We start from the raw sequence: 55,705 nt of genomic DNA, 5'->3' as shown, positions 1-55,705 counted from the left end.
AGCCCGAAACTTTGAAGCAGCCGGGCGCGGTAGGTGTCGCTGCCGAAGAGGCCGTGCAGATAGGTGCCCATGATGTGGCCGTCGGCCGACAGCGCCCCGTCGGGCGCGCCATCGATGATCGCCGAAGGCCGGTTGCAAGCCGGGCCGCGGGTGATGCCGAGATGGATCTGGTAGCCGGCAAGCGGCGCATCATATTCGGTCGAGCGAGCCTGGCTGTTGCGCACGGTCTTTTCCGGCGCCATCTCGGTCTCGATGTCGAGCAGCCCAAGCCCCGGCGTCTCGAGCGTCCCGCCCTCGATGCCGAGCGGATCATGCACCATGCGGCCGAGCATCTGATAGCCGCCGCAGATGCCGATCACCCGGCCGCCGCGCCTGACATGCGCCTGGAGATCGCGGTCCCAGCCCTCAGCCCTGAGGTCGGCGAGATCCGATATCGTCGATTTCGAACCGGGAAGCACAACGAGGCCCGCATCGGCAGGTATCCGCTCGCCTGATCGTACGAAGACCAGCTCGACATCCGGCTCAGTCCTCAGCGGATCGAGATCGTCGAAATTGGCGATGCGCGGCAGGACCGGCACGGCGATCTTCAGCGCGCGCGCGCCGCCCCTTGCCAACCGTTCAAGCACGACCGAATCCTCGGCCGGCAGGCGCGCAGCACCCGGCAGCCACGGCACGACGCCGAAACACGGCCAGCCGGTAAAACCTTCGATGGCGCGGATGCCGTCGTCAAACAGCGAGACGTCGCCGCGGAATTTATTGATGATATAGCCCGCAATCATCGCCCGGTCGTCATCCTCGAGGATCGCATGCGTGCCGACCAGCGAGGCGATGACACCGCCGCGGTCGATATCGCCGACGAGCACGACAGGCACGCCGGCCCGCGTCGCAAAGCCCATATTGGCGATATCGCCGGCCCTGAGATTGATCTCGGCCGGCGATCCGGCGCCCTCGACGATAACGAGGTCGGCGCCCGCAGCCACTTTTTCGAAACTTTCGAGCACGGCGCCGAGCAGCTGTGGCTTCAGCCGCTGGTAGTCCCGCCCCTTCGCCTGTCCGAACACCCTGCCCTGGACGATGATCTGGCTGCCGTTTTCCGATTGCGGCTTGAGCAGCACCGGGTTCATGTGCACCGAGGACGGCGTGCGCGCGGCCAGCGACTGCAGCCATTGCGCCCGGCCGATCTCGCCGCCGTCATCGGCGACCGCCGCATTGTTCGACATATTCTGTGGCTTGAACGGCCGGACCGTCAGCCCGCGATTGGCCGCCAGCCGGCAGAGGCCCGCAACCAGCACCGTCTTGCCGACATCGGAGCCGGTTCCCTGCAGCATGATCGCTCTTGCCATGATGGCCCGCATTCGCCTCTCGTTCAGGCGAGGCCTACAATGGGCGGCAACCTCGGGTCAAGCTTGGCTCGGGTCAAGACTTGGCTTGGGGCAAGTTCTCACGCAAACGCGAAAACCGCGCATGGCCTTTGGCTCTGCGCGGTTTGCCGAAAACTCAGGCGTCTTCGCCCTTACACGGCGAAGCTCGCTTTCTCCGGTACGCACTACCTGAACCGGAGAAGCGGCGGTCATTGCTGCCACGCCCCAACTGATAACGGCACATTCTTACCGGAGAGTTATTGAAGGCTTACGCAAATGTTAATTTTGATCTTTTTTGACATTCTCGCCGAAATTTCTGCCGAAGATCCGCTGCCGATCGCCAAGAGCGTGCTTTTCGCCCGAGGGCGCCAATTTCGGAATGCTGACATAAATTCTTCGAATTCAATAATTTAGTCACGCAACCATGAGCAGAAGATGGTTGATTTCTGCGAGCGAACGCGTAGGCTCCGTCATAATACGCCATTGTTGAACATGGCCTGCCCGTGAACCGGAAAGCCTGTTGCGGTATCGCCCCGGCAGGCATTTTCCATTCGGGTGCCGGAGAGATTTGTCGGTGAATTTCAGAGCCTGCTGCACGTCCGCCTAAGAAGAATTCGGGGAATGACGATGAAGACGTTTCTGATTCCGGCCGTCTTTGCCGCGGCTCTTTCTACCGTCGCGCCGGCTGAAGCCGCCGAATGCGGCAGCGTTTCGATCGCCGAAATGAAATGGGCCTCGGCAGGCATTGCGGCGAGTTTCGACAAGATCATCCTGGAAAAGGGCTACGGCTGCTCGGTCACCATCGTCGATGGCGATACCCTGCCGACCTTCGCCTCGATGAATGAGAAAGGCATCCCCGACATCGCCTCCGAATACTGGATCAATTCCGTGAGGTCCCTGCTCGATCAGGCTGTCAACAGTGGCCGGCTGGTACAGGGGGCCGAAATCCTGGCCGACGGCGCCGTCGAGGGTTGGTGGATCCCGAAATTCATCGCCGACGCCCACCCCGACATCCGCTCGGTCGAGGACGCGCTCAAGCATCCCGAACTCTTTCCCGCCGAAGACGACCCGTCGAAAGGCGCAGTTTACAACTGCCCCGCCGATTGGAGCTGCCAGATATCGACCACCAACCTGTTCAAGGCGCTTGCCGCCGACAAGAAAGGCTTCGAGCTTGTCGAGACCGGCAGTCCTGAACGGCTCGATGCGTCGATTGCCCGCGCCTTCGACAACAAGATCGGTTGGCTCGGTTATTACTGGGCGCCGACCGCCATCCTCGGCAAATACGACATGACGCGCCTGAGCTTCAGCGTCGGCCACAACAAAAGCGAATGGGACCGCTGTACCGCAGTTGCCGGCTGCGCCAGGCCCGAGGTCAATTCCTACCCGGTCTCGCGCGCCTTCACACTAATGACCAGGTCCTTCGCCAGCCGCACCGGACCTGTCACGACCTATCTCAAGACCCGCAAATGGGACAATGCGACGATCAACCAGGTGCTCGCCTGGCAGGACGAAAACCGCGCAAGCAACGAGGATGCCGCGATCTATTTCCTTCGCAATTACGAGAGTCTGTGGACGAAATGGGTGCCGGTCGATGTAGCCGAGAAGGTCAAGGCGAGTTTATAACGGCCAAAACACGATGAAGCATGGACGATTCGATGACAGGCAATGTTCCCTTTCCCGACCGCGATACCGTTGCGGAAAAGCTCGCTGGGCTGTCGGAGACCGACAAGTCATACTTGGCGCTGCTCATGGAAAACGCCGCCCAGGACGACAACCTACTCGACGGCCTGCGCCGCCATCTCGATCTCGCTGCGGAATCGCGTTTCCTGAACTCGCTGAAGCTCGAAAATCTGGGAATGTGGCTCGGAACCCAGGCGCCGGACCGGTTACAGATCCGACTGATGGAAACCGCCCGCTCCAGCCAACATCCTGCCTACCAGGCCTTCCGGACCGGTCTCGACCGATCCGGCGGGCTGGAAAAGGTTTATCCCCCGGTCATCCGTTAGGATGATCCGACCCCGGTCAGCACCTGATCAGGCAATCCCCGGAAGGAATCTGAACCGTCATCACTTCTTCGCGGCGCGGTCGACTGAGCGGCCGGCGTCCTGCGTGGCGTTCACGGTATTTGCCGTATCTTTTCCTATGCCGCGGATCGTGTTGCCGCAGGAGGAAAGGGCAAGAAGAACCATAAAAGCTGCGGCAATTTTGGCCGTTGTCGTCATCTCGGATATCCTTGTTTGAAATCAACCCCGAACGGCGACAATTGCCGTCCGCGCCGATAACGCACGACAAACCAAAAGGTTCACTGTCACGTTCGATCGGCGCAAATGCGGCTAGGCGGCCACCGCCTTCGCTCTCTCGGCAAAGGCGCCGCGAATGCTGTCGGCCACCGTCTCGATCGGCCCCGACACCTGCGAGGCGGTCAGCAGGCGGATATCGAAGGCGCCGAGTTCCGGCAGGCCTTCCTGAGGCCCGAGGATCGCCATGTCCTCGTTGACATAGGACAGCGGCAACGGCGCGATGGCGAGATCGGAAAGCACGGCGGCGCGCTGCGCCATCGTGTGGCCGCTGAGATAGGCGACGCGATAATGCCGCTTGTTGCGTTCGAGCTGGGAGAGCGCCTCCTGGCGCCAGATGCAGCCGTCTTCCCAGATCGAGATCGGCAGCGGATCGCGCCGATGCGCCGACCCGCACTTGGCGCCGGCCCAGACCAGCCGCTCGCGGAACACCACCTCTCCGCCCGTCGGGAACGGCCGTGTCGCACAGTTGATCAAGGCCAGGTCGAGCCGCTGCTCCTCCATGCGCTTCTTCAGCCCGATGCTCATGTCGATGGTCACGTCGACCATGATGCCGGGATAGCTTTCGGCAAAACTCTTCAGGATGCTCGGCAGCAGCCGTTCGCCGATATCCTCCGGCGCGCCGAGCCGCACGACGCCGCTAAGCTCCGGCATGATGAAGCGCGACACCGCCTCGTTCGACAGAGCCAGCATGTTGCGGGCATAGGACAGCAACATCTCGCCGTGGCGTGTCAGCGATACCGAACGGGCGTCGCGCAGAAACAGCGTTGCCCCCAGTTGTTCTTCAAGCTTCTTGATCTGCATCGACACCGCCGACGGCGTACGGAAGACCGCTTCGGCGGCGGTCGAAAAATTGCCTGTCTCGGCGATAGCCACGAAGGTACGCAGCACCTCGTTGTCAAGCAGCGGAATGGGACGGCGAAAGGGAATGCTCATCGTCACATCTTTCAATTTTTCTGATTTATAACCCCATATCATTTTGTTTGATTGAATGTCAATTGACCCTCATATTTCGGGTGTCGGCAGCTAAATGCAGCAAAGGAGGCCCGACATGTCTCAAACAAACATCTGGAATATCGTACAAGCCCTTTCCGCATTCAAGTCGCAGAGGCGCAGGGATGCCAACCATGAGCATGCGCTCCGGGAGCTAAGGCGTTTTCCGCCACATCTGCTGGCAGATTGCCAGCGCGAAATGGACGCGTCTCGGCCAGTCAGTCGAGACGGTTTCGACCAAGGCTCGAGCGGGCCGGCAAATTGGGAAACACTCTTCCGTCGAACAGCTTGCGCGCCGTTCTGATCGTCCCCGCCCCCTGGACCGAGCCGTCTGCGGCAAGATCAAGGAACACCTCCATGTCACCTGTGGGATGCTCGATCCGGTAACGGCCGTCTGTGGAAGCATGTGCCAGTGCATGCGCCGGAGAACGGCCGAGCCGCGTCGCCGTCGCAATGGTGACTGCGGCCAGCACGCCGACCGAGGCGTGAACCCTGTGCGGGATGAAGCTGCGTGTGCCGATCGATCCGCCGGTTCGGGGCTCCGATACCAGAGTCATTTTGGGAACGGACGCGGCACTGACGTCGCCGAGGTTCATCATCGGGCCGGCCTTGAGGCGAATTGCTTCGATACGCTGCTTGAGGCCCTCATTTGCTTCCAGCGCCTCGCGGCTCTCTTCCCCGGAAAGCCCAAAATCCGAGGCACACATGATCACGCAGGGCATGCCGTTGTCGATCAGCGTCGCCTCTACGCAGTCGATGACATCGACCTCGTTTCCTGTCGGAAGAAGGGCGCCGCACATCGAGCCCGCAATGTTGACGAAGAGCAGCGGTATCGCCGCATGGCTTCCCGGCACGCCGGCGATTTCGGCCCTGCCCTGGTAGTTGACCCTGCAATTCGGCGTCTCGATCCGAGCAAGCGCGATCTCGCCGGAGTTCACCATGTGAATCCTGACGGGCGTCACGTCATCCGACGCTTTCACCAGACCCCGCTCGATCGCGGCAGGACCGACGCCGGCAAGGATGTTTCCGCACCCTTGCGCACCGCTCACCAGCGCCTGATCGACAAAGACTTGCAGAAAGAGATAGTCGACATCGGCATCCTCTCGGGAAGAAGCCGAAATCACCGCAACCTTGGAGGTCAGCGGATCGGCACCGCCGATCCCGTCGATCTGCCGCGGGTCCGGTGAGCCCATGATGGCAAGCAGCAGGGCGTCCCGTTCGTTGGGATCTCCAGGCAGGTCCTCGGCCAGGAAATAGGCGCCTTTCGACGTTCCGCCTCGCATCCAGAGGCAGGGGATGCCGTCCTCATACATATTTAAGCCCCTTCTCCCGGAGCTTCGGCCGCATGTCATAGATATCGAGCCCGAGTTCGCCGGCGGCGAGGCGTTGGCGCTTGGCCTCCTCGTTCGCCACCCGTTTCTCGGCAGCAGTCAGAACTTCCTCGGCCTCGTTGAGCTTCACCACGCACACCCCGTCGTCATCGGCGACGATGATGTCGCCGGCTTCGATGAAGGCGCCAGCGCAGACGATCGGAACGTTGACCGAACCGAGCGTTTCCTTGACGGTCCCCTGCGCGGACACGGCCTTGGACCACACCGGGAACTGCATCTGGGTCAGATCCCTGATATCGCGGACACCGGCGTCGATGACGAGGCCGCGGCAACCTCGCGCCCGCGCCGAGGTGGCGAGCAGGTCGCCAAAATAACCGTTGTCGCAGGGCGAGGTCGGCGAAAGCACCAGGATGTCGCCGGCCCGGATCTGCTCGATCGCCACATGGATCATCCAGTTGTCACCGGGCGGTGCGGAGATCGTGACGGCGGAGCCGGCGATCTGCGCGCCCGAATAGATCGGTCTGATATGGCTGGCGAGCATGCCTTTGCGTCCCTGGGCTTCGTGGACTGTCGCGACGCCTGATTTGGCCAGCCGGTCGATCACATCGGCTTCCGCCCGCGGTATGTTCTGTACGACGATGCCCATGCTTATGCTCCGTTCTTGTCCGCCGGCGGCGTGCCGTGGGTGTGGAATGTTTCGATCGTCTTCAGCCCCCAGGCCTGCCCCTTTTTCCGATCGGCCTCGGTCCAGACGATCGGCTCCCAATCGGGCGCCAGGATGAGACGCGCGCCGGCATTGGCTAGCTCGACGCGATTGCCGGCCGGCTCCCAGACGTAGAGGAAGAAGGTGCCCTGGATGGCGTGTTTGTGCGGGCCGGTCTCGATGTGGACGCCGTTTTCGAGAAAGATGTCTGCAGCCCTCAGGATGTCCTCACGCGTGTCCGTAGCGTAGGTGACGTGGTGAAGACGGGCGTTGCCGCGGCCATGCTCCTCGGTGCAGGCGAGGTCGTAGCCCTTGTTGTTGATGGTGAACCAGCAGCCTCCCACGCGCCCGTTGTCGAGCTGGATCATCTCGGTCACCCGGGACCCGAGGCACGTCTCCATGAACCGCCGGAACTCGGAAACATCCGACGCCAGAAGATTGAGATGGTCGAGACGCCGGGGGTGGCATCCCCGGCCATGATAGCGCTGCGCGATGTTTTTCAGAGCGGGCTTTTCATCGTCGGGCGGTCGGTAGCGGACCGTGTCGTAATAGATTTCGAACACATGCCCGAAGGGATCTTCGAAGCGGAAGGCGCTGTGATGGCCGAGATCGCCGTCGACCCATCCCAGAACCTTGTAGCCGCTCGCCTCGATCGCCTTCACCCGCCGCTCGAGCGCCTGCGGCGACGATGCCCGGTAGGCGATGTGCCCAACGCCGGTCGTGTGATGACGCGTCAGCTTCAGCGTATGGAACTCGTAATCGTCCCATGCCCTGAGGTAGGCGGAATTCTCATCCTGGCCGGCAAGGCTCAGGCCGTAGACCCGCAGAAAAAAGTCGAGACTTTCTTCGAACTTGTTCGAATACATCTCGACATGCGCCAGATGCGCAATGTCGAAACAAGGTTCCATCTATCTCCTCCTCCCTTGGCCGGCCAGAGCTCGTCGACCGTGCGCGGAAAGACCGATTGAAAGCCTTCCGCATATTGGGCGCCGCGTCCGCAGGACTGCCGCGCTCTCCGAAGGACGGGCACACGACCGTGACGTCGTAACCCCTTTGGCGTGTAGCGCGATTGCGCCGCCGCAGCGCCAGACGAAATCCGCAACATGGACGCGGATGACGAGAGCCGTCTTCTTTTCCGACATGAATATCTCGTTCCTAGTTGACGGGATTTCATGCCTCGGCCTGCCGTTTGCCAATTTGGAATTGCGCCGATCTCATAAGTTTTCGCTATAGGAAAACCTCAGCTGATCCCCTCGGGCAGCGAACTATAGCTTTTTCTTATATCTCGCCGATCATTTTGAAATGGGCATTTCCCTCACATCCGGACAGCCTAACGTTACGATCAGGCTCGAAGACCCATGTCGAGGCATCACATATATGCCTTCTCGCGGCAGGCGCGGCCGGGACCGCGCCTGCCTGCCCAATTTCACTTCGAGGAACGAGCTGCCCGGCAGCACGGGGAAAGGGAAAAACCGATGTCGGCGATTGCAACGATCGGATTCGGCGAAGCAGCGCAGGCCTTTGTGTCGGGCTGGATACCCGAGAATGGCGCTGCGTCCCCCGGTAGGATCTCCACATTCGACATAAAGGTGGAGGATCCATCCCAGCGTAGCGATTTGCTCCGGGCCTGTTCGGAACTTGGCGTCGACTGCGCCGAAACTCCGGGACTGGCATTGGCGGGCGCCGGCACCGTCTTCAGTCTAGTGACTGCGGATCGCTCTCTGGAAGCTGCGGCGCGCGCCGCCGAATTCCTCGACAGGGACGCCTTGTATCTCGACTGCAATTCCTGCTCCCCCGCGACGAAGGCGGCCGCCGCCAAGCTCGTCGAAGCCGCCGGCGCCGTCTATGTCGACGTCGCCGTGATGTCGCCCGTCCATCCCGCCCGTCATCGAACGCCGCTGCTGATCTCCGGATCACAGGCCGACCGCGCGCAACGCCTGCTCCTCGACCTCGGCATGAACATCCAGACCGCGGGAGACGAGGTCGGGCAGGCCTCCTCGATCAAGATGCTCCGATCGGTGATGATCAAGGGTTTCGAAGCGCTGACCGCGGAATGCCTGCTTGCCGCGCGCCGCGCCGGGGTCGAGAAGGCAGTGCTCGCCTCTCTCCAGGCTTCTGATCCCGGGATGGACTGGACCGCGCGCGCAGCTTACAACCTTGAACGCATGATGGCCCATGGGAGGCGGCGGGCGGCGGAGATGCAGGAAGTCGCCGCGACACTGAGGGAACTCGGCCTGCCGGACCGCATGGCCTCGGCAACGACCGACTGGCAGCGGCAGATCGGCGAATTGGACATCCGCACGGAGGAGAATTCTCTGGAAGCGCGGGCGGATGCCATTCTGGAGCGTAATTTGACTTGAATCCGACAGCATCTCAGGCATCGCAAGTCCAGCACAACCTCCGCCACCTCCGGGTCTTCCTGGCAGTGGTCGACACCAATTCCGTGACCCGGGCCGCCGATGTCTGCCATCTCTCGCAGCCCGCCGTCACGCAGGCGCTCTCCAAGATAGAGCGCGGCCTGCGCACGACCCTCTTCACCAGGACCCCGCAAGGACTGTTCGCCAATGCGCAGGGCGATGTCCTCGCAAAGCGCGTACGAAGAGCCTTCGGTTTCCTCGATCCGGCCCTCAATGAACTCAGCCCCCGCCTTCGCATGGTCGCGACGTCCTCGCAGCTGCAGGCCCTCATCGCCGTGCGCGAGGCCGAGAACTTCACGCTTGCCGCTCGCAGGCTCGGCCTGGCACAACCGACCGTTCACCGGGCGGTGACGCAGCTTGAGGAGGAAGCCGCCCGCCCGCTGTTCGAGCGGACTTCCTACGGCATCGTCGCCACCCGCGCCGCCGGGACGCTCGCCCAGGCCGCACGCCTCGCCTTTGCCGAACTGGCGCAGGCGGAGGTGGATCTCGCCGAAACACATTCGGAAGAAGCAGGCCGGATCGTCATCGGTGCGATGCCGCTTTCACGCTCCTTCGTGCTTCCGAGAGCTATTGCCGAGTTCCGGAAGTTCCGTCCGAACACGCCGATCCACATTCTCGAAGGTCCCTATGCCGATCTGCTTGCCGGCCTCAGGCGCGGCGAGATCGATTTCCTGATCGGCGCGTTGCGCGATCCCGCACCGATCGGTGACGTCGAGCAACGCTTCCTGTTCAACGATACGCTGGTCATAGTTGCCGGCAGCAACCATCCGCTGACGGCACGCTCCGAGCTCTCGGTCGAGGAACTCGCGGCCTATCCATGGATCGTCGGCCAGCGCGGCACGCCGATCCGGCGGCATTTCGACACCTTGTTCGAGGGCCTGGACCGCCCGCCGACAAGCATCGTCGAGTCCAGTTCGCTCATCCTGATGCGCGAACTGCTGAACGGAACGGACCATCTCGGCTGCATTTCCTATCTGCAGGCCCAGGCGGAATTGTCACGCGGCCTCCTCAAGGCATTGCCGCTCGACCTCAGCCACACCGCACGGCCGATCGGCCTCACCCTGCGCGTCAACTGGATGCCGACGCGCGCGCAGGAACTATTCCTGAGGTTCGTCTCGTCGAACGAGGAGTCGGCCGCCGAAACGCGGTGAAGCGGATCGGCGGTCACAACCCGCCCAGCAGCTTGAACGCTATGATCCACATCGTGAAAGCGACGAGCGTTTCCAGCATGCGCCAGGATGAGGGTTTCGAGAAGATCGGCCGCAGCCGCTTCGCGCCATAACCGAGCGAAAAAAAGAACAGGAAGGACCCCGTCACCGCCCCTGCCGCAAAAGAAGCCTGCTCTCCCGGATATCGTGTCGATATCGTGCCGAGCAGTACCACGGTGTCGAGATAAACATGCGGATTGAGCCAGGTGAGTGCGAGGCAGGTTGCCAGCGTCTGCCGAAAGCTCGACGTTTTGGCCTCCCCGGCTGTCAGAGCGGCGGACGACCGCAAGGCGGAATAGAGGCTTCTTGCCCCGTACCAGATCAAAAATACGGCTCCGCCGTAGCGCATGACGGGATCGAGCCAGGGCATGAACCTGGCGATTTGATGGAGGCTGGTTACGCCAAGCACTATCAGCGCCGCATCGGAGACCGCGCATGCGAGGCAGACGGCGAACACATGTTCGTTGCGCAAGCCCTGGCGCAGGATGAAGGCGTTCTGCGCGCCGATGGCGACAATCAGGCTGAGGCCCATCATCAGGCCGGTTCCATAGATCGAAAAATTCATCTCTTCAGCCAATGCCCTCATTTCGGTGAGGATTGCGCTATCGCGATTGGGAGAATTAGGCTAATTAATCCAGCTTACTTCGATTAAGTGAAACTAATCCATGCTCGACTATCCCGCTCTTCGCGCCGTCGCAACGATTGTCCAGACAGGCAGCTTCGAAAGAGCTGCGACCGTCCTGAACGTGACCCCTTCGGCCATTTCGCAGCGCGTGAAGCAGCTCGAAGAGCGTCTCGGCGTCGTCCTCATCGTCAGGGGCACGCCGTGCACGGCGACGGAAAAGGGAGAATGGCTCTGCCGCCATATGGAGAATGTCGGCATGCTCGAAGCCGAACTCTTCGGACAACTGCCGGCCCTCGCCGATCCCGACGAACCACGCCAAAGGGTCACGCTTCAAATCGCGACGAATGCCGACAGCCTCGGGACATGGTTCGTCGAGGCGATGTCGAATTTTGCCAAAAGCTCTTCCTATCTGCTGAACGTCGCCGTCGACGACCAGGACCACACCGCCGAATGGCTGCAGCGCGGGCGGGTGATCGCCGCCGTCACCAGCCTGGAAAAGCCGGTCCGCGGCTGCCGGCGTTTTGCACTCGGCGTTCTGCGTTACCATGCAACGGCAACCCCCGACTTCGTCGCACGCTATTTTCCGCAGGGCGTGACATCAGAGGCGATCCGCAACGCTCCCGCGCTGACCTTCAATCAAAAGGACAGGCTGCAGAGCAGCTGGATCAGGCGAACATTCGGACGCGATCTCGATTACCCCACCCACTGGCTGCCTTCGCCGCAGAGCTTCGTCGAGGCCAGCCTTTCGGGCATGTGCTGGGGAATGAACCCGACCCAACTGACCTGCGAGCACCTCGCATCCGGACGGCTGGTCGAGCTGGTGCCCGACACGCCGCTCGATGTCCCGCTCTATTGGCAGATCAATCGCCTCGCCGCCGACCGCCTGGCGGATCTGACACGCGAAGTCGTCACCGTGGCCAAGCGCCGTCTTTGATGCATCACTCAAAAATGCAGCATCATCCCGGTGACCGGGTCGCTTTTATCAGACGTAAGCCGTGCGGCTGCCGAATTCGCTGGTTTCGTCAAAATTCGTCGTGCCGATACGCTCGCTTTCGCCGGAGAGTTCTTTCGGAGCTTCGCCGGCGGGCTTCGATGCAGCAGACGCTTGAGTTTGGCTGCTCTCGCTCGCTTCGAGCTTGGCGATCTTTGCTTCCAGCGTATCGATAGATTTTTCGATCGTGGCCTTCTCTTGCTCGTCCTGCGTTTCCGACAGGGCTGCCTTCTTTTCGGCAAGCTGTGCCTCGAGAGAGGCAAGCTGATCCGACGAACTGGAAGACGAGGTTGAAACGGCTGAACTCAAAATGGTGGATGCAGAACTGGAAATTGCGCTGACCATGAGCATGACTTTCGATGATGGAGTGCCATCGTTCTAGCCACGGATGGTAAAGGTTCGATAAATAAAGTACCAAACGGTACTAAAATTATGAGAGCTACGCGAATAGCACTCTCCTATGCGATGGCGATGATTTCCAGTTCCTGGCCGCCTGTCTCCACCACATCGCCGACAGCCTTGCCCATCAGCAACCGCGCCACCGGGGAGACGTAGGAAATCGATCCGGCCTTGGGATCAGCCTCGTCCTCTCCGACGATGCGATAGGTCTGCACACGCCCGTCGTCGCGACGGAAGGTCACCGTGCTGCCGAAGGCGACGGTCTCGATTGACGTAGAGGCAGGCATGAGCTGAGCGGTGCGAAGTCTTGCGGCTAAGTAGCGAAGATCACGCAATGGATTGGCCGTCTGCCGCCGCCGTTCGTTCACGTCTTCGATGGGGCTCGCAGCATCATAGACCTCGCGAGCCTGCTGGAACTGTAATTCCAGAGCCTTCAATCCCGCTTCAGTGACCAGGTTCGGATGCGGCGAAATCGGACGATCGGGCAGCAGGGTTTCCGAAGCGGTTTCGAAACTCTCTTCCTTGGTAAAAGCGACGGCCAATCTCGGACTCCGTTTTAGCGCGATGCGCTCTTCTAGCTGATGGGCAATTGCCCTGAAACGATCGTCGGAACCATACACCGACCGCGGCCGAACTGCCAATCTTGCTTCATAGGCAGCCGTCGCGGCGGCAGAGGCAGCCGCTTTCAAGGTTCACGCCCTAGCTGTTAAGCGGCGGGAACGTCTTGCAACGCATGGCGGTTCGACATCTCTCATTTCGAGACGTGCTGAGGTTTGCCTTTCCTCTTGGTTGAGGCAAATTCCTCGAGCTGTTTCTCGCTCATGGATTCGACCATCTGTTTCGAGGCGCCTTTGAGTTCGCTCTTCGGCGTCTCGCCACGCTTGGCCGAAAGTGCGGCGCCTGCCGCCTTCTGCTGGGCCTTGGACTTGGCTGGCATATCGATCTCCTTTGCTCGAACAGAACGGCCGCGGGCGTCAAAGCTTCTTGAGTTCGTCAGGCTTGTGTGCCGCCCGCTTTCCCGATTTGTCGCTCTCGACGATATATTGCGGCTCGGCCTTCGATGCCTTCACGCTGTGGCCTTTGATCTTCGTCGGAGTGCTCTGCTTTTTGACTACCCTGCCCTCGGTCTTTCCCTGGCTGGTATTCCAGCTTACCTCATCGCCGCTCTTTAATTGCTTCGACATGGCGGGCTCCTTTGATCATGATGCCGAAAAGTGTGGAGGCTGCGGCCGGTAAGCCGCAGCCGACCGGCTATCAGTTGATGGTAGCCCATTGCATCCGGACATCCCTGGCGTTCTTCGACAGATGGACGTGAGCATCCACGTGATCGACCCAATCGATCGGGATCAAGTGGTGCTTGCCGTCTTCCGAGTCGAGCTTCGTCAGCTTGATGCGCGTGGGGCCGTCGAGATGATCGACTGAGCCGACATGGGTGCCGTCGGCAGCCCGCACTTCCATATGCTCACGGATCTGATCTGCGGAAATCATCGTTTCCTCCTTTGCATCATTGTCAGGTACGAAGCGGCAACGAGGTGGAGCAAACTTGGTTCCCAACACGCGAGACCCTCGTTCAATCAGGAGTCACGTCCCAATTGTCACCCGGGTTGAAGGTCCTGACGCCAGCAGCCATTTTTTCGGTCTCCCGGCCGAGATCGGCCTGGTAGACCGTGCCGTTCGCGTTCACGACGAATGTGTGCACGCCGGTTTCGCCATATCGGATCGGCCAGGCGATAAGGGCGAATCCTGCGATCATGTTGCCGTTGATCACATAGTCGAACTCTCCGCCCGCGATGTTCGGTCCCTGGCCGTCGATGATCCTGTAGCGATAACCGTAATAACCTTCGCCGGCCTTGGCCTTATCAAGCGCGGCATTGTCTTCGAGAGCGTTGCCCGCCGGGCTATCCCCCTCGCCCAGATCAGGCGACCAATAGAGACCGTCGGTTTTGCCGTCGCTGCTGATCAGTTTCTGGGCATATTCGAGAACGCCGTCGTCGTCGTGGTCAGCGGAAGAATATTCCTTTTGGGCATCGACATAGGCCTGCATCGTGTCGATGGTCTGCAATTCGTTCTCGCCGACGCGACGATTGATGATCTCCTCGAACCCGGCATAGGTGTCGAAACCCCACTTGCCATCGTCGCCCTTCACGATCGGAAATGGCAGAGGCCATAGTTTGTCGCCGATCTCGATGATCTTGCGGCCATCGACGTCCTTCACGACGATCTTCTTCTTCGTGCCGTCGCGGATTTGGGCATAGGTGTCCATCACCCCTTCGCCTGCCTTCGCTTTCGCTGCATCGATACCGAGCAGCGCCGCGAACTTGTCGAAATCATCAGCCGCTAGCGCCGCCTTGAAGGCGTCGACGGCTTGTTCCGGCGTCTCGAATATGGGCGGATCGCTCTGCGAAGCGAAGCCCGAGATGACGGTCGCATCGGATGGCTCTGCTGCAGATGCCGGAACCGGATTGGTGGCGAGAGCCGCAAGAGCGAACACCGAACCCAGAAGCATGTTTCTGACTGACTTTGTCATGACTTTCCTCCTTCTTCTGGTTATCGACGACGGCCGCCGCCGCCACCGCCGCGGCGCATTTCTCCACCGCCACCACCGCGGTTGCCTCCGGCCATGGCCTGTCTGCCGCGGCTGGACTGCATCTGAGCGCGCCTGCCGCTGTCGACCTGACCGAGCGCCGAAGGCTTTCTGGGCCGGCTGTCGACCCGGGCCGCAGGCTTCGGCTTTGCGACCGGGCGTTTGGCGTTGACCCCGGGCCTTGCGTTTTCGGCAGCCCTGTTCGGTGTTCTTGCGTCGGGCCTGCGGTTCTGCGCAGCCTGCGCTACCTTCCCGCCCCCAGCCGCCGCGCCTGTATTGGCTGCCTTGTTGCGAGTAGCATTTACCCTGTCCGCATCGATCTTACTCTTGCGAACATCGTTGACACTGACTTTGCCTGGCTTGTCGCGGAGCGTGTTCGCACGGTCGTTGCCTCTTGCTCCGACCCTGTTGCTGGCGTTCGCCTCGATACTGGTCCGGAAGGAGCTGCGGTCGATCTTGTTGAACTGCGCGCTGTCGAACCCGATCTTGCTGCGGTCGACGTTTTTCCAGTCGACGTCGTTGATATTCACCTTGCCGTTGATGTTGTTCAAACAGTTGTTGCAATCGATATCGACATTGCCGTTCCAGCGCCCGCCCCATACGCCCCAGCGGTTCCAGTCGACGGCGGCGGCCCACACCGCTCCCGTCACCACGCCCGCGAAAAAGGTGGCGGTCGGATAGTAGTAGTTCGGATACGGCTCGGAATAGTAGCCGATAGGCTCGGCCACATAGTTCGGTTCATACAGCATCTCCGGCGCGTATTGCGGAACATAGATCTTCTCAGGACTGGCGGAGACGATCACGACGTTGTCGTTCTCCTGGCTGACCTTGATCTTGTCGTCGGTCTTGATGATGCCGTCGGCGACCGCTTTGTCGCGCAGTTGCTGTATGGCGATCAGAACGTCCTTCTGCTGGTAGGAAAGCGCCTCTCCGAGAGACTGCGTCCAGTCCAGATCCTCGCTCATCATCGTCACGATCTGAGGATAATTCAGCAGCGATACGATGCTGCCATCCCACGTCGTCTTCGGCTTGAGCTTGGGCTGCTTCTTCAAGGTTTCGAGGAACCGGGCTGCTTCCACGACCTGCAGCGGATAGAGCGACGCCGACGTGACGAGCGCAACCAGTTCGTCCGGATACAGCGCGATCCGCGCCACCAGGATTTCGAGTTCGTCCTCGCTCAGAGGCGCCGGCGCGTCGTCTTCCGCCGTGACGGGATTGGAAGCGGCCGGCTCCTGCGCGGCGGCGGTCAGCGTCAGATGTGGCGAAAACGGGAACCCTGCAAAAGGCAGGAACAGGCCCGTGGCGAGTAACAAAGCGTGAGGTCTAGCCATCTCAAATCCTCCTTGCGGTCAGACATGGTGTGTAGGCTGTCGACTATTGTATCTTCGCTCGTGCCGCATACTCCTCCCAGTGGAGGAGGATTGATAGCTAAACATCGGCCAAGTCGTCTTTTGCTACAGATTTATAGCAAAGACAGCTCCAGGCGTAGTCGCGGAACCGATCTCGGACGTATGTTACAGTAACACACTTACAAAAGCGGAGTTCAGCGCGCAGGCTAAATCGACCGCGTACAGGATCTCCCCTCTGCCTTTTGCGGGAGTGTAGATGGGCCGCCATACCTGCCTCTCCTTCAGTTCAGCCGATTGATCACGAAGTCATGGTCACGGACCACTGCCTCCTTTGAAGGCGATATGGCATGCCAATTATCAGTGACCGTGAGGACGCGTGATGAATGCTGAATCCCAGCGCCTCCGGGAGGCGCGAGACGGAAAAGCCGACTGGAAGAAATGGGGGCCCTACCTGTCCGAACGGCAGTGGGGAACCGTTCGCGAGGATTACAGCGAGGGCGGCGATGCGTGGGACTATCTCACCCACGACCAGGCCAGGTCGCGCGCCTATCGCTGGGGCGAGGACGGTCTGGCGGGTATCAGCGACAGCAAGCAGCGGCTGTGTTTTGCGCTGGCTCTCTGGAATGGACAGGATCCAATCCTGAAGGAGCGGCTGTTCGGCCTTACCAACAGCGAGGGCAATCACGGCGAGGATGTTAAGGAGTACTACTTCTACCTGGATTCGACGCCGACCCACTCGTACATGAAGTATCTCTATAAATATCCTCAATCCGCCTATCCCTACGACGACCTGGTGGAGACCAATAGCCGGCGCGGGAAAGGCGAGCTTGAATACGAACTGGTCGATACCGGCGTGTTCGACGCCGATCGCTACTTCGACGTCTTCGTCGAATATGCCAAGGCAGCACCCGAGGACATTCTTGTCGAGATCACCATTGCCAATCGCGGTCCGGAAGCGGCCACCCTGCACGTGCTGCCGACATTATGGTTCAGGAATAGTTGGTCCTGGGGTGAAGAGGGTGACAAGCCAACCCTGGAACGTGTGGAGCGGAATGACGCTCCGGCTGTGATCGCTGCTAAAGCCGCGCCTGGGCTGCCGGCGGACGCGGACGTCACACGATATCTCTATTGTGACGGCTCGCCGGCGCTGCTGTTCACCGAAAACGAGACGAATACGCAACGTCTGTTCGGCGTTCCGAGTGCCACTCCATTCGTCAAGGATGGGATCGACAGCTTCGTCGTGCATGCCCGCACCGACACCGTGAACCCGCAGCAGATCGGAACCAAGGCTGCGGCACACTATGTCGTCATCGTGGATGCCGGGCAATCCCGGACGTTGCGGCTGCGCCTATGTGACCTGCCGCCGGCTGCAGGATCCAAGAATGTCCGGCCAATGTTCGATCGTTCGTTCGACGACGCGATGCAGGCGCGTCGGCGCGAAGCCGATGAGTTCTACGCTTCGATCACGCCGCCGTCGATGACGGCCGACGCCGCCGATGTCATGCGTCAGGCTCTGGCGGGCATGATGTGGGGCAAGCAGTTCTATCTGTATGACGTGAACAAATGGCTGGACGAACACGGCGTCGATCCATTCGATCCGAAGCGCCGGATCGAACAGCGTAACGTCGGCTGGCATCACATGTACAATGCCGACATCATCTCCATGCCGGACAAGTGGGAATATCCCTGGTACGCAGCCTGGGATCTGGCATTCCAGGTGATCGCTCTGACGATGGTCGATCCCGACTTCGGCAAGGATCAGATCGATCTGATGCTGCGCGAAGCCTATATGCATCCGAACGGGCAGATACCGGCGTACGAGTGGAATTTCGGCGACGTCAACCCGCCTGTCCACGCCTGGGCGACGATCTTCACCTACCGCCTGGAGCAGGCGCGGTCAGGCAAGGGCGACGTCGCCTGGCTTCAGAAATCCTTCCAGAAACTGCTTCTGAACTTCACCTGGTGGGTCAACCGCAAGGACCGATCCGGCAAGAATGTCTTCGAAGGCGGCTTCCTTGGGCTGGACAATATCGGGGTGTTTGACCGCAGCGCGCCGCTGCCGACCGGGGGCTATCTGGAGCAGGCAGACGGCACCGCATGGATGGCGCTCTACTGCCAGAACATGATGGAGATAGCGACCGAATTGGCTCTCAAGGATGCGGGCGGCGAGGAGATGGTGCTCAAGTTTACACAGCATTTCCTATGGATAGCGTCGGCGATGATCCACGCAGGCGACGAGGTTGGAATGTGGGACGAGGAAGACGGGTTCTTCTACGACGTCCTCCGTCTGCCGGATGGGCAGGCCCAGCGTCTCAAGGTCCGCTCGATGGTCGGCTTGCTGCCGCTATGCGCCGCCACCGCGTTCGAGGGCGACATCTACCAACGGTATCCCGAGGTCACCAGGCAGATGAAGCATTTCTTCGATACGCGCCCGGAATTGATCGCCTTCATCCATGACCCGCGCAAGCCGGGTCACGCCAATCGTCAGCTCGCCTCGATACTGGACGAGAACAAGCTTCGTCGCGTGCTGTCGACGATGCTCGACGAGAATGAATTTCTCAGTCCCTACGGCATCAGGGCACTGTCGCGCTACCACGATGAGCACCCCTACGTCTTCCAGGTCGGCGATCATGAGCACCGCGTAGCCTATCTCCCGGCAGAATCCGACAGCGGCATGTTTGGCGGAAACTCGAATTGGCGCGGCCCGATATGGATGCCGATGAACGGCCTGATCATCCGGGCGCTGCTGCAATACTACAGCTACTATGGCAACGATTTCACCGTTGAATGTCCCACGGGTTCCGGCCGTCACATGAACCTCTATCAGGTCGCCGAGGAACTCACCCAGCGCTTGTCGGCCATCTTCCTGCGAGGAAACGATGGCAAACGACCCGTGTTCGGCGGGCAAGCCAAGTTCCAGGACGATCCGCACTGGCAAGACTGCCTTCAGTTCTACGAATATTTTCACGGCGACAACGGCGCCGGTCTTGGCGCGAACCATCAGACAGGCTGGACCGGGTTCATCGCGCGGGGAATGCATTTGTTCGCCTCGGGTTCGCCTGAGGCGTGGCTTGAACGCGCCAAGACCTCCTAGAGAAATTTCAGCACAAGTGCGCAGCGGTTTTGCGTCCGGAATTGCGTGAAAACAAAGAGATAGAATGCTTCCCTGATTCTAAGAAAAACGGAAGCGCTCAAGGGCAAATGCTCGGCGGCGCCGATCGAATTTACACCGGACAGCTCGGCTCCGGCAAATGAGGAGTGGTCATCATGGAAAGTTACTACGAGAACCGGCAGTTGCCTCAGCCGGTGATTCCAACCCTGCCACCGGTCCATCTGCTGAAGGGGCAGACTGCCCTCGTCACCGGCGCCAATTCCGGGATCGGCCGTGGGATCGCCCTCGCTCTCGGCAAGGCGGGAGCGAACGTGGTCGTCAACTACGTCACGGCCCCAGAGGACGCCACGCAGGTCGTCGACGAGATTCAACAGGGCGGCGGGCGCGCGCTTGCGGTCGCGGCCGACGTTTCCAACGAGGCGCAGGTCGAGGCGATGTTCGCGACCGCCGTCGAGGAGTTCGGCACGGTCGACGTGTTCGTCAACAACGCCGGACTTCAGAGGGATGCCCCCTTTCACGAGATGACGAGCGCCCAATGGGACACCGTCATGAACGTCAACCTCAAGGGCGCGTTTCTATGTTCGCGCGCGGCCGTCCGGGAGTTTCTCCGGCGGGGCGTACGGCCTGATGTTTCCGTGGCAGCCGGCAAGATCGTATTCATCAGCTCGGTCCATGAAGTCATTCCCTGGGCCGGACACGTGAACTATGCGGCGTCGAAAGGCGGACTGATGCTTCTTATGAAAAGCCTAGCCCAAGAGGTCGCCGAAAAGCGCATCCGCGTCAACAGCATCGCCCCCGGCGCAATTCGCACGCCAATCAATACTAGCGCCTGGCAAACCTCGGAAGCCTACGCTGAGCTAATGAAGCTCATCCCGTACAAGCGCATCGGCGAGGCGGAAGAGATCGGCCGGACCGCGGTGTGGCTTGCGTCTGATTTCACCGATTACATCGTCGGATCGACGATCTATGTCGACGGTGGAATGACGCTTTACCCCGGTTTCGAAACCGGCGGCTAATGCATGTCGCGCAAAAGTGTGCAGCGGTTTTGCGATAACGACATGCGTAAAAAGAAAGACCTAAAGCGCGAGGAGCAGATCTGAAGGATTGGGGCACGCTTAGCTTTTCAGGTCGCTGCCGAAGCAAAGTGCGTCATGCCGAAATCCTCTCCGCGTTGCTGGCCCGTGGCCACAGGATCGCGGCAAATAGAAGTGCGTAGATCAAGGCCGCCGCGACATAGACGATACGGGTGGCGAAGGATTCTGCCGCACTCCCCGGCAGAGGCGAGACCCCGAGGCCAAAGAGGATCAGGAATGTCGTCAGGGCGCCAGCAAAAACCGGGGCGTCCTTTGACCGGGCAGCTGCGCGCCCTCCGAGCAGGAGGACGACAACGAGAACGATGAGGAAGATCGAGAGGAGATTAGGGCGCAGCGACAGCGCGGCATAAGCGACGGAGGCGAGCACCCCACCAAACAGATTGACGAGCACGAGCCCCATCGCTGCCCGCCCGCTCGCACCAACGTCGAGCTGTCCGAGCAACGACGCCACGGTGATCGGAATGACTGCCGCAGCCGTCAGGTTGTCGCTCGTCAGGCAGATCACGACGGAGCCCAAGAGGATGACTGTGTTTGCCAGCGCCCGAAGCAAGGCCGGCGGCCGCTCGTCGATCGCCACCGCCTCGACCTCCTGGGAGAACGGCTCGGGAAAGACCGCATGGGCGAGCCACATCAGAACCGCACCTGACAACACCCCGGCGACCAGGATGGACAGGATGGAATTGGCGAGCTCCTTGTTCAGGATGCCGAGCAGAGGCACGATGATCGAAACAACGAGCACGAGAAAGACGGCCGGTCCTCCCTTTCCCGTCGACTGTGCGGCGAAGCACGCAAAATAAGTTAGCCCCAGGATCAGAAGGAACGGCGCCGGACGGTCGCCGAGCACGTTGGTCAGAACCATCATCGCCATCCCGGCGATCAGGATGACGATCGCCGCGCCGATGGTCTTGCCGAGCGGCATGGGCCGCGAGCTGCCGAGCAGAAACTGGGCGGCAAAGAGCGGACCGAGGAACGGCACGATGGCCCCGGCATAGACTGCCAGCGTGAAGCCGATGGAGACCGCGAACGCAACCCGAAGCCCCTTGCGTTTCTGCTGCTCGACCGCGGGGCTCCTCTCAGCGAACATAGGTCAGCACCGACACGATGCGGATCCAGAGCGATCCCCAGGCATTGGTGATCGGGTTGTCGCCCGTGTAGATGACGACGGTCGCCTGCGAGCCGTAGCGCACGCCGCCCTTGGGCCGCTGCGCCTCCTCGATGATGAGCCGGACTGGAAACCGCTGCGGCTCCTGGACCCAGCCGCTATCACTCCGGATCGTCGGCAATCCGGTGTTCGGGTCCGTGCTGCCCTGCGATACGCCGAAACCAACGCTCTCGACTTGCGCCGGAAACACCCGACCGGGAAGCGCGTCGAAAAGGACTTCCGCCCGGTTGCCGACTGCTACATTCTCAAGGCTGTTCTCCTTGAAGGCGGCGGTGATCCAGATCGTGCCAGCATCGATGAAGGTCATGGCTGGCTGTCCAGCCGACACGACCTTACCGGTTGTAAGTTGGAGGTTGGTCACGACCCCGGCCGAGGGTGCCTGAACGGTGGTCCGCACCAGATCGAGTCGTGCCTTTTCGAGTGCTGCCAGAGCTGCCCGGAGCTGCGGATTGTCATTTCCGCTCGGCCCGAGCTGCTCCTTGGCCTTGGCCAGCTCGGCCTCAGCACCGGTGACGGCCGCCTCTGACTGACCGAAAGCCGATTTGGTTGAATCAGCCCGCGCTTTGGAATACACGCCCCTCTTTTGCAGCTCTTCGGCGCGCGCAGATTGTTCGCGAAGATTGTCCCGATCGACCTGGGCCGTTACGAGCTTTGCCTGCGCCGCATCGACAGCGGCCGTTGACGCGCCCATCGACTGGCCGACACTTGCAAGGCTCGCCTCGGCCTCACTGACCGCGAGCTCGTAGCGCTCGGGATCGATACGGAAGAGAACCTGATCGGCGTCGACCCTCGAGTTGTCGACGACTCCCACTTCCACCACCCGGCCGGTGACTTCGGGCGCGATGCCGACGATATAGGCCTGAACTTGAGCCTGCGAGGTAGATGGCGTGCGCCGCTCCATGAAGACGGAGAGGACGAACAGGACGAGCGCCAGAAGGACGACAATGAGGGCTATCCTGCGGAGTGGATTCCGAGGCGCTGGGGAAATGGCAGGCTCGTCCAAGTTTTCGGAAACCACGGCAATATCCTTCGGAAGCGTTTCGTTTCGTGGAAGCGTAAAGTTTCAACGCCGGACGTCTGTCGCGATGGTCGTTACCGGGCGATGGAACGCAAGTAGGTAACCGTAACATACGCCTCGCGATGGCTGGCCGCCCGGGGGGCGGTCGCGTATATCAGCGAGGTGGCGGTAGCGAGGCGTCAAGCGCGCCCTCTATCTCCTTGGAGAGTTCTGCGATCAGCTCCTGGTATTCGACGACGCGCTCGCCGCGCTTTGGGTCGGTTGAGACGTTCCATTTCTGCAGCGCCGATTGGGCGTCGGCAAAGTCCCTGCATATTTCCCGAAAATCCTCACTGCGGGCAGAGAGATCATCGATCGCCTTGATCCTGGCTGGAAATTGCCGACGGACTGCGGTCATGCCTTCGTCCATGGTTTACTCCTCACGGCATTTGGACGCTGCCTTTGCAACGTGTGCCCGGCCCAATCTTCATGGACGACGCAGGGTTCGTGGAGTATGTTACCGTAACATACGGTCTGGCAGTGACGTGACTCAACGGGGGATTGGGGCAGACATGCAGACGTGGATACCAGCAGAGGGGTCTGCAGCACCCATTCTTTTAGGGCCGGCGCCTCAAGCCGACGATATCAGGGAGCAACTGGAACGTGTCGTCTCCAGCCCCGAATTTCCAGGCATCGGGCGCGCCGCAGCGTTTCTCCGCTATGTCGTCTCGGAAACCCTTGAGGGTCGGGGCAACCGGATCAAAGCCTATTCGATCGCGATCGAGGTCTTCGGCCGAGATGCCGGCTTCACCCAGGACGATCCGGTGGTCAGGATCGAGGCTGGGCGGTTGCGGCGATCACTCGAGCGCTATTATCTCGTCGCCGGACAGCATGATCCGGTCAGGATCGACATTCCCAAAGGCGGATATGTTCCAACCTTCACCTGGTCCTGTCCGGCGTCAGTCGACGCTGGAGATGACGAAGCTGACGAAACATCGCCCTCTGAGGTTCGCTCCGGACGTTGGTTGCGCGCAAGGCGGGTCCTATTGCCGGGTGCCGCTGCCCTCGCTGCGGTGGCTATTTCGCTCTATTGGATCGGGACACGGTCACCCGCTCCGTCGCTCGAACGCGTTTCGAGCCTTTCGCCCGATCGCCCGGCCCTCGTGATAGCCCCGTTTGCCAATCTCGGCGAAGGGCCGGAGGCGCAGCTCTACACTGCCGGCCTGACCGAGGAACTGATGACCATCCTGCCACGGTTCAAGGAGATCAAGGTCTTCGGCCGCGAGACCTCCAAGTCCCTTCCCGCGGATGTGGGCGCATCGGAGATCCGGGCCGAATTCGGCGCACGCTATCTCCTTGCCGGCGGGGTACGCACGTCGGGCAAGCGTCTTCGTGTGACGGCCAGATTGCTCGATACGTCGGACGGCGAGATCCTCTGGTCGGAGAACTATGACAATGATCTCGCATCAGGAGACCTGTTTGCGATCCAGACGGATGTCGCCAGAAAGGTGGCGACCGCCATTGCCCAACCCTACGGGGTCATGGCACAGGTCGACTCCGCCAGTCCGCCGCCGGACGATCTCGGTGCGTATGAGTGCACTCTGCGCTTCTATGCCTATCGTTCGGAACTGAGCGGCGAAGCACATGCGCGCGTGCGGGATTGCCTCGAGGCCGCACTGGCGCGGTTTCCGAGCTACGCGACCGCCTGGGCAATGCTGTCGATCGTCTATCTCGATGAGGACCGCTACAAGTTCAATCCGACACCGGGCCAGGGTTCAGCCATACAGCGTGCACTCGATGCCGCCAGGCGCGCAACGCAGATCGATCCGAACAATACACGCGGACTACAAGCGCTGATGACGGCGCTGTTCTTCGACAGGCAGCTCGCTGAATCACTTCGGGTGGGCGAGCAGGCGCTCGCCACCAACCCCAATGACACCGAACTGATGGGCGAGTTCGGAACGCGGCTTGCGATCGCTGGCCAGTGGCAGCGTGGAGCAGCCCTCCTCGACCAGGCCATCGCCCTCAATCCAGGCAGCGGCGGCTTCTACCACGGAACGCGAGCCCTGGCCGCCTACATGCTCCGCGACAACCAAACCGCCGTACTGGAGATCAGGCAGGCGAACATGCAGAAGTTCCCTCTCTTCCATGTTGTCGCCGCCATCATCTACGCCGAGGCAGGCATGATGGACGACGCCCGCCGGGAAGGACAGGTGTTCGTCAGCATGCGACCTGACTTCCTGCCGAACATTGTAACGGAACTCGCGATGCGCAACATGCAGCCTGAAGATCGCGACCGCCTGATCGAAGGACTTCGCGAGGCGGGGATGACGGTGCCCGATCCCGATGCAATTGCGTCGAGCGCCGCCACCTCGGATCTGCAACCCCGCTGACACTGTCTCCCCGACCGTAACATACCCGATCATACGGGTAAGCCATCTCGTCTTCGCATAGTCTCGCCTAGTGCCGACTTCGACCGCCGCGGCGCGTGGCGTCGAGGCCTGCCCGAACTTGACAGGGCTATGAGGAACAACAGTGAGCACAAAATGTCACGATGGCCGAATTCGACCAAGCCCCTCCCCAGGTCTGAAATGGATCTCGGCTCTCCTGCTGCTCTGCGCATTGGCCGGATGTGGCGGCCACCCCAAGAACGTACTCATCCCCGTTGCCGATAGCGCGCCGAACTCCACCAAAGTCGATATACTCGTAACCACGACGCGCAGCCGCTCCACGATAAAAGGCGAGATGTTCACTGGCGAGCGCGCGCTCGCCCCGGCCTTTGCCGACATCACGGTGTCCATTCCCCCAGCGAACGTCCGCAAAATCGGCGAAGTCGCCTGGCCGAGGAGACTTCCATCCAACCCGGCAACCGACTTCGCAACCTTGAAAGCCGAGGAGATCACGCGCGACGACGCCAAGAAATGGCTGAGCGCCTCAGTCAGGAAGAGCCGCGACCGCAGCGTGCTGGTATTCATCCATGGCTTCAACAACCGTTTCGAAGATTCCGTCTATCGCTTCGCCCAGATCATCAAGGATTCCGGTGTCCATAGTGCGCCCGTGCTGGTGACATGGCCGTCGCGCGGCAGCCTGCTGGCATACGGATATGACAGGGAGAGCACGAACTACACGCGCAACGCCTTGGAGACACTTTTCCAGTATCTCGCCAAAGACCCAGAGGTGAAGGAAGTCTCGATCCTGGCGCATTCCATGGGGAACTGGCTGGCGCTGGAAGCGCTTCGCCAGATGGCGATCCGCAACGGCCGCCTCCCTGCCAAGTTCGAGAATGTCATGCTGGCCTCGCCCGATGTGGATGTCGATGTCTTCCGCCAGCAGATCATCGACATGGGCAAGCAGCATCCTAAGTTCACCCTGTTCGTTTCGCGAGACGATCGTGCCCTCGCGGTATCCCGCAGGGTATGGGGCGACGTCGCCAGACTCGGCGCCATCGATCCCGAGCAGGCCCCATTCAAGAAGGAACTGGCCGACAGCCAGATCACGGTGATCGACCTCACCAAGGTCAAGGCGGGCGACAGGCTGAACCACGGAAAATTTGCGGAATCGCCCGAGGTCGTTCAACTCATCGGCGCGCGGATTTCCGACGGCCAGACGCTGACCGACAGCAAGGTCGGGCTCGGGGACAAGATCCTTGCCGCGACGACGAGCACTGCGGCGGCGGCAGGCAGCGCAGCCGGCCTGATCCTTGCCGCCCCGGTCGCCGTCGTCGATGCGGATACCAGAGATAACTACGCCGGCCAAGTCAGCGGCCTCACGGGTCCTGTGGGTACGCAGCCGCGAGCGCCCGACTGCATGGCCAGAGGCCGATCGAAGGAGTCGTGCAGGCAGTGACGGTTCGGGAACCGGCAAACTGACGTTCATAGAGATCAGGATAGACAATGCCACTACTTTCCAAGATCCGCATATTTAGACCGCTTTTCACTGGGGCTGCCCTGGCGTCGGTTCTCCTTTGTGCCTCTATTGCCGTGGCGCAGAGCGTGACGCCTGCAAGCCCACAGCCGGAAAGCGTCCAGCGCTTTATCGGGATGTTCTCGGATCCTGATGTCCAACGCTTCCTGCAGCAGCAGTCGCAAGCAGCCAAGACCGCGGCGGAGACGCCCTCTGAAACCCCGAACGCCGACCCTTCATTCTCGGAATTCGCGATGCGGTTCCGTGCCCACGCCTCCGGCCTTCTCGGCGCTATCCAATCCTTTCCCCTGGAGACGATGCGCGGCGGGACCGTGCTCGAACGGGACATCCAGGCGAACGGCGGGACACGGCCGATCTTCCTGGTCGCGGCCTTCGTCGCCGTCGGGCTGGCCGCGCAATGGCTGTTCTGGTGGATCAGCGCCGGCTGGCGCTCGTGGATGGCACGCGCGCCCTTTGCCACGGTTCGCGAAAGGGTGATCGCACTGGCCGCGAGGCTTCTGTGGACGGCATGTTACGTCCTCTCCTTCGGGCTTGGCAGCATCGGCTTCTTCCTGCTGTTCCAATGGCCACCTGTTATCAGGGAGATCGTCGTCGGTTACCTCTTCGCGATCGTCGTCTTCCGCCTGGCGAGCGCGTTTTTCGACGTGCTTCTGGCGCCACGGGCGGAGGAAGAGGGTCGGTTCCGTGTCGTCCCGATCACCAAGGATGCCGCCGGCCACTGGGCTAAACGCCTGGGCTATCTCGTTGGCTGGTATGCCTTTGGCTGGGTGACCATCCGCCTGCTCGGCACTCTCGGCTTTTCCGTCCCGGCCCGGCAACTCGTGGCCTATTCGCTTGGCCTCGTGCTGCTCGTCATCGGCATCGAAGCTGTTTGGAGACGTCCGTCCCGATTGTCTGCCGGCCAAGCCAGCCGGATCGGCCTGCGCGCGCGGAACTGGCTCTGGACGGTCTACTTCGTCGCCGTCTGGCTGCTATGGGTGGTGGGAGCCATGAAGCTGTTCTGGATCGCGGTGGTCTGTGCCGCCCTGCCCGGGGCCATCGCCCTCACCAAGGCGTCGGTCAACAATATTCTGCGCTCTTCCGCTGAGGAAGAGGACGGCCACAAGAAAGGCACCGTTGTCTCGGTAATCGTCGAGCGCGGTATCAGGGCAGCGCTGATCGTCGGAGCGATCGTTCTGCTCGCGGATGCCCTGGATATCAGGCTCACGCAGATGACGATGCAGGATTCGCCGTTTCTACGCCTCGTGCGCGGCCTCCTTAGCGCTGGGATCATTCTCCTGATTGTCGATCTCGCCTGGAGCGTCGTGAAGGTCATGATCGATCGCAAGCTCGGCGACACCGAGGCCGTCCTTGAGGTCGGCAGCGAACGGGAGCGGCGGCGCACGCGTCTCAGAACCCTGCTGCCGATCCTTCGCAATTTCCTGATGATCCTCTTCGTCGCCATCGCGATCATGATGGCATTGTCGTCGCTCGGCGTGGAAATCGGCCCGTTGATCGCAGGTGCCGGCGTGGTCGGCGTCGCCATCGGCTTCGGGGCACAGACCGTGGTCAAGGACGTCATCAGCGGGATGTTCTACCTGCTGGACGACGCCTTCCGGGTTGGCGAATATATCCAGAGCGGCAGCTATAAGGGCACCGTCGAGTCCTTCAGCTTGCGGTCCATCAAGCTCAGGCACCACCGCGGCGCGGTCTACATCGTCCCGTTCAGCGAACTCGGAGCCGTCCAGAATATGAGCCGCGACTGGGTGATCGAGAAGATGACGATCACCATTACCTACGATTCCGACATCGAGAAGGCCCGCAAGATCATCAAGAAGATCGGCCTGGAACTGTTCGAGGATCCGGAGTTCAAACCGACCACGATCGAGCCGCTGAAGATGCAGGGGATCGACAGCCTGGGCGACTCCGGCCTGCTTCTGCGGATGAAGGTCATGACGCTTCCGGGCGAGCAGTTCACGCTGAAGCGGCGAGCCCTGCGGATGATCCATCAGGCCTTCAACGAAAACGGCATCAAGCTCGCCGTGCCGACCGTCCAGGTCTCAGGCGGGAAGGACGACGCTGTTGCAGCCGCTGCCCAGCAGACGCTCGCAGCGCAGAGTGCGGCGACCGCCGCGAACCCGGCCTGAGAGCGGCACTCTTCAGGCCGTGAAACAGGACACAAAGCAATGGGAGGAAATGAGATGAAGATCCTGGACATCCTGTCGCACACGCTTGCGACACTTGCCGTGCTGATGATGGTCTGCGCGCCCCTCCTCGTTCCCGCGACGGCAGAAGCGGCACGCCGTGGCGTAGCGGCATGCGGCCCGAGAGGCTGTGGTGCTGCAGCCTGCGGGCCGCGCGGATGCGCTGCAGTCGGGCGCACCCGGCCTGCCGTACGGCCGCCCGTCCGGCGCGGCGTCGTCGTCGTCGCCCCACGCCGCTACTGGCGTCCGGGCACTGCCATCGCCGCAGGTGCTGCCATCGGCTTCGTCGCTGGAGCTGCCGCCGTTTCACTGGCAGGTACGCCTCCGCAATCCGGTCAATGCTGGTACTACACCTCGCCCGCTAAGACGACGGGCTTCTGGGACGTATGCCCGCGCTGAGCGGCTCGCAGAAAGACTGGCGAGCCCCTTGGTCCTCTTCGTCACCTCCCTCCCCAAAGTGGGGAGGCCCCGATTTTCGCATCACAAATTTTAGAGGGTACGTTCCATGGATTTCACAGTCATCGACACCGCACTCGTCGGAAAACTTCTGCTGCTGCTTCTGATCGGCATGGGGCCGAAGATCGCCCTGGTGCCGTTTCTGGAAAAGACTCACGCCTTCGATACCGAAACCAAGGTGCGCATAGGCCGCCAGATGGTTCTGATCGCCGTCGTCACGGCGCTGATCCTTTTCGCCACCGGCGCTCTGCTGATGCGGCTTCTCCATATCACGGGCGGCGCGGTCGCCGTCGCCGGCGGCATCATCCTCGCGCTGATCGCGATCAAGATGGCATCAGGACCGACAGAGAAGCCGCACGACGACTTTGCGGCGCCCGTCGATCCCGATAAGCTGGCCGTATTTCCGCTCGCGGTTCCCTACCTGCTCAATCCTGTCGGCATCACGGTCATCATCATCGCCTCCGGCGAAGTCGTCTCGATCGCCAGCGCGATACTTGTCACCGCTCTGATCCTGATCGTTGGCGCGTTCGACTATCTGGTGTTCACCAACATCGACAAGCTCGCCAAGCGTATGAAGCCAGTCACCATGATCGTTTCAGAGGTCGTCTTCGGCATTCTGCTGACCGCAGTCGCCGTCCAGTTGATCGTCGCCGGGCTTGGAAATCTTGGCATCATCACCCCAACTGCGGCACATTAGATGAGGATGACTTGCGGCCGGGCCAGTCCAAAAATCTGAACCCGGATTTATCAAAGAGACCGCGCCGAAAGCCGCTCGGTTTTCGGCGTCATGCTCAGCTGCGGATTTGCTATCCCCCTGCGTGGAAAGCCCGGGGATTAAGGTCGGTGAAAAGACTGCAAAACGTGTTCACCGATAGCCGCCGGGCGCACGACGATCATTCAATATCTCTGATGTTATCCATAAGTTCTATTCGTTTGAATGATGGGTTTCCAAGGCCCATATTGTGATCATGGACATGGACGAACCTCCCATTGACGACCATGTCCCTGACCCAAGAAAGGAACCGGAAAATGACCACGCTCACCTATCGCGGTGGTGGTAAGTCCCTCACCTCCAGCGAAAGCCGCTTCGACCTGGCACATTATGCCCGTAAGCTTGTGCTCGCCTGGACGCGCTGGCAGACGGCCCGCGAAATCGAAGCCATGCCCTTCGACATTCGCAAGGACATCGGCTGGCCGAGCACGGACGACAACAAACACCGGACCATGTAATGAATGCGACATTCCTCCCAAGATAAGGGCGGCGCCTGCCTCGTGCAACGCCGCCTTTTTCGTGGTCTGACCATCCATTCCTAAGCCATTTTCAACATTAAATTCCAGCCGCCTATCAGCCTGCCTTCTGCCTGCCCACGGCCATTCCGGCGGTTTGATCGGCCAAATCGCCGGCGATGTCGCATATTTGCTCTTCCCGGCCGCATTTTTCCATGCCAGTGTCGCTTTCAGGACATCGGCGCGACGCATTCCGCGCAACGAATGTGCCATCGCCCTCGAGCATGGATTTCGCTATGAACAGGATGCAGATCAAGAAGCGTTCGGTAGTCTTCTTTATGGTACCGCAATTCACCATGCTGCCCTTTTCGGCGGCCGTGGACACCTTGCGTATCGCCAATCGCATGCTCGGCTATCAGGCCTATACCTGGCGGCTGACCTCCGTCGATGGAGAAAAGGTCTATTCCTCCTGCGGCATCGGCGTCGAGGCCAATTCCTCGCTCGCCGAGGAGCGCCGTCATCTTGGCGGCGAAAACCGGCCGGGCATGGTGCTCGTCTGTTCCGGCATCGATGTCGAGCAGTTTAACAACAAGTCTGTCAATGCCTGGCTGCGTGAATGCTACAATCGCGGCGTCGCCGTCGGCAGCCTCTGTACGGGCGCGCATGTGCTTGCCCAGGCCGGTCTCCTGAACGGCAAGCGCTGCGCCATCCACTGGGAAAACCTGCCGGGCTTTTCGGAAGCCTTCCCGCAGGCGGAGGTCTATGCCGATCTCTACGAGATCGACGGCAATCTCTACACCTGCGCCGGCGGTACCGCCTCGCTCGACATGATGCTGAACCTCGTCGGCGAAGATTTCGGCGAAAGCCTTGTCAACCGTATCTGCGAGCAGCACCTGACGGACCGCGTGCGCAATCCGCACGACCGCCAGCGTCTGCCGCTGCGAGCCCGCCTCGGCGTGCAGAACGCCAAGGTGCTGTCGATCATCGAGCTGATGGAAGGCAATCTCGCCGAGCCGCTGTCGCTGATCGAGATCGCCGACGGCGCCGGCCTCTCGCGCCGCCAGATCGAACGGCTGTTCCGCCAGGAGATGGGCCGCTCGCCGGCCCGCTACTATCTGGAAATCCGCCTTGACCGTGCGCGCCACCTTCTGGTGCAGTCCTCGATGCCGGTCGTCGAGGTCGCCGTCGCATGCGGCTTCGTCTCGGCCTCGCATTTCTCCAAGTGTTATCGCGAACTCTACCATCGCTCGCCGCAGCAGGAGCGTGCCGAGCGTAAGATGACCATGGCGACCGCGCGCCAGGCGGTCGCCGCCTGAGACAATAAGACGGGCCGTCGCCGCTTGAGACCAATAAGACAGCCGTCGCCGATTGAGACATTGAAAAGCTGATCTCGCCTGACGCAAAAGATCGTCGCCGCCTGAGATTGAGGGCGGCGGCTTGGCCCCGCCTCAGAGGCGCTATTGCGCCGCCTCTTCCGTCATCTTGGCATCGGAATAGACCTGGTTGCGGCCCCTGTGTTTGGCCATGTAGAGAAACTGGTCGGCGGCGTTGAGGTAATTCTCGAAGGTTTCGTAACCGGCGATCTCGGCGATGCCGATCGAAATCGTGACGCCGAGTTCCTCGTCGTCGGCCGTGACCTTCAGCCGCGAAATGTCCGAGCGGATCTCGTCGCAGAGCTTGGTCGCGGCTGCCGAATCCATCTGCGGGAAGAGGATGGCGAATTCCTCACCCCCGAGCCGCGAGAGAAGATTGTCGCTGCCCTCGAAGATCGTGAACAGCCTGTTTGCGACAGCCTTCAGCACCTTGTCGCCGATCTCGTGGCCATAGGTATCGTTCAGCCGCTTGAAATGGTCGATATCGAGAATGGCGACGGAACTCGGCACCTTCAACCGCAGGCACTCGTTCACCAGCTTCGGGCCGTTGTCGTAGAAATAGCGGCGGTTATAGAGGCCGGTCAGATAGTCGCAGGCCGCCGCTGCCCTCAGCTGCCGCATCTGCGCCAGCGTTTCGGCATTGTTGGCGATGCGGCATTGCAGCTCCTCGGCGACGAAGGGCCGGTAGACGAAATCGCTGGCGCCGGCCTTGAGGAAACTCGCCGAAAGCATGCGGTCGTTGGAAGAGGAAACGCCGATGACACGCAGCCTGTCCGAACCGAAACGATGGCGGATGCGCCGCGTCAGTTCGTAGCCGCTCATATCGGGCATGTGGTGGTCGGTGACGACGAGCTCGATATCGCTGTAGGCCTCGAGCGCTGCCAGCGCCTCGAGCCCCGAATTTGCCTCGACGACGAGATATTGTTGTGCCTTCAGGAGGTCGACGAGCACCTGGCGCGCCGAGACGACATCGTCAACGACGAGCACCCGCGTCTTGCGGTTGGAGATCGCCCGCCGGACGGTGGCGACCAGATTGTCGAGCGCGAATTCATTGTCCTTCAGCACGTAATCGATGACATTGCGCTCCATGATCTTGTTGCGCGTGTTGAGATCGAATGTCGCGGTGAAGACGATCGCCGGGATATCGTGCTCGATCGTGCAGTCGAGCGCTTCACCATAGGGCGAATCCGGCAGGTTGAGATCGACGACGGCCATGGTGTAGCCGTGAGCGTCGTCGGCAAGTTCCTTGCGAAGAGCCTTCAGCGACGGGCAGGATTTGACGGCAAGGCCGAGTTCCGTCTGGAACCGGTGACAGAGCACCGCGGAAAACATCCGGGAATCTTCAACCAGAAGTATTTTAAGCCCGCCGGAGCGTAACCCGATACCATCCCGCTGAAAATCCGCTTGAAAAGCCACAGCCGCTACTCCCCCATGCGTCCGACGGGCGCGACTCGGCCCTCTCCCCGGCGGGGACGATAACCGAGAGGCCTGTGCGCGTGAAGGGGACAAATAATGGCGCTATTACTTGTAATTGCAAAAATTCGACGACTGTCCCCGACCGTCATTTCCGCCCCCCTGGCGATACTGGAGGGGCCGTCAGGCAACCGCCCGTTCCTTGCGCATCGATTGAATTTGCAGCAGCGTATCGAGGTTCTGGTTGACGCGGCAGTAGAACTCCTCGTCGATGAAGGGACGCAGCATGAAATCATTGCCGCCGGCCTTCAGGAATCGTGCTGAAAGCAGCCGGTTCGAAGAGGAGGAAACGCCGATGATGCGCAGTTCGTGCGAGCCGATACTGGCGCGGATGCGCCGCGTCAGTTCGAAGCCATCGATGTCGGGCATGTTGTAGTCGGTGATGACAAGGCCGATATCGCGGTTGACCTTCAGGATCTCCAGCGCCTTGCCGCCACTCTCGGCGACGCTGACACGGAAATTGTAGCGCTTCAGCCGGCTCGACAGCAAAGCCCGCGCGGTCGCGCTATCGTCGACGATCAGCACGTGGTGGCGATGATTGGTGAGGAAGCGGCATATCGATTCCGCCAGAAGATCGACGGCGAAGATATTGTCCTTGAGGATATAGTCGACGATATCCTTGGCCATCAGCTTGTCGCGCATGTTTTCATGGAAGGTGCCGGTGAAAACGATGGTCGGGATGGAGAGATCGACCAGATATTCGAGCGCTTCGCCGTTTTCGGCGCCGGGCAGGTTGATGTTCGAGATCGCCAGCGTGATCGGATCGGAAGACTTGTCGTAGGAAACCTGCAGATCCTCGAAGCTGCGGCAGATCTCGACATCGATGTCGAACAGCTCCTTGAGGCGTTTGCTGATCATCGAGGTGAATACGTTGGAATCTTCCGCGACAATAATACGCGCACCCGCAAACATTTCCCCGGAATATTGCATCCCCGAAATACCTAGAAACGCCATAGCAAACCTTTGATGTAAAATCTGTCCCCGGATCAAACTGATACATCAATTGATTTGAGTAATTATTAATCGACGCGCCTGGATATAAATGAAGAGGCGGCCCGATCGGGCTGCCTCCGACTTCTTTGCGGATATGATTAAGAAATCGGGCGCGAAGCGCCGCATTCTCGGCATCGAAAAGGCTTTCGCCGACAACCGTCGCATTATAGGTCGAACCGAGGTTTTGATCTTCAGCTTCGTGCCTTCCTTGGCGCAATACGGCTGCCGACGAGCCCACCCGGCTGGCACCGCTCGGCCGAAGCAATTATAAACGAGCCATCGACCCCGACCCGCCGACAGGTTCGCCCATGATCCAATCCGACCCGGTAATCGCATGGCTTCTCGACTCCGACCCGTCGATCCGATGGCAGGTGATGCGTGACCTGCTCGATGCTCCGGAGCGGGAGTGGATGACTGAGCGGGCCAAAGTCGAGACCGAGGGCTGGGGCGCAAGGCTGCTCTCCTGCCAGGACGAGGACGGGCAATGGGCAGGCGGCGCCTTCCTGCCCGCCGGTTTCGACCCGCGCGAGTGGAAGGAGCATGGCCAGCCGTGGACGGCCACGACCTTCTCGCTGTCGCAATTGCGCGAATTCGGTCTCGATCCCGCCTGCGATTGCGCCAAGCGCACCGTCAAATTGATCGGCGCCAACGCCCGTTGGGAAGAAGGCGGCCAGCCCTATTGGGAAGGCGAAGTCGAAGAGTGCATCAACGGCCGCACCGTTGCCGATGGCGCCTATTTCGGGATCGACGTCTCACCCATCGTCGACAGGCTGGCCGGCGAGCGTCTCGAGGACGGTGGCTGGAACTGCGAGCGGATCAATGGCTCCGTCCGCTCGTCTTTCGCCAGCACCATCAATGTGCTGGAAGGTTTGCTGGAATACCAGAGATCGACCGGCGGCACGCATCAGTCTCGAGAGGCGCGCAGGACGGGTGAGGAGTTTCTGCTGGCCCGCAACCTCTTCCGCCGCCTTGGCACCGGCGAGCCGGCCGACGAACGCTTCCTGCGCTTCCCGCATCCGAACCGGTGGCGCTACGACATTTTGCGCGCGCTCGACTATTTCCGCGCCAGCGCGATCCTGACCGGCGCCGATCCCGATCCGCGCCTCGGCGTGGCGATCGAGCACCTGCGTTTCAGACGCTTGCAGGACGGCAGTTGGCCGCTCGACGAGAGCCCTGCCGGTCGGGTGTGGTTCGAGGTCGATGACGGGCAAGGCAAGCCCTCACGGTGGGTGACGCTCCGGGCGATGCGGGTGCTCAGATGGTGGAATGCCCGGCCCTCAATCAATGCCTGACGGCAAATCCAGCGAGCGCAGGAAATGCGCCTCGATAGCGCCCAGCAATTCGGCACGATCGGACGGTGTCTCCGCGATGCCGGGCTGATTGACCACACCGTGCAGGGCGTTGAACAGAAACACCGCCGTAAAGCCGGGATCAATGACCGACCAGGCATTCTCGCCAGCACCGGCGGCAAGCAATTCGGTCAGATGATCAATCAGGATATTGCGCGAAAGCCCCTCCTTTGTTGCGGGAGGGGCTGCCACGAAGGCGAGATGATGCAGCCCAGCCGCGTCGAGATAGCCGGTGGCGCATGCCGTCGACCAGGCCGCCAGCTTCCCGCACCAATCCTCTTGCCTCCGTCCTTCGACCGCCACGATGATGCCATCCAGCACACCCTGCACGAAACGGGCGCGCAGTGCCTGAAGAACATCAGCCTTCGAGGAGAAGTGCAGGTAGAACGTGCCCTTGGCGACCCCCGCCCCGGTCGTGATCTCCTCGATCGTGGTCTGCTCCAGGCCCTTTTCCAGAAACAGCCGCTCGGCCGCGGTCATGAGCTCGTCACGCCGCTCTTCGGGGGGTTTGGTTCTCGGTTTTGAAACAGGATTGGCCGGCATCGGCAGGACTAGTCCACTCTCATTGGCGGCGCGTGGGATCGGTCCTGTGCAGGTAGCCGGTAAACACGTCGCGCATTGCGGTGCTCTCGATCTCAGGCAGCAGACGACCGACTTCGCCGCGATGATAGCCGGCATGCGTCACCACATGGGCCAGCATCTCCTCGCGGGACATGCGTCCGCGTCCGCCATCGGTGAAGGTGAAGTCGACGACCTCCTCCATTTCCTCGGGCGTTATACGCGAGGTGTAATCGATATACCAACGGTCCGTATCTTGGATATCGAAGGACAACTGCGCCAAAGCCGGCACTTCGCTGCTCCAGCTCGCCGCATAGGAGTGATCCAGCCGTTGAAGATTGGCGGCGAAGATCCGATCGACGAGATGGGCGTGATTGAGGACGCGAAGGGCCGATCGGAACTCGTCGGATCGCGCCTCCACCCCGAGCGCGTTCAAGGCATCGAGAAGCTCGTCGTCGACGCTGGCTTTGTATTGGAACAGAGAGTTCAACAGTGTCTGCGCGCTCATGGCGATCTCCGGATGTGAACTGGATGCCGCCGGCATAACACCGGCAGCCTCCATCTACATCACTGACTGGTGGTCAGTCAACACACTTCCGATCTCTCTGCCACTCTGCCCTGCCGCGCGATCTTATGTGTCGTTACGCACAGCAGCCGCTCGCTGCCGCTTGTGGCCCGCAGCAGGCCGCCGCCCTGCTGTTTTCCTCTGCCAGCCAGCGATCGCGCGGCTTGCAGCTTGCCGGCCGCGGCGAAAGCGTTACATGGACGGCGCCGGCGCGAAGAACCGGCATCGCCGCGCAATAAAGCTGCATTGGCCGCACGCCGTCGCTGACTTCGAAGGTCAGCTTCGCCGAACCATCCAGTTGCACATGATCGGAAACCTTGCGGATGATTGCATGGAACTTGCCGGCCGGCATATGCGTGCGGTCGGCTTCCTCGATATCCCAGAGCTGGATGAAGATTTCCGCCCACGCTTCGGGATTGGCGCCGCAATCCAGGCCTGAGAATTGGCCCGCCTTGACCTCGGTGACGTGATAGCCAGGCTTCACCGCCTTGCCGTCATAATAGAAAATCAGCGGAGAATCCTTGGCGCCGGTAAGCACACTGAGCAGCAGGCCGAGATCGATGTCGTTCTCTTGAATTTTGCTGTTGTCGATGACGTTCATTTGCGCTAATCCTCGTTTCAATGATTCAAGGATTATTGAAATATGGATCAACGTCAAGCCCTCATCGCATTCGGCGCGCTCTCGCAGGAAACCCGCCTTCACATCGTCCGCATGCTCGTAGTTTCGGGTCCCGACGGCATGGCGGCAGGCGCGATCGCTGAAAAGGCGGAGGTCTCGCCCTCTAATATCTCCTTCCACCTGAAGGAGCTCGAACGGTCGGGCCTGATCGCGCAGCAGCGTGAATCCCGGTCGATCATTTACACCGCGAACTACGAGGCGCTTGGCGGCTTGGTTCGCTTCCTGATGGAAGATTGCTGTTCCGGGCATCCGGAAATCTGCGCACCTGCCGCGGAGGTTGCGGCCTGCTGTACCCCTAAAATGAAGGAGAAACTGCAATGACCCCTGACCGCGTTTACAATGTGCTCTTTCTCTGCACGGGCAATTCTGCCCGCTCGATCCTGGCGGAATCCATCCTGGAGACCGAAGGCAAGGGTCGATTCAAGGCCTATTCGGCCGGCAGTCAGCCGAAGGGTGAAGTCAATCCCTATGCGCTGAAGGAGCTTGCAGCGCAGGGCTACCCAACAGTCGGTTTCCGCTCGAAGAGCTGGGACGAATTCGCCGAACCGGGCGCTCCGGAGATGGACTTCATCTTTACGGTTTGCGACAGCGCTGCCGGCGAGGCTTGTCCCGTCTGGATCGGTCATCCGATGACCGCCCATTGGGGCGTCGAGGACCCCGCTGTCGTCGAGGGCAGCGAAGTCGACAAAGGCCGCGCTTTCGCGCAGGCCGCCCGCTTCCTCAAGAACCGGATCAGCGCCTTTTTGAGCCTGCCTCTTTCCTCGATCGACAAGCTCGCCCTGGAATCGCACCTGCGCCAGATCGGCACAATGGAAGGCGCCAGCATTAAACAGCCCAAGGCGAGCTGATGGGTTTCGAATTGAACCAGCAGGCCTTGGAAGGGCACGACGACAGACTTCGCGGCGCGCTCGCAGGCGCCGGGCTTCCGGTCGATGACCTCACAGACGCCGGCCGAAGCTTCTATCGGTTTTCACGTGGCGGCGAGACGGTCGGCTTCGGCGGGCTGGAACTCTATGGCGAGACTGTACTCCTCCGTTCCATTGTCGTGCTGTCCGATCAGCAAGGTTTTGGCTTCGGCCATGCGATCACCCGTGGCCTGCTCGATCAGGCCCAAAGGAAAGGCGCAACTGCCGCCTATCTGTTGACAGAAACAGCCGCCCCCTTCTTTCAATCGCTCGGTTTTCGTTCGATCGCCCGCGATGAAGCGCCGGCCGAGATTCTGACGACGCGGCAGGCCGCAAGCCTGTGCCCGGCATCGGCCGCCCTGATGGTCCGGAGCCTGCCGGCATGAGCGCGCCGGTGTTCCCCCCGTCTCGACGACTGGTCGCCGAAGCGCTCGGCACGATGCTGCTCGTAGCAACCGTCGTCGGCTCGGGCATCATGGCGGATAGCCTGACGGACGATACGGCGCTTGCGCTGCTCGGCAATACGCTGGCAACGGGGGCAATCCTCGTCGTCCTGATCACGATCTTAGGCCCGATTTCCGGGGCTCATTTCAATCCGGTCGTGTCGCTGGTGTTTGCGCTCCGGCGCGAACTGCCTGCCTCCTCCCTTCCCGCCTATATCGCGGCGCAGATCGTCGGCGGCATTGCCGGGACGTTGCTCGCTCATGCGATGTTCGCCCTTCCCGTGCTGCAGGCCTCGGAAACCGTGCGCACCGGCGGCGCGCAATGGCTCTCTGAAGTGACGGCAACCTTCGGCCTCGTCTTCGTCATCTTAGCCGGTGTGCGCTATCGCGCCGATGCCGTGGCATGGCTGGTCGGCCTTTATATCACCGCCGCCTATTGGTTCACCGCCTCCACGTCCTTTGCCAATCCCGCCGTCGCGATTGCTCGATCGCTGACGCACACCTTTTCCGGCATCCGCGCGATCGATCTACCGGGCTTTATAGCCGCTGAAGTCCTCGGCGCCTTGCTGGCGCTGATCCTTGCGGGATGGCTGCTGATGGAAGCCCGCGATCCTGAAACCCTCACCAAGACGGAATCCGCCTCATGACCATAGATGTTACGATCTATCACAACCCCGAATGCGGCACTTCGCGCAACACGCTTGCGATGATCCAGAACGCCGGCATTGAGCCGAACGTTATCGAATATATGAAAAACCCGCCGTCGCGCGAGCAGCTAATCAAGGTGATTGCGGATGCAGGTTTGAGCGTTCGCGAGGCGATCCGCGAAAAGGGCACGCCCTATGCGGAGCTCGGCCTCGACAACCCTGATCTTACCGACGAGCAATTGCTCGACGCGATGCTGAAAGATCCGATCCTGATCAACCGGCCCTTCGTCATCACGCCGCTCGGCACGCGCCTGTCGCGGCCGTCGGAACTTGTCCTCGAAATCCTGCCGGAGACGCATCAGGGCGCCTTCACCAAGGAGGACGGCGAGAAAGTGCTCGATGCCGGAGGCAAGCGCATTGTCTGATCTGCCTGCCGTATCGCCGATGCATCTGCATCAACCGGATATGGACGCGCTCAGGCCGGCGTTCTCGACGCACAAGCCGCGCATCTTGATCCTTTATGGCTCCCTGCGAGCAGTGTCCTACAGCCGCTTCCTCGCACAGGAGGCCGCGCGGCTGCTCGAATATTTCGGCTGCGAAGTGCGCATCTTCAATCCGGAAGGTCTGCCGCTGCCTGATGCGGCGCCGGCGAGCCACCCAAAAGTTCAGGAGCTGCGTGAATTGTCGGCATGGTCTGAAGGCCAGGTATGGGTCAGCCCCGAACGTCATGGCGCGATGACCGGCATCATGAAAGCGCAGATCGACTGGATTCCATTGTCGGTCGGCTCGGTCCGGCCGACGCAAGGCAAGACGCTGGCGGTGATGCAGGTCTCCGGCGGCTCCCAGTCCTTCAATGCGATAAGCCAGCTCCGCATTCTTGGCCGTTGGATGCGGATGATCACTATCCCCAATCAGTCCTCGGTCGCCAAAGCTTTCCAGGAATTCGACGCGGACGGCCGTATGAAACCCTCATCCTATTACGACCGCGTCGTCGACGTCTGCGAGGAACTGGTGAAGTTCACGCTGCTGACCCGTGATGCCTCGAACTATCTGACCGACCGCTACAGCGAACGGAAAGAAGAAGCCGAAAAGCTCGAACAGCGCGTGAGCCTCAGATCCCTATGACAATTGTCAGCACCGAACGACCGCCGGTAGCCGCCATCGCCGCGCTCGGGCTCACGCAGATCATCGGTTATGGATCGCTCTATTACAGCTTCAGCATCCTCGCCCCTGACATGGCCCGTGATCTGGGCTGGTCATCGGAATGGATCTTCGGCGCGCTCTCCGCGGCCCTTCTGATCGGCGGTCTGGCCGCACCTCTCATCGGCACGTGGATCGATCGCTTCGGCGCCGGCAGGATCATGACATCAGGCTCGGCGATTGCCGCCGCCGCCCTCGTCGCCTGCGCCTTCGCGCCGGGAAAGATCGCTTTCGTCGCGGCATTGATCGGCATCGAGATCGCCTCGAACCTGGTGCAATATGGCGCAGCCTTCGCCCTGCTCGTGCAGATCAGGCCGCAGGTCGCACAGCGCAGCATCACCTACCTGACGCTGATCGCCGGCTTCGCCTCGACCATCTTCTGGCCGATCACCACGGCGCTGCATGCGCATCTCTCATGGCAGAACGTCTATCTGATCTTCGCCGCGCTCAATCTCGTCGTCTGCCTTCCCATTCATGCTTGGCTCTCCCATGGCGTCAGCCAAACCAAGAGACGACATGCACACGAAACCGCAAAACGCGTCGAGCCGAGCCTTCCGCCGTCGGTGCGCAGGCCGGCCTTTATCCTGATGGTGACGGGCTTTGCTTTGGAAAGCTTCGTGAACTCGGCACTTCTGGTTCACATGGTGCCTGTCATGTCGGCACTCGGCCTCGGCGCCATGGCAGTGGTGGTCGGGACGCTCTTCGGTCCGTCACAGGTGCTGAGCCGCCTCATCAACATGGTCTTCGGCGAGAGCTTGTCGCAAGTGATGCTGGCGATCATCTGCGCCATCCTGCTGCCGGCAGCCCTTGTCATCCTTATCGCCACCGCACCCTCGGTGCCGGGCGCGCTGGTCTTCGCCGTCGTCTTCGGCCTCGGCTCTGGCCTTAACAGCATCGTCTACGGAACCTTGCCGCTCGCGCTCTTCGGAAGCGATGGCTACGGCCGGCGGCAAGGACAAATCATGTCGGTCCGTCTCGTCGTCTCCTCGATGGCGCCGTTCGCGCTCGCCTTCCTGATGGGTAATCTCGGCGTATCGTGGTCGCTGTCGATCGCTGCATTGCTCAGCACCGTCGCCGTAGCCGCATTCTTCGCCATTATGCGGCTGACGCGCCCGGTTGCCCGGCCGGAAACTGTTCCCCATCCCCGAGAAGCTTGAGCGCATTAATCAGGACGGGCGCTACTTGACGACGGCCGAGCCCTTGACGATGTCGATCGTCTCGCCGCCGTCGAGTCCGATGCGGTCGCCGTCGGGCGTTGTCATGAAGCAGCCGGAAGCACAGAGGTTTTCCGAAGCGCCGGCATCGACCACGACCTCGACGCGCTGGCCGCTCTCGGTGATGACGAGCACGACGGCAGCTGGATCGGTGTTGGTGATGGATGCCGCTTCAGCCGCGGGTGCGGCAAGCAGCGGGATAAGCAGAACGGCGGCAAACCTTGCCATCATGTGCGGCGGCGCTGGCGCGCCCTCCCCTCGAACGATCGGTGCTGCCCCCGGCAGCGATCCCGATAGTGGAGATCATGCACATATAGCTGTGAATGATGGCTGAATGACCCGTTCAGCCTTTCCGATTGCCGTCCGCCGTCTTGCTGCGCAATTGCCGCACCGGCTGCTCTTCCTCCTCCATGGGCGTGTCCGCCGAGTTTTCCTGCTCGTTGGGTTGATCCCTGCCCGCATCGGCAAGCGCGGGACGAGCCTCTCGATGGATGGTAAGATCGGTCTGTGGCAGCGGGATCTCGATGCCCTCGGCCTTGAAGCGCTTAAGGATCTCGATCCTGAGATTGTTGCGCACCGCCATGCCGTCACCCATGTCGGCGAGGAAGAAACGCAGCTCGAAATCCAGCGAATAGGGGCCGAAGCGCAGGAATTCGACATGCGGCTCCGGATTGCGCATGACGAGCGGTATCTTGGCCGTCAGTTCCAGCAGGATGTCCATCACCTGCTGCGGATCGGCGTTGTAGGCGACGGAAACCGGGATTTCCGAGCGGCCGATCTTGTTGCGGTGCGTCCAGTTGCCGACGAGGCCGTTGATCAAATCAGAATTCGGCACGATGATCGACTGCTTGCGGAAGGTCTCGATCTCGGTGGCGCGCACCGAAATGCGTTTGACGATACCTTCGGCGGTGCCGGAAACGACATGGTCGCCGACCTTGAACGGCCGTTCGACGAGCAGGATCAGGCCGGAGACGAAGTTGGAGACGATGTTCTGCAGACCGAAACCGATACCGACCGAAAGTGCGGAAGCGACGAGCGCGAAGCTCGACAGGTCGATGCCGGCCGCCGAAACGCCGATGATCGCTGCTATGCCGACGCCGAGATAGCCGATGCCCGTCTTGACCGAATTGCGCACGCCAAGATCGACATGGCTTCTGGCCATCACATTGCCATCGAGCCAGCGCTGCAGCCAGCGCGTCAGCAGGTAGACGCCGGCAAACAAGAGAATGCCGGTGCAGATGCCGAGCAGCGAGATGCTGATACCGCCGAGCCTGACCTCGGTGAACAGCCGATAGGCAAGAATCTGCAGATCCTGCACATGGAAGCCCCAGAGCAGCAGGATCAGCGGGATGCCGACGAGAAGCGCCACCGCATAGATGGCAAGGCCGACGAGCAGGCCAGCCTGATCGATCGCCACCGGCCCGAGCTTGAAGCGACGCGTCAGGAAGCTTGCGAAGAAGGTATCGCCGAAGCTTTCCTGCCTTGATATCGCCTTGCCGGAGAGCAGGCCGACATACATGGTGGCGACCAGCGCGCCGGTGATGATGAGCTGCGTGGCGACGAAGCGCGCGAGCCCGACATAACCCGTGAGCGCTGTGAGGATGAGGCCGGCGCCGACGACCCGCAGGATGATCGCCATGCCGCGAGGCCAATGCCGTCCCGGCGCATCGGGATCGCCGTTCTTCGCCAGCATCGGTCTGCCGAAGGAGACCGCGATCAGGATCAGGCCGATGATCAGCGCAGCAATCAGGCTTCTGACCACGGTCAAGACCAGCGGCGAGCCCATCGCCTCGCCGATCGTGCCGAAGAGGTAATCGAGCGCGTTGACGATCGCCATCGCCAGCAGGCAGTAGCCGATCGAGCGCGCGCCGAGATTGGAAAGCCGCACGAGCCGCCAGCGCGGTTCGCGCGGCGCGAAGATGGCGTTGACGAAGCGGCCGACGAAATAGACAAGCCCGATCGCCCCGAACAGGGCGCCGATGACAGGCGCGATATCGGGCCTCAGCACATTGAACCCGTTAAGGAAAAAGAACGAAGTAACGAGCAGCACCGAGAGCGCCAGCGTGCGGATCAACGTCGACCAGAAGGCGATCGACAGCCGGCCGATATAGGACGGGTTCTCGACAGCCTCGTCGCGGCGCAGGTAGGAGCCGAACAGCCGGTAACTGCCGGAGAGTAGGATCAGCGCCGAGGCGAGCGACAGGAAGATCGCGGCAAACATTGGGAAACGCTTAAATTTCCAGACGAAGGTGGCCCAGCTCGACAGAGCCTGCGTGAATTCGCTGGCCTCGTGCACGAAGGCGCTGCCGGCATCGTCAAGCACCGAGACCGAAATCTCGGTGCGTCTGAGCAGCGTATCGGCAAACAGCCGCCGCCGCATCTCGGTGATCTCGTTGACGAGCTTCGTCACCGTGATCGAGAGGTTTTCGGCATCGCCCGTCAGCGCGTTGATCTGCGCGCGTTCGGCGGCGAGCGCGTTGCGCTCTTGGGTGACGATCTCGGCTTCAGGCGGCTGCCCGTCCTTCGGCGGATCGCCGATCTCGGCAAGCCGGTTCTTGATCTGGTCGAAACGCGGCCTCAGATTGACCGATATGGTGATGACGGCGCGACTGAGCTCGTCGGCCTTGGTCGCAAGCCCGACCAGGGCATCGTCATTGTCGGCATTCTGCTTGACGCCGTCCTGAAGCGCCGTCAGCTGGACCTTCGCCTTGTCGATTTCCTTTGTCGCTTGGTCGAACGGCATATCGGCGAGCGGCGCCTGCGCCGCCGCCGGTGCCTGCGGCTCCTGTGCGAAGGCCGCAGCACCCTTGAAATGCGCGCCGGCGACCGCCAGCGTCAGCAGAAGAATGGTGCGAAGCAGAATCGGTCTCAGCCGCAAAAGCGCCTCCGGGAAAGGTTGTCGTCGGAATAGAATGCCAGCTTGTCTTAGTAAAGAAAGGCGACAGAAAGGCGGAAGCTCCCTGGAAACCCTTAGAAACCGGCATTGGGCCGGGAGAGATAGTCGCATTCCTCAGCCGTCGACTCGCGTCCGAGCATGGCATTGCGGTGCGGAAAGCGGCCGTAGGCGGCGATCACGTCGCGGTGGCGGATCGCATAATCGAGATATTCCGCATCGCCGAGGGCGTCGAACAGTTCCACCGAGCGCTCCTGCTCCCCAAGGTCCTCGGCATGTTCGAACGGCATGTAGAAAAAGGTACGGCATGCGGCCTCGACCGCCTGATCGGCGCCCGATGCAAGCGCGAGCTTGGCTTCCCGAAGCGCCAGACCATCGGTCGCGACGGCAAGCGCAGTGCCGCGATAGATGTTGCGAGGAAACTGGTCGAGCACGATCACAGCCGCCAGCCGGCTCTCCGCATCCCCCCGCCATTCGGCGCCAACACCGGCCGCAAGAGCCAGATGGGTATCGCGGAAGCCTTCGCGGATCTCCACGTCGAGTTCCGGCGTCGAGCGGAACCACAGCTCCCGGCCGCATCTCACGAACCAGAAATCATACACTTCGCGTGGTGTGCGGATCGTCGCCATGTTTCCTCTTCCCTAGCGTTAGGAATGATGATGTTTTGTCGGTAAACTATTGTAGAGATAGGATAAATTCCGTTCTTTGCGCCCTTTCATCCGCCTGCCGGCACCTTCTCCCCGAGGGGAGAAGAGACTTGCGGCGGCGCCTCATTCCCCCTTCTACCCAGCGGGAAGGTGCCGGCAGGCGGATGAGGGGGCGGCAAACTCAGTGCCGGACGGGAAAATCCCCTACTTCCCCTCATGCAACGAAAACACCAGCGTCGCCTTGGTTCCGTCGTGGCCGGGATCATAGGCGAAATCCGATTTCAGGCTGGCGGCCATCGCCGTCAGGATGCGTGTACCAAGGCCGGTTCCCCTGGCCGGGCTCGACGGGTCGAAACCGGCGCCGTCATCCTCGACGATGACACGCAATGCCCCATCCGTCTGGTCGACGATGACGCGGATCTCGCCCGGCACGTTGTCCGGATAGGCATATTTAAAGGCATTGGTGACGAGCTCGCTGACGATCAGCCCGAGCGTGATCACCTTGTCGGTCGCCAGATTGACCGGCTGCGCGGTGAGGACGATCCGGTGCGGCCGCTTGTCGTCGCGCATCGAGGTTTCGAGTTCGGTGAGCAGGCTGTTCAGATATTCATCGACCTGTACCGAGCCGACCTGGCGATTGGTATAGAGCCGGCGGTGCACGCTGGCGATGGCGTTAATCCGCATCTGCGTTTCGTGCAGCGCGTCGATCGCAACCTGATCCGTGGTCATCGAGGATTGCATGCGGATCAGCGCGCCGACGAGGCCGAGGCTGTTGGCGATGCGGTGATTGACTTCGGTGAGCAGCATTTCGGCAAGGTCGCGCTGCTGGCGGATCACCTCCTGCGCCTGCGCCGTCTCGCGGCGAAAACGCGCTCGTTCAAGCGCCTGTTCAAGGGCGGCGGCGAGCAGGTCGAAATAGTCGGGTGAGATCCCTTTGAGCATGTAGTCGTCGGCGCCGGCCTTCAGCGCCGCGACCGCGATGCTGGTATCGTCCGAACCCGTCGCATAGATGACCGGCGGATGATCCGGCATCGCCGTGATGCAGGGCAGAATGTCGAGGCCGGTTTCGCCCGCCAGGACATGATCGAGCACGACGGCGTCGATACCGCCTTCGCCCAGTCTTGCAAGACCGGCAGCGCCGCTCTCGGCCCACTCGACCGAAAAGCCGCGCCGGCGCAGGTTTTTCTGCATCAGTAGGGCGAGCCCCTCGTCGTCGTCGATATAGAGGATGTGGATCAGGGCATCCGCATCGCCGCTAGAATTGCTCATTCGGTCTCCCGGCGTTTTCTCGCAGCGACGACCGCCCGCAAGCGTCCGAGTCGTCCGCATGGCAATGTCGTATTGCATTGGCGGCCTGGGGTAAACAGCGGTTATCCCTCGCTCTTGTCGCAGGCGGCGCAGAAGGAGGATGTCGGGAAGCCGGCATTTTCAGACATGACCCTGGCCTGGGGAGGATCCCTGTGGAAGTCGTTGAAGGAGATGGGGAAACGAAAAACCTGAAATGAGATGCATGAACGCCGAGCGGCCCGATTGGTTCCGCGGATAAGCTAATTTTTCTGGAATTTCCGATGGCCTGAAACTTCGGCTCCCGCCTCCGCCGGCAATTGCAGGAAGCGCAGAGACGAGACGACGCCGATCACGCCGACCACGATGAAAGCCCAGCGGAAATCGGCAAGGACGGGATTGTCGGCGCCCCTGAAAGCCGAGGCAATGTTGAGCACGGCCGCCGCCACTGCCACGCCGAGCAGCATCGATACCTGCTGCAGCATGCTCGACAGCGTCGAGGCCGAGCTTCGCTGCGCCGGGCCGATATCGGCGAAAGCCAGCGTGTTCAGCGCGGTGAATTCCATCGACCGCGACAGGCCGGCGAGAAAAAGCAGCGCATGGATGAAAAACGGCGGCGTCGCCGGCGAGAGGAAACCGCAGCCGACGATCGAAAATGCTGCGATCAGCCCATTGACCCCAAGCACTGTGCGAAAGCCGAAGAAGCGCAGCAGCGGCGTCGTCACCGCCTTCATGCTGAAATTGCCGAGGAAATAGACGAGCAGATAGGTGCCGGCGGCAATCGAACTCAGGCCGAAGCCGAGCTGGAACAGCAAAGGCAGCAGGAACGGCGTCGCATTGATCGCCATTCGGCAGGCCGTGCCCGCCGACAAAGTCGACATCGAGAAGGTCTGGATGCGGAAGGCTGAAAGATCGAGCAGCGGATTGTCGACGGCGAGGAAATGCCGCGTCGCCATGACTGACAGCACGATGCCCGCCGCCAGCATTGATATGATGGGCAAAAGCCCGCCGTCCCATTTGACCGAGAGTTCGAGGGCGGCGAGCAGGAAGGTCAGCCCGGCGGCGCTCAACACAAAACCCACGAGATCCAGCCGGCCGGGATTGGTCTCGCGCTGCTCCGGCACGAAACGCAGCACCAGTGCGATTCCGAGAATGCCGATCGGGATATTGATGAGGAAGTTCCAGTGCCAGCTGGCATAGGTGGTGATAAAGCCGCCGAGCACCGGGCCGATCACCGGCGCTGTCAGCGCCGGCCAGGTGATCAGCGCAATCGCCTGGACGAGTTCGGACTTACGGGCATTCTTCAGCACGATGATGCGCCCGACCGGCGTCATCAGTGCACTGCCTGCGCCCTGGACGGCGCGCCACAGCACGAATTCCGCAAGGCTGCCGGACAGCCCGCAGAACAGCGAGGCGCCGGTGAAGACGGCGATCGACATCAAGAAGATGCGGCGCGCGCCGAACCGATCGCCGAGCCAACCCGACAGCGGAATGAAGGCGGCCATCGTCAGCATGTAGACGGTGATGCCGATGCTCATCGACACCGGCTGCACGCCGAAGCTTGCCGCCATCTGCGGCAACGAGGTGGTGACGATCGTGCCGTCGAGGATCTGCATGAAGAAGGAAACGGCCACGACCAGTGCCACGATCTTCGCCTGGCGGCCGGTCGCCGCCTCTTGCCCATTCTCGCTCGTCTCTGCCGTGGTCATGGATCTGCCAATGAAAATTCCGGATGACGCGGCAGGGGAAACGGGAAGGAAGCCGATCGGAGATCTGCCGCGCGGAGAAGCGCGGACATTGGAAAGCCGCGCACTGGCTGAATACGCCCGTTGCAGCTGGCCGGAAAGGCTAAATCTCGCACTGCGCAGGAATATTCCCGATACGGCCCGATACGTAGCGGCATCGAGCAAGAAAGGATTCAAGAAAAAGGCCCCACCGAAGCGAGGCCAAGCTTGAACCGCTCCGGGGAAAAACAGGAGCGGCGTGCAGTCCATACCGTGCGATCGATGTCGCAGCGAGGCCAGATGTCGCTGCATCGGTACGCTCGCCAAAGAATTTTTCGCGATCATGCCAAAAAAGATCGGTCCCCAAAACTATCCACTCATGTAGCGCGACACCTGTCGCATTGCAGCAATGATTGGCGCTTGCAATGTTTATAAAAATAGATATCACTAAACATATTGCTAAACATGATGATTGAGGAGTTCATGTGAGCATTCTCTGAAGTGGGTGAACATGCGACGCCGGCGGGGAGCCGGCCCTTGGTTCTGGGAGGAACTTATGCAGAAAACATCGAAAGCCCTTTTCGGGCTGGCCACGGCATTCGTCATGTCGTCGGCATTGCCCAATCTCGCCAAAGCCGATGAACTGACGCTGTGCTGGGCCGCATGGGACCCCGCCAATGCGCTCGTCGAGCTGTCGAAGGATTTCACCGCCAAGACCGGCACGCAGATGAAGTTCGAATTCGTTCCCTGGACGAGTTATGCCGACCGCTTCCTCAACGAGCTGAACTCCCATGGCAAGCTCTGCGATCTTATCATCGGCGACAGCCAATGGATCGGCGGCTCGGCCGAGAACGGCCACTACGTCAAGCTCAACGACTTCTTCGACAAGGAAGGCATCAAGATGGATGACTTCGTGCCGGCGACGGTCGTCGGCTACTCGGAATGGCCGAAGAACACGCCGAACTACTGGGCGCTGCCTGCCATGGGCGACGTCGTCGGCTGGACCTATCGCAAGGACTGGTTCGAAAAGCCGGAACTGCAGAAGGAATTCAAGGAAAAATACGGCCGCGATCTCGCAGCACCGAAGACCTACGACGAGCTGAAGCAGATCGCCGAGTTCTTCCAGAAGCGTGAGATCGACGGCAAGACCGTCTACGGCGCCTCGATCTATACCGAGCGCGGCTCCGAAGGCATCACCATGGGCGTGACAAACGTGCTCTACGACTGGGGCTTCCAGTACGAAAACCCGCAGAAACCTTATGAGATGGAAGGCTTCGTCAACTCGGCCGACGCGGTCAAAGGCCTCGAATTCTACAAGTCGCTCTATGATTGCTGCACGCCGCCCGGCAGCTCCAACGTCTATATGGTCGAATCCGCCGACGCCTTCAAATCCGGCCAGGTCGCCATGCAGATGAACTTCGCCTTCACCTGGCCCGGCCTCTACAAGGACGAGAAGGTCGGCGGCGACAGGATCGGCTTCTTCCCCAATCCGGCTGAAAAGGCGCATTTCGCCCAGCTCGGCGGCCAGGGCATCTCGGTGGTCGCCTATTCCGACAAGCGCGACGCCGCCCTGCAATACATCAAGTGGTTCGCACAGCCCGACGTGCAGGCCAAATGGTGGGAACTCGGCGGCTTTTCATGCCTGAATTCCGTCGTCAGCGCGCCGGGCTTTGCCAAGAGCCAGCCTTATGCCCAGGCCTTCCTGGACTCGATGGCGATCGTCAAGGACTTCTGGGCCGAGCCGAGTTACGCCTCGCTGCTGCAGGCCATGCAGAAGCGCGTCCATAACTACGTGGTCGCCGGCAACGGCACCGCCCAGGAAGCGCTCGACGGTCTGGTGAAGGACTGGAGCGACGTCTTCAAGGACGACGGCAAGATCTAGTGCCCGACGGGACCGGCGGCATCCCTCTGCGCCATCCTCACCAGGTTGGCGGCCCGGATCGGCAGACGAGCCGGGCCGCCAGATTTCTCATATCCTAAAAGACCCCGTGCCCCGAAACGACCAGGTGAAAACTTGACTATTTCCCAATCCTCCATCGTCGAGAAGGCAGCCGATGCGACAGCAAGGGCAACGCCCTCCTCGGTCGCCCGGCGCGTCCGCGGCCTCTCCGACAGGGCAATCGCCTGGCTGTTCATTGCGCCTGCCATCACCCTTCTCTTGGCGATCAACATCTTCCCGCTGCTTTGGGCGATCTATCTCTCCTTCACCAACTACCGCGCCAACCGGCCGAATGCGCCGGTCCTGGGCGTCGGCTTTGGAAACTACCAGCGCGTTCTCAACGACCCCGACATCTGGCAGGCAATGCAGACCACCGCGCATTTCGTCTTCTGGACGATCGTGCTGCAGACGGTGATCGGCTTCACGCTCGCTTACCTGATCGACCGCAAGTTTCGCGGCCATGCTTTCTGGACGACGATCATCCTGATCCCGATGATGCTGTCGCCCGCCGTGGTCGGCAATTTCTGGCGCTTCCTCTACGAGCCACAGATCGGCCTCTTCGCCTATGCCGTGTCGCTGGTCACAGGCATTCCGACCTCCGATATCCAGATGCTCGGCAACGTTACGCTGGCGCCCTGGGCAATCATCATTGTCGATACCTGGATGTGGACGCCCTATGTGATGCTGATCTGCCTCGCCGGCCTGCGCTCGATCCCCGACTATATCTATGAGGCGGCCGAGGTCGACCGCGCTTCGCCATGGCGCCAGTTCTGGTCGATCACCGTGCCGATGGCCCTGCCCTTCATCATGCTCGCCGTGCTCTTCCGCGGCATCGAGAATTTCAAGATGTTCGACATGGTGACGCTGCTCACCGGCGGCGGTCCGGGCTCGGTCACAGAGGTCGCCTCGATCACACTGAAGCGCGCCGCCTTCGAAAGCTGGGCGACTGGCCGCGCCTCGGCCTTCGCCATCATCCTCTTCGTCGCGGTGTTCGGCCTCGCCAACATCTACGTCAAGGCATTGAACAAGGTGAAGCAACGATGAGCGCCGCCAACTCCGCCCATTCGGTCGTCGTACCGAGCCTCACCAGCAAGCGCATCGCCGGCACCATCGTCGTTCTTTATGCGCTGATCACCCTCATCCCGCTCGTCTGGATCTTCCTGACCAGCATCAAGTCGCCGCCGGATTCGATCAGCTATCCCCCGAAGATCGTCTTCACTCCGTCGCTCGAGGGCTATTGCAACCTGTTCACGACACGCACGCGGCAGACGCCCGACTATATCGCCTCGCTGCCGGCGCCGGTCGGCACCTGCGATGAGGTGACGCGCAAGCGCAACATGGTGATAGCAGGCCCGTCGAACTTCCTGCCGCGCTTCGTCAATTCGCTGGTGATCGCCTTCGGCTCCACCTTCCTCGCGGTCTTCCTCGGCACGCTCGCCGCCTATGGCTTCTCGCGCTTCAAGATCCCGCTCGCCGACGACCTGATGTTCTTCATCCTGTCGACGCGCATGATGCCGCCGATCGCCGTCGCCATCCCGATCTACCTGATGTATCGCGAGCTCGGCCTGTCGGACACGGCGCTCGGCATGATCCTGCTCTACACCGCCGTCAACGTCTCGCTCGCCGTCTGGCTGCTCAAGGGTTTCATCGACGAGATCCCGCGCGAATACGAGGAAGCGGCGATGATCGACGGCTATACGAGACTGCAGGCCTTCCGCAAGGTCGTGCTGCCGCAGGCAACGACCGGCATTGCCGCAACGGCGATCTTCTGCTTGATCTTTGCCTGGAACGAATATGCCTTCGCCGCCCTGCTGACCTCGGGCGAGGCCCAGACCGCGCCGCCCTTCATCCCGACGATCATCGGCGAAGGCGGACAGGACTGGCCGGCAGTTGCCGCCGGCACGACGATCTTCCTGATCCCGATCCTCGTCTTCACCATTCTCCTGCGCAAGCAGCTGCTGCGCGGCATCACCTTCGGAGCTGTCCGCAAATGAGCCATCTGATAGAAACACGCACCCGCACCCCTGCCCGTCCGAAACGGCCCTTCTTCCTGCGCCGTGGCCCGATGGAGGCCATCGCTACCGTGCTGATCGGGCTCGGCTTCCTGATGCTGTTCCAGCCCTTCCTGCTGCTGCTCTACACCTATTCGCTGGTCACTCTGCTCGTAGGCACGGTCATGTTCATCATCGTCTCGAAATTCCCGGAGTGAACCATGGCGGACATCCGGATCGAAAATCTCCGCAAGGAATTCGGCAGCTTCGTCGCCGTTGAGGATTCGAGCTTCACCGTCCATGACGGCGAGTTCCTGGCGCTGCTCGGACCTTCCGGCTGCGGCAAGACGACGACGCTTCGCATGATCGCCGGCCTCGAGCTGCCGTCGAGCGGCAAGATCTATCTCGACGGCGAGGACGTCACCTTCAACCGCGCCAGCGCCCGCGACATCGCCTTCGTCTTCCAACTCTTCGCGCTCTACCCGCATATGAACGTGCGCAAGAATATCGGCTTCCCGCTGCTGTCGCAGGGCATGCCCAAGGCCGAAATCCGTCAGCGCGTCGAAGAGACCGCGCGTCTGCTGCAGATCGACCATATTCTCAACCGCTCGGTCTCCGGCCTTGCCGGCGGCGACCGGCAGCGCGTGGCGCTCGGCCGCGCCATCGTCCGGCGTCCGAAGTGCTTCCTGATGGACGAGCCGCTCGGCACGCTCGACGCCGAGTTCCGCGAGATCATGGTCCACGAGCTGCGCGAACTGCACAACCGCATCCACGCCACCACCGTCTACGTCACCCATGACCAGCATGAGGCGATGGCAATGGCCGACAAGATCGCCGTCATGAACCATGGCGTCATCGAGCAATTCGGTACGCCGCAGGAGATCTATGCAAAACCGGCGACCATGTATGTCGCCGATTTCATCGGCTCGCCGCCGATGAACTTCATGCGCTTCACCTCCGGCCTGAAAAGCGGCGATCGCTCCATCCTGCTCGACGGCGTCGATGTCGCTGTTCCCGAGATCCACCAGGACATGGCCGAAAGCGAACTGGCGCTCGGCGTGCGGCCGGAGCATATCCGCTTCAGCGACGCCTCGGCGCTGCGCGGCGCCGTCTATGGCAGCGAATATCTCGGCACCAACCAGGTCGTGGCTGTGGAAACCCAGGGTGGGCTGATCAAGGCCCGCGTTCCCGCCAATCGCAGCTTCCAGATCGGCGAAAGGGTCGGCCTCGAATTCAACCCGGCGAAACTCGCGCTCTTCGACTGCACATCGGGCCGTGCGGTGCCATCCCAGCTCTATCAGGAGACCCGGCATGGCTGATGTCGTCCTCAGGAACCTCGCCAAGCGCTTCGGCGACACCCAGGCTTTGGCCGACCTCGACCTTTCGATCCGCGACGGCGAGTTCGTCGTACTGCTCGGTCCCACAGGCGCCGGCAAGACCACGACGCTGCGGCTGATCGCCGGCCTCGAAAAGCCCGATAGCGGCGGCATCGAGATCGGCGGCCGCAATGTCGCCACTGAGGCGCCTGCCGAACGCGACGTCGCCTTCGTCTTCCAGCAATATTCGCTCTATCCGCATATGACTGTTTACGAGAACCTCGCCTTCCCGCTAAAGGCGCCGATCCGCAAGCTGAGTGCGGCGGAGATCGATCGGCGCGTGCGCGAAGTCGCGCGCATGGTCCGGATCGACCATAAGCTGGAGAACCGCTCGACCAGGCTTTCCGGCGGCGAGATGCAGCGTGTCGCGATCGGCCGGGCGCTGGTGCGCAAGCCGGCGATCTACCTGATGGACGAGCCGCTGTCCTCGCTCGACGCCAAGCTGCGCGCCGAACTACGCCTCGAGCTGAAACGCATCCAGAAGGAACTCGGCTCGACTTTGCTCTATGTCACCCACGACCAGGTGGAAGCCATGACCATGGCCGATCGCATCGGCATCGTTGCCGAGGGACGGCTGATGCAGGTTGGAACACCGCGCGAAATCTACGGCAATCCCGCCAACCTGCACGTCGCCGCCCGCCTCGGCCAGCCGCATATCAACCTTCTGCCGGCGGACCTGCTGCCTGGCGGCCAGCCGCCTGCCGGCACGAAGACGGTCGGCGCCCGCACCGAGCATCTCGACATCATCGTCGGCAAGGATGCCAATGCCGAGATCGACTGGATCGAACACCTCGGCGACCAGAACCATCTGCACATCAGGGTCCGCGATCCCAGGCAGGCCGCGCGGGAACACAAGCTCGTCACACTTGCGGATCCATATCTGGCGATTGCGCCGGGCGACCGAATCAGCCTGACGCTGCGTGATCCGCTTTATTTCGATGCGGCTGGACAGCGCCTTTCCTGACCGGCAAACAGACATGATGATGGCATGAAAAACAAACAGACGGGTCTCAATCGATGAAACACTTCTTCAACCGCAGGGAAAACATCGTCACCGAAGCCTTGGACGGTCTGCTTCTGACGAGCAGCAAGGGTCGTCTTGCCCGCCTCGACAGCTTTCCCGACATCAAGGTGATCCTGCGCGCGGACTGGGACAAGTCGAAGGTGGCGATCATCTCAGGCGGCGGCGCCGGTCATGAGCCCTCCCATGCCGGCTTCGTCGGTAAGGGCATGCTGACGGCTGCCGTATCCGGCGAGATTTTCGCCTCGCCGAGCGTCGATGCTGTCCTGACGGCGATCCGCGCCGTTGCCGGCCCGAAGGGCGCCCTGTTGATCGTCAAGAACTATACCGGCGACCGGCTGAATTTCGGCCTTGCCGCCGAAAAGGCGCGCGCCGAGGGCTTCGACGTCGAGATGGTCATCGTCGCCGACGACATCGCCATTCCCGGCATCAACCAGCCGCGCGGCGTCGCCGGCACGCTGTTCGTCCACAAGATATCGGGCTATCACGCCGAAAGGGGCGAGGACCTGAAGACGGTCGCAGCCCATGCTGCGGCTGCCGCCGGCGATATCGTCTCGCTCGGCATGTCTCTCTCCACCTGCAGCGTGCCCGGCCAGGCCCATGAGGACCGCCTCGGCGAGAACGAAGGCGAGCTTGGCCTCGGCATCCATGGCGAACCGGGCGTTGAGCGCATCACGCTGCAGCCGGTCGCCGATATCGTTTCCACCATGGTGGAGCGCCTGTCGCTTGCGCTGCGCGAAGGGGCAAGCCATGCCCTTCTCGTCAACAATCTCGGCGCCGTGCCGCCGCTCGAAATGACCGTCATCGCCAATGCCGTGCTGTCCTCGCCGCTTGCCGACCGTATCAGGCTGATCATCGGACCGGCGCCGATGATGACCGCGCTCAATATGAACGGCTTCTCGCTGTCGCTGATCCGGCTGGACGCCATTCGCGAGGCGGCGCTGACGGCGGCGGTCGAACCGCACGCCTGGATGCCCGCCGTCGAACGCCACGAGATCCAGATCATCGCTGCACCGAG

General features: G+C 61.3%; 57 protein-coding genes and 1 pseudogene (2 of these 58 running past the window's edge). 30 read left to right on the top strand and 28 right to left on the bottom strand.

What is annotated here, in order from left to right; translation table 11 throughout:
- Positions 1–1,343: the 5' portion of a cobyric acid synthase gene (locus HX899_RS21735; RefSeq protein WP_181293537.1), read on the bottom strand. The gene continues 112 nt to the left of window position 1, outside the view; the window shows 1,343 of its 1,455 coding nt (coding positions 1–1,343); the start codon lies at positions 1,341–1,343; the stop codon falls past the left edge of the window.
- A 639-nt stretch (positions 1,344–1,982) separates the two neighbouring features.
- Here HX899_RS21735 and HX899_RS21730 point away from each other — a divergent pair.
- The gene (locus tag HX899_RS21730) at positions 1,983–2,984 is read left to right on the top strand and encodes a glycine betaine ABC transporter substrate-binding protein (protein WP_181293367.1); all 1,002 of its coding nucleotides are present in this window, start codon (positions 1,983–1,985) and stop codon (positions 2,982–2,984) included.
- Positions 2,985–3,004: 20 nt separating this feature from the next.
- Entirely contained in the window at positions 3,005–3,367 is a 363-nt protein-coding gene (locus tag HX899_RS21725) for a hypothetical protein (protein ID WP_181293366.1), read from the top strand.
- 60 nt (positions 3,368–3,427) lie between these two features.
- On the opposite strand, the gene HX899_RS21720 is transcribed toward HX899_RS21725, so the two are convergent.
- Entirely contained in the window at positions 3,428–3,583 is a 156-nt protein-coding gene (locus tag HX899_RS21720; RefSeq protein WP_003560194.1) for a hypothetical protein, read from the bottom strand.
- Positions 3,584–3,694: 111 nt separating this feature from the next.
- Positions 3,695–4,636: a LysR family transcriptional regulator gene (locus tag HX899_RS21715; protein ID WP_003560195.1), complete on the bottom strand. Its 942-nt coding sequence runs from the start codon at positions 4,634–4,636 to the stop codon at positions 3,695–3,697.
- A 73-nt stretch (positions 4,637–4,709) separates the two neighbouring features.
- On the opposite strand from HX899_RS21715, the gene HX899_RS35195 reads away from it, so the two are divergent.
- Entirely contained in the window at positions 4,710–4,955 is a 246-nt protein-coding gene (locus tag HX899_RS35195; protein WP_246697157.1) for a hypothetical protein, read from the top strand.
- Here HX899_RS35195 and HX899_RS21710 read toward each other — a convergent pair.
- The 4 genes and pseudogenes from HX899_RS21710 to HX899_RS34865 form a co-directional block, all read right to left on the bottom strand.
- Positions 4,870–5,964: a 4-oxalomesaconate tautomerase gene (locus tag HX899_RS21710; protein WP_181293365.1), complete on the bottom strand. Its 1,095-nt coding sequence runs from the start codon at positions 5,962–5,964 to the stop codon at positions 4,870–4,872. The genes HX899_RS35195 and HX899_RS21710 overlap by 86 nt on opposite strands.
- Entirely contained in the window at positions 5,957–6,628 is a 672-nt protein-coding gene (locus HX899_RS21705) for a 4-carboxy-4-hydroxy-2-oxoadipate aldolase/oxaloacetate decarboxylase (protein WP_181293364.1), read from the bottom strand. The genes HX899_RS21710 and HX899_RS21705 overlap by 8 nt, the downstream gene beginning before the upstream one ends.
- Positions 6,629–6,630: 2 nt before the next feature.
- The gene (locus tag HX899_RS21700; protein WP_181293363.1) at positions 6,631–7,593 is read right to left on the bottom strand and encodes a VOC family protein; all 963 of its coding nucleotides are present in this window, start codon (positions 7,591–7,593) and stop codon (positions 6,631–6,633) included.
- Between the two features lie 88 nt (positions 7,594–7,681).
- Positions 7,682–7,827: pseudogene (locus HX899_RS34865) on the bottom strand (PIG-L domain-containing protein); the annotation flags it as partial.
- A gap of 333 nt (positions 7,828–8,160) precedes the next feature.
- Here HX899_RS34865 and HX899_RS21695 point away from each other — a divergent pair.
- Positions 8,161–9,045, top strand: a complete 885-nt coding sequence (locus tag HX899_RS21695; RefSeq protein ID WP_181293362.1) for an NAD(P)-dependent oxidoreductase — start codon at positions 8,161–8,163, stop codon at positions 9,043–9,045.
- The gene (locus HX899_RS21690; protein WP_181293361.1) at positions 9,042–10,253 is read left to right on the top strand and encodes a LysR family transcriptional regulator; all 1,212 of its coding nucleotides are present in this window, start codon (positions 9,042–9,044) and stop codon (positions 10,251–10,253) included. Before HX899_RS21695 ends, HX899_RS21690 begins: the two co-directional genes overlap by 4 nt.
- A gap of 13 nt (positions 10,254–10,266) precedes the next feature.
- Here the strand turns inward: HX899_RS21690 and HX899_RS21685 are convergent, their stop codons facing one another.
- Positions 10,267–10,875, bottom strand: coding sequence for a LysE/ArgO family amino acid transporter (locus HX899_RS21685; protein ID WP_180194348.1), 609 nt, complete (start codon positions 10,873–10,875; stop codon positions 10,267–10,269).
- 100 nt (positions 10,876–10,975) lie between these two features.
- On the opposite strand from HX899_RS21685, the gene HX899_RS21680 reads away from it, so the two are divergent.
- Entirely contained in the window at positions 10,976–11,869 is an 894-nt protein-coding gene (locus HX899_RS21680) for a LysR family transcriptional regulator ArgP (protein ID WP_180194001.1), read from the top strand.
- Between the two features lie 48 nt (positions 11,870–11,917).
- Here HX899_RS21680 and HX899_RS21675 read toward each other — a convergent pair whose 3' ends face one another.
- The 7 genes from HX899_RS21675 to HX899_RS21645 all read right to left on the bottom strand — a co-directional run bounded on the left by HX899_RS21675 (position 11,918) and on the right by HX899_RS21645 (position 16,240).
- On the bottom strand, positions 11,918–12,277 hold the full coding sequence (locus tag HX899_RS21675) for a hypothetical protein (protein WP_138329120.1): 360 nt from the start codon (positions 12,275–12,277) through the stop codon (positions 11,918–11,920).
- Between the two features lie 107 nt (positions 12,278–12,384).
- On the bottom strand, positions 12,385–12,867 hold the full coding sequence (gene greA, locus HX899_RS21670) for a transcription elongation factor GreA (RefSeq protein WP_181293360.1): 483 nt from the start codon (positions 12,865–12,867) through the stop codon (positions 12,385–12,387).
- A gap of 209 nt (positions 12,868–13,076) precedes the next feature.
- A complete protein-coding gene (locus tag HX899_RS21665; protein ID WP_003560205.1) occupies positions 13,077–13,262 on the bottom strand; it encodes a DUF3008 family protein in 186 nt (61 codons plus the stop codon).
- A 37-nt stretch (positions 13,263–13,299) separates the two neighbouring features.
- Positions 13,300–13,509 (bottom strand): DUF2945 domain-containing protein, encoded by a 210-nt coding sequence (locus tag HX899_RS21660; RefSeq protein ID WP_138329119.1) that lies wholly within the window; start codon positions 13,507–13,509, stop codon positions 13,300–13,302.
- Between the two features lie 70 nt (positions 13,510–13,579).
- On the bottom strand, positions 13,580–13,813 hold the full coding sequence (locus HX899_RS21655) for a DUF2171 domain-containing protein (protein ID WP_003560207.1): 234 nt from the start codon (positions 13,811–13,813) through the stop codon (positions 13,580–13,582).
- An 82-nt stretch (positions 13,814–13,895) separates the two neighbouring features.
- Complete coding sequence (locus HX899_RS21650; RefSeq protein WP_181293359.1) at positions 13,896–14,852, bottom strand: DUF2950 domain-containing protein; 957 nt, start codon at positions 14,850–14,852, stop codon at positions 13,896–13,898.
- A 20-nt stretch (positions 14,853–14,872) separates the two neighbouring features.
- Complete coding sequence (locus HX899_RS21645) at positions 14,873–16,240, bottom strand: DUF3300 domain-containing protein (RefSeq protein WP_181293358.1); 1,368 nt, start codon at positions 16,238–16,240, stop codon at positions 14,873–14,875.
- Positions 16,241–16,637: 397 nt separating this feature from the next.
- Between HX899_RS21645 and HX899_RS21640 the strand changes: the two genes are divergently transcribed.
- A complete protein-coding gene (locus HX899_RS21640; protein WP_181293357.1) occupies positions 16,638–19,352 on the top strand; it encodes an MGH1-like glycoside hydrolase domain-containing protein in 2,715 nt (904 codons plus the stop codon).
- Positions 19,353–19,525: 173 nt separating this feature from the next.
- Complete coding sequence (locus HX899_RS21635; protein ID WP_138330011.1) at positions 19,526–20,386, top strand: SDR family oxidoreductase; 861 nt, start codon at positions 19,526–19,528, stop codon at positions 20,384–20,386.
- Between the two features lie 133 nt (positions 20,387–20,519).
- Here HX899_RS21635 and HX899_RS21630 read toward each other — a convergent pair whose 3' ends face one another.
- The 3 genes from HX899_RS21630 to HX899_RS21620 form a co-directional block, all read right to left on the bottom strand.
- Entirely contained in the window at positions 20,520–21,548 is a 1,029-nt protein-coding gene (locus tag HX899_RS21630) for a DUF2955 domain-containing protein (RefSeq protein ID WP_138329115.1), read from the bottom strand.
- Positions 21,538–22,644 carry an HlyD family secretion protein gene (locus tag HX899_RS21625; protein WP_138387448.1) on the bottom strand — a complete coding sequence of 369 codons (1,107 nt, stop codon included), beginning with the start codon at positions 22,642–22,644 and terminating at the stop codon, positions 21,538–21,540. Before HX899_RS21625 ends, HX899_RS21630 begins: the two co-directional genes overlap by 11 nt.
- Positions 22,645–22,798: 154 nt before the next feature.
- The gene (locus HX899_RS21620; RefSeq protein WP_138329113.1) at positions 22,799–23,053 is read right to left on the bottom strand and encodes a hypothetical protein; all 255 of its coding nucleotides are present in this window, start codon (positions 23,051–23,053) and stop codon (positions 22,799–22,801) included.
- Between the two features lie 142 nt (positions 23,054–23,195).
- On the opposite strand from HX899_RS21620, the gene HX899_RS21615 reads away from it, so the two are divergent.
- The 7 genes from HX899_RS21615 to HX899_RS35595 all read left to right on the top strand — a co-directional run bounded on the left by HX899_RS21615 (position 23,196) and on the right by HX899_RS35595 (position 31,729).
- Positions 23,196–25,016, top strand: coding sequence for an adenylate cyclase (locus HX899_RS21615; RefSeq protein ID WP_138387447.1), 1,821 nt, complete (start codon positions 23,196–23,198; stop codon positions 25,014–25,016).
- A 142-nt stretch (positions 25,017–25,158) separates the two neighbouring features.
- Positions 25,159–26,469 carry an alpha/beta hydrolase gene (locus tag HX899_RS21610; protein ID WP_138329111.1) on the top strand — a complete coding sequence of 437 codons (1,311 nt, stop codon included), beginning with the start codon at positions 25,159–25,161 and terminating at the stop codon, positions 26,467–26,469.
- A gap of 47 nt (positions 26,470–26,516) precedes the next feature.
- Complete coding sequence (locus HX899_RS21605; protein WP_181293356.1) at positions 26,517–28,673, top strand: mechanosensitive ion channel family protein; 2,157 nt, start codon at positions 26,517–26,519, stop codon at positions 28,671–28,673.
- Positions 28,674–28,727: 54 nt separating this feature from the next.
- The gene (locus tag HX899_RS21600) at positions 28,728–29,129 is read left to right on the top strand and encodes a hypothetical protein (protein ID WP_138329109.1); all 402 of its coding nucleotides are present in this window, start codon (positions 28,728–28,730) and stop codon (positions 29,127–29,129) included.
- A 106-nt stretch (positions 29,130–29,235) separates the two neighbouring features.
- Positions 29,236–29,883 (top strand): MarC family protein, encoded by a 648-nt coding sequence (locus HX899_RS21595; RefSeq protein WP_138329108.1) that lies wholly within the window; start codon positions 29,236–29,238, stop codon positions 29,881–29,883.
- A gap of 332 nt (positions 29,884–30,215) precedes the next feature.
- Complete coding sequence (locus tag HX899_RS21590; RefSeq protein WP_026157393.1) at positions 30,216–30,416, top strand: hypothetical protein; 201 nt, start codon at positions 30,216–30,218, stop codon at positions 30,414–30,416.
- A 293-nt stretch (positions 30,417–30,709) separates the two neighbouring features.
- The gene (locus HX899_RS35595; protein ID WP_003540607.1) at positions 30,710–31,729 is read left to right on the top strand and encodes a GlxA family transcriptional regulator; all 1,020 of its coding nucleotides are present in this window, start codon (positions 30,710–30,712) and stop codon (positions 31,727–31,729) included.
- 141 nt (positions 31,730–31,870) lie between these two features.
- On the opposite strand, the gene HX899_RS21580 is transcribed toward HX899_RS35595, so the two are convergent.
- Positions 31,871–33,202, bottom strand: a complete 1,332-nt coding sequence (locus tag HX899_RS21580; protein WP_003540608.1) for a diguanylate cyclase — start codon at positions 33,200–33,202, stop codon at positions 31,871–31,873.
- A 180-nt stretch (positions 33,203–33,382) separates the two neighbouring features.
- Positions 33,383–34,213, bottom strand: coding sequence for a response regulator (locus tag HX899_RS21575; RefSeq protein ID WP_138387444.1), 831 nt, complete (start codon positions 34,211–34,213; stop codon positions 33,383–33,385).
- Positions 34,214–34,560: 347 nt separating this feature from the next.
- Between HX899_RS21575 and HX899_RS21570 the strand changes: the two genes are divergently transcribed.
- The gene (locus HX899_RS21570) at positions 34,561–35,544 is read left to right on the top strand and encodes a squalene cyclase (protein WP_138387442.1); all 984 of its coding nucleotides are present in this window, start codon (positions 34,561–34,563) and stop codon (positions 35,542–35,544) included.
- Here the strand turns inward: HX899_RS21570 and HX899_RS21565 are convergent.
- From HX899_RS21565 to HX899_RS21555, 3 genes are all read right to left on the bottom strand, one after another.
- Positions 35,530–36,144: a TetR/AcrR family transcriptional regulator gene (locus tag HX899_RS21565; RefSeq protein WP_138387441.1), complete on the bottom strand. Its 615-nt coding sequence runs from the start codon at positions 36,142–36,144 to the stop codon at positions 35,530–35,532. The two genes, HX899_RS21570 and HX899_RS21565, sit on opposite strands and share 15 nt — an antisense overlap.
- 19 nt (positions 36,145–36,163) lie before the next feature.
- A complete protein-coding gene (locus tag HX899_RS21560; RefSeq protein ID WP_138329103.1) occupies positions 36,164–36,667 on the bottom strand; it encodes a DinB family protein in 504 nt (167 codons plus the stop codon).
- A 133-nt stretch (positions 36,668–36,800) separates the two neighbouring features.
- Complete coding sequence (locus HX899_RS21555; protein ID WP_138329102.1) at positions 36,801–37,325, bottom strand: DUF6428 family protein; 525 nt, start codon at positions 37,323–37,325, stop codon at positions 36,801–36,803.
- Between the two features lie 42 nt (positions 37,326–37,367).
- On the opposite strand from HX899_RS21555, the gene HX899_RS21550 reads away from it, so the two are divergent.
- From HX899_RS21550 to arsK, 7 genes are read left to right on the top strand one after another with little or no spacing between them, the layout of a single operon-like run.
- A complete protein-coding gene (locus HX899_RS21550) occupies positions 37,368–37,724 on the top strand; it encodes a helix-turn-helix transcriptional regulator (protein ID WP_003540616.1) in 357 nt (118 codons plus the stop codon).
- The gene (locus HX899_RS21545) at positions 37,721–38,251 is read left to right on the top strand and encodes an arsenate reductase ArsC (protein ID WP_017988649.1); all 531 of its coding nucleotides are present in this window, start codon (positions 37,721–37,723) and stop codon (positions 38,249–38,251) included. Before HX899_RS21550 ends, HX899_RS21545 begins: the two co-directional genes overlap by 4 nt.
- Positions 38,251–38,694 (top strand): arsenic resistance N-acetyltransferase ArsN2, encoded by a 444-nt coding sequence (gene arsN2 / locus HX899_RS21540; RefSeq protein WP_138329101.1) that lies wholly within the window; start codon positions 38,251–38,253, stop codon positions 38,692–38,694. The genes HX899_RS21545 and arsN2 overlap by 1 nt, the downstream gene beginning before the upstream one ends.
- Positions 38,691–39,398, top strand: coding sequence for an MIP/aquaporin family protein (locus HX899_RS21535; RefSeq protein WP_181293355.1), 708 nt, complete (start codon positions 38,691–38,693; stop codon positions 39,396–39,398). The genes arsN2 and HX899_RS21535 overlap by 4 nt, the downstream gene beginning before the upstream one ends.
- The gene (gene arsC / locus HX899_RS21530) at positions 39,395–39,823 is read left to right on the top strand and encodes an arsenate reductase (glutaredoxin) (RefSeq protein ID WP_138329099.1); all 429 of its coding nucleotides are present in this window, start codon (positions 39,395–39,397) and stop codon (positions 39,821–39,823) included. The genes HX899_RS21535 and arsC overlap by 4 nt, the downstream gene beginning before the upstream one ends.
- The gene (gene arsH, locus HX899_RS21525) at positions 39,798–40,523 is read left to right on the top strand and encodes an arsenical resistance protein ArsH (protein WP_171598625.1); all 726 of its coding nucleotides are present in this window, start codon (positions 39,798–39,800) and stop codon (positions 40,521–40,523) included. The genes arsC and arsH overlap by 26 nt, the downstream gene beginning before the upstream one ends.
- Entirely contained in the window at positions 40,520–41,755 is a 1,236-nt protein-coding gene (gene arsK, locus HX899_RS21520; RefSeq protein ID WP_171598624.1) for an arsenite efflux MFS transporter ArsK, read from the top strand. Before arsH ends, arsK begins: the two co-directional genes overlap by 4 nt.
- A gap of 21 nt (positions 41,756–41,776) precedes the next feature.
- Here the strand turns inward: arsK and HX899_RS21515 are convergent, their stop codons facing one another.
- The 5 genes from HX899_RS21515 to HX899_RS21495 form a co-directional block, all read right to left on the bottom strand.
- Complete coding sequence (locus HX899_RS21515; RefSeq protein WP_064250899.1) at positions 41,777–42,043, bottom strand: hypothetical protein; 267 nt, start codon at positions 42,041–42,043, stop codon at positions 41,777–41,779.
- Between the two features lie 112 nt (positions 42,044–42,155).
- On the bottom strand, positions 42,156–44,690 hold the full coding sequence (locus HX899_RS21510) for a mechanosensitive ion channel family protein (RefSeq protein ID WP_181293354.1): 2,535 nt from the start codon (positions 44,688–44,690) through the stop codon (positions 42,156–42,158).
- A 92-nt stretch (positions 44,691–44,782) separates the two neighbouring features.
- Positions 44,783–45,334 carry a DUF924 family protein gene (locus HX899_RS21505; RefSeq protein ID WP_180193986.1) on the bottom strand — a complete coding sequence of 184 codons (552 nt, stop codon included), beginning with the start codon at positions 45,332–45,334 and terminating at the stop codon, positions 44,783–44,785.
- A gap of 222 nt (positions 45,335–45,556) precedes the next feature.
- Complete coding sequence (locus HX899_RS21500; RefSeq protein WP_138329094.1) at positions 45,557–46,621, bottom strand: sensor histidine kinase; 1,065 nt, start codon at positions 46,619–46,621, stop codon at positions 45,557–45,559.
- Between the two features lie 278 nt (positions 46,622–46,899).
- Complete coding sequence (locus tag HX899_RS21495; protein WP_181293353.1) at positions 46,900–48,345, bottom strand: MFS transporter; 1,446 nt, start codon at positions 48,343–48,345, stop codon at positions 46,900–46,902.
- A gap of 571 nt (positions 48,346–48,916) precedes the next feature.
- On the opposite strand from HX899_RS21495, the gene HX899_RS21490 reads away from it, so the two are divergent.
- The 7 genes from HX899_RS21490 to HX899_RS21460 all read left to right on the top strand — a co-directional run.
- Positions 48,917–50,242: an ABC transporter substrate-binding protein gene (locus HX899_RS21490; protein ID WP_181293352.1), complete on the top strand. Its 1,326-nt coding sequence runs from the start codon at positions 48,917–48,919 to the stop codon at positions 50,240–50,242.
- A 132-nt stretch (positions 50,243–50,374) separates the two neighbouring features.
- On the top strand, positions 50,375–51,343 hold the full coding sequence (locus tag HX899_RS21485; RefSeq protein ID WP_181293351.1) for a carbohydrate ABC transporter permease: 969 nt from the start codon (positions 50,375–50,377) through the stop codon (positions 51,341–51,343).
- Complete coding sequence (locus HX899_RS21480) at positions 51,340–52,293, top strand: carbohydrate ABC transporter permease (RefSeq protein WP_181293350.1); 954 nt, start codon at positions 51,340–51,342, stop codon at positions 52,291–52,293. Before HX899_RS21485 ends, HX899_RS21480 begins: the two co-directional genes overlap by 4 nt.
- Positions 52,290–52,508: a hypothetical protein gene (locus HX899_RS21475; RefSeq protein WP_181293349.1), complete on the top strand. Its 219-nt coding sequence runs from the start codon at positions 52,290–52,292 to the stop codon at positions 52,506–52,508. The genes HX899_RS21480 and HX899_RS21475 overlap by 4 nt, the downstream gene beginning before the upstream one ends.
- 3 nt (positions 52,509–52,511) lie before the next feature.
- Positions 52,512–53,609 carry an ABC transporter ATP-binding protein gene (locus HX899_RS21470; RefSeq protein WP_138329089.1) on the top strand — a complete coding sequence of 366 codons (1,098 nt, stop codon included), beginning with the start codon at positions 52,512–52,514 and terminating at the stop codon, positions 53,607–53,609.
- On the top strand, positions 53,602–54,630 hold the full coding sequence (locus HX899_RS21465) for an ABC transporter ATP-binding protein (RefSeq protein ID WP_180193980.1): 1,029 nt from the start codon (positions 53,602–53,604) through the stop codon (positions 54,628–54,630). The genes HX899_RS21470 and HX899_RS21465 overlap by 8 nt, the downstream gene beginning before the upstream one ends.
- A 53-nt stretch (positions 54,631–54,683) precedes the next feature.
- On the top strand, positions 54,684–55,705 hold the 5' portion of the coding sequence (locus HX899_RS21460; protein ID WP_181293348.1) for a dihydroxyacetone kinase subunit DhaK. Its footprint extends 619 nt past the window's final position; only the first 1,022 of its 1,641 coding nucleotides appear in the window; the start codon lies at positions 54,684–54,686; its stop codon lies beyond the right edge, outside the window.

The organism is Rhizobium sp. WYCCWR 11146 (genome assembly GCF_013591995.1).
Lineage (GTDB): Bacteria > Pseudomonadota > Alphaproteobacteria > Rhizobiales > Rhizobiaceae > Rhizobium > Rhizobium indicum.
This window is presented reverse-complemented; position numbering and strand designations above follow the sequence as displayed.

What these genes read in the sequence shown, in the direction of transcription:
- HX899_RS21555 (WP_138329102.1), bottom strand. Translation starts at nt 37,325, where the DNA reads ATGAACGTCATCGACAACAGCAAAATTCAAGAGAACGACATCGATCTC.
- HX899_RS21680 (WP_180194001.1), top strand. Translation starts at nt 10,976, where the DNA reads ATGCTCGACTATCCCGCTCTTCGCGCCGTCGCAACGATTGTCCAGACA.
- HX899_RS21570 (WP_138387442.1), top strand. Translation starts at nt 34,561, where the DNA reads ATGATCCAATCCGACCCGGTAATCGCATGGCTTCTCGACTCCGACCCG.
- HX899_RS21565 (WP_138387441.1), bottom strand. Translation starts at nt 36,144, where the DNA reads ATGCCGGCCAATCCTGTTTCAAAACCGAGAACCAAACCCCCCGAAGAG.
- HX899_RS21500 (WP_138329094.1), bottom strand. Translation starts at nt 46,621, where the DNA reads ATGAGCAATTCTAGCGGCGATGCGGATGCCCTGATCCACATCCTCTAT.
- HX899_RS21505 (WP_180193986.1), bottom strand. Translation starts at nt 45,334, where the DNA reads ATGGCGACGATCCGCACACCACGCGAAGTGTATGATTTCTGGTTCGTG.
- HX899_RS21645 (WP_181293358.1), bottom strand. Translation starts at nt 16,240, where the DNA reads ATGGCTAGACCTCACGCTTTGTTACTCGCCACGGGCCTGTTCCTGCCT.
- arsN2 (WP_138329101.1), top strand. Translation starts at nt 38,251, where the DNA reads ATGGGTTTCGAATTGAACCAGCAGGCCTTGGAAGGGCACGACGACAGA.
- HX899_RS21635 (WP_138330011.1), top strand. Translation starts at nt 19,526, where the DNA reads ATGGAAAGTTACTACGAGAACCGGCAGTTGCCTCAGCCGGTGATTCCA.
- HX899_RS21630 (WP_138329115.1), bottom strand. Translation starts at nt 21,548, where the DNA reads ATGTTCGCTGAGAGGAGCCCCGCGGTCGAGCAGCAGAAACGCAAGGGG.
- HX899_RS21600 (WP_138329109.1), top strand. Translation starts at nt 28,728, where the DNA reads ATGAAGATCCTGGACATCCTGTCGCACACGCTTGCGACACTTGCCGTG.
- HX899_RS35195 (WP_246697157.1), top strand. Translation starts at nt 4,710, where the DNA reads ATGTCTCAAACAAACATCTGGAATATCGTACAAGCCCTTTCCGCATTC.
- HX899_RS21655 (WP_003560207.1), bottom strand. Translation starts at nt 13,813, where the DNA reads ATGATTTCCGCAGATCAGATCCGTGAGCATATGGAAGTGCGGGCTGCC.
- HX899_RS21665 (WP_003560205.1), bottom strand. Translation starts at nt 13,262, where the DNA reads ATGCCAGCCAAGTCCAAGGCCCAGCAGAAGGCGGCAGGCGCCGCACTT.
- HX899_RS21470 (WP_138329089.1), top strand. Translation starts at nt 52,512, where the DNA reads ATGGCGGACATCCGGATCGAAAATCTCCGCAAGGAATTCGGCAGCTTC.
- HX899_RS21590 (WP_026157393.1), top strand. Translation starts at nt 30,216, where the DNA reads ATGACCACGCTCACCTATCGCGGTGGTGGTAAGTCCCTCACCTCCAGC.
- HX899_RS35595 (WP_003540607.1), top strand. Translation starts at nt 30,710, where the DNA reads ATGAACAGGATGCAGATCAAGAAGCGTTCGGTAGTCTTCTTTATGGTA.
- HX899_RS21660 (WP_138329119.1), bottom strand. Translation starts at nt 13,509, where the DNA reads ATGTCGAAGCAATTAAAGAGCGGCGATGAGGTAAGCTGGAATACCAGC.
- HX899_RS21550 (WP_003540616.1), top strand. Translation starts at nt 37,368, where the DNA reads ATGGATCAACGTCAAGCCCTCATCGCATTCGGCGCGCTCTCGCAGGAA.
- HX899_RS21650 (WP_181293359.1), bottom strand. Translation starts at nt 14,852, where the DNA reads ATGACAAAGTCAGTCAGAAACATGCTTCTGGGTTCGGTGTTCGCTCTT.
- HX899_RS21490 (WP_181293352.1), top strand. Translation starts at nt 48,917, where the DNA reads ATGCAGAAAACATCGAAAGCCCTTTTCGGGCTGGCCACGGCATTCGTC.
- HX899_RS21465 (WP_180193980.1), top strand. Translation starts at nt 53,602, where the DNA reads ATGGCTGATGTCGTCCTCAGGAACCTCGCCAAGCGCTTCGGCGACACC.
- HX899_RS21620 (WP_138329113.1), bottom strand. Translation starts at nt 23,053, where the DNA reads ATGGACGAAGGCATGACCGCAGTCCGTCGGCAATTTCCAGCCAGGATC.
- HX899_RS21675 (WP_138329120.1), bottom strand. Translation starts at nt 12,277, where the DNA reads ATGCTCATGGTCAGCGCAATTTCCAGTTCTGCATCCACCATTTTGAGT.
- HX899_RS21700 (WP_181293363.1), bottom strand. Translation starts at nt 7,593, where the DNA reads ATGGAACCTTGTTTCGACATTGCGCATCTGGCGCATGTCGAGATGTAT.
- HX899_RS21535 (WP_181293355.1), top strand. Translation starts at nt 38,691, where the DNA reads ATGAGCGCGCCGGTGTTCCCCCCGTCTCGACGACTGGTCGCCGAAGCG.
- HX899_RS21725 (WP_181293366.1), top strand. Translation starts at nt 3,005, where the DNA reads ATGGACGATTCGATGACAGGCAATGTTCCCTTTCCCGACCGCGATACC.
- HX899_RS21615 (WP_138387447.1), top strand. Translation starts at nt 23,196, where the DNA reads ATGCAGACGTGGATACCAGCAGAGGGGTCTGCAGCACCCATTCTTTTA.
- HX899_RS21605 (WP_181293356.1), top strand. Translation starts at nt 26,517, where the DNA reads ATGCCACTACTTTCCAAGATCCGCATATTTAGACCGCTTTTCACTGGG.
- HX899_RS21495 (WP_181293353.1), bottom strand. Translation starts at nt 48,345, where the DNA reads ATGACCACGGCAGAGACGAGCGAGAATGGGCAAGAGGCGGCGACCGGC.
- HX899_RS21695 (WP_181293362.1), top strand. Translation starts at nt 8,161, where the DNA reads ATGTCGGCGATTGCAACGATCGGATTCGGCGAAGCAGCGCAGGCCTTT.
- HX899_RS21705 (WP_181293364.1), bottom strand. Translation starts at nt 6,628, where the DNA reads ATGGGCATCGTCGTACAGAACATACCGCGGGCGGAAGCCGATGTGATC.
- HX899_RS21640 (WP_181293357.1), top strand. Translation starts at nt 16,638, where the DNA reads ATGAATGCTGAATCCCAGCGCCTCCGGGAGGCGCGAGACGGAAAAGCC.
- HX899_RS21475 (WP_181293349.1), top strand. Translation starts at nt 52,290, where the DNA reads ATGAGCCATCTGATAGAAACACGCACCCGCACCCCTGCCCGTCCGAAA.
- HX899_RS21560 (WP_138329103.1), bottom strand. Translation starts at nt 36,667, where the DNA reads ATGAGCGCGCAGACACTGTTGAACTCTCTGTTCCAATACAAAGCCAGC.
- arsH (WP_171598625.1), top strand. Translation starts at nt 39,798, where the DNA reads ATGCCGGAGGCAAGCGCATTGTCTGATCTGCCTGCCGTATCGCCGATG.
- HX899_RS21685 (WP_180194348.1), bottom strand. Translation starts at nt 10,875, where the DNA reads ATGAATTTTTCGATCTATGGAACCGGCCTGATGATGGGCCTCAGCCTG.
- HX899_RS21720 (WP_003560194.1), bottom strand. Translation starts at nt 3,583, where the DNA reads ATGACGACAACGGCCAAAATTGCCGCAGCTTTTATGGTTCTTCTTGCC.
- HX899_RS21515 (WP_064250899.1), bottom strand. Translation starts at nt 42,043, where the DNA reads ATGATGGCAAGGTTTGCCGCCGTTCTGCTTATCCCGCTGCTTGCCGCA.
- HX899_RS21730 (WP_181293367.1), top strand. Translation starts at nt 1,983, where the DNA reads ATGACGATGAAGACGTTTCTGATTCCGGCCGTCTTTGCCGCGGCTCTT.
- arsC (WP_138329099.1), top strand. Translation starts at nt 39,395, where the DNA reads ATGACCATAGATGTTACGATCTATCACAACCCCGAATGCGGCACTTCG.
- HX899_RS21715 (WP_003560195.1), bottom strand. Translation starts at nt 4,636, where the DNA reads ATGATATGGGGTTATAAATCAGAAAAATTGAAAGATGTGACGATGAGC.
- HX899_RS21595 (WP_138329108.1), top strand. Translation starts at nt 29,236, where the DNA reads ATGGATTTCACAGTCATCGACACCGCACTCGTCGGAAAACTTCTGCTG.
- arsK (WP_171598624.1), top strand. Translation starts at nt 40,520, where the DNA reads ATGACAATTGTCAGCACCGAACGACCGCCGGTAGCCGCCATCGCCGCG.
- HX899_RS21480 (WP_181293350.1), top strand. Translation starts at nt 51,340, where the DNA reads ATGAGCGCCGCCAACTCCGCCCATTCGGTCGTCGTACCGAGCCTCACC.
- HX899_RS21710 (WP_181293365.1), bottom strand. Translation starts at nt 5,964, where the DNA reads ATGTATGAGGACGGCATCCCCTGCCTCTGGATGCGAGGCGGAACGTCG.
- HX899_RS21545 (WP_017988649.1), top strand. Translation starts at nt 37,721, where the DNA reads ATGACCCCTGACCGCGTTTACAATGTGCTCTTTCTCTGCACGGGCAAT.
- HX899_RS21575 (WP_138387444.1), bottom strand. Translation starts at nt 34,213, where the DNA reads ATGGCGTTTCTAGGTATTTCGGGGATGCAATATTCCGGGGAAATGTTT.